Annotated in this window: 61 protein-coding genes, 2 tRNA genes and 1 riboswitch; of the genes, 5 read left to right on the plus strand and 58 right to left on the minus strand. The window is 32.9% G+C overall.

All coding sequences use genetic code 11. The features are described 5' to 3' along the window. Positions 1–101 precede the first annotated feature (101 nt). The 19 genes from LQ615_RS11495 to LQ615_RS11585 all read right to left on the minus strand — a co-directional run bounded on the left by LQ615_RS11495 (position 102) and on the right by LQ615_RS11585 (position 15,596). A tRNA-Gly gene (locus tag LQ615_RS11495) sits at positions 102–175 on the minus strand. Positions 176–197: 22 nt separating this feature from the next. Then, positions 198–283, minus strand: a tRNA-Leu gene (locus LQ615_RS11500). A 259-nt stretch (positions 284–542) separates the two neighbouring features. Then, complete coding sequence (locus LQ615_RS11505; protein WP_135031094.1) at positions 543–998, minus strand: SprT family protein; 456 nt, start codon at positions 996–998, stop codon at positions 543–545. Beyond that, entirely contained in the window at positions 988–3,153 is a 2,166-nt protein-coding gene (locus tag LQ615_RS11510; protein ID WP_239704095.1) for a Tex family protein, read from the minus strand. The genes LQ615_RS11505 and LQ615_RS11510 overlap by 11 nt, the downstream gene beginning before the upstream one ends. Before the next feature lie 133 nt (positions 3,154–3,286). Next, positions 3,287–4,057: an RNA polymerase sigma factor SigB gene (gene sigB / locus LQ615_RS11515; RefSeq protein WP_016999688.1), complete on the minus strand. Its 771-nt coding sequence runs from the start codon at positions 4,055–4,057 to the stop codon at positions 3,287–3,289. Then, complete coding sequence (gene rsbW, locus LQ615_RS11520; RefSeq protein ID WP_016999689.1) at positions 4,032–4,508, minus strand: anti-sigma B factor RsbW; 477 nt, start codon at positions 4,506–4,508, stop codon at positions 4,032–4,034. The genes sigB and rsbW overlap by 26 nt, the downstream gene beginning before the upstream one ends. A gap of 1 nt (position 4,509) precedes the next feature. Continuing rightward, entirely contained in the window at positions 4,510–4,836 is a 327-nt protein-coding gene (locus LQ615_RS11525; protein ID WP_016999690.1) for an anti-sigma factor antagonist, read from the minus strand. A 72-nt stretch (positions 4,837–4,908) separates the two neighbouring features. Continuing rightward, positions 4,909–5,913, minus strand: coding sequence for a SpoIIE family protein phosphatase (locus LQ615_RS11530; protein WP_016999691.1), 1,005 nt, complete (start codon positions 5,911–5,913; stop codon positions 4,909–4,911). Positions 5,914–6,016: 103 nt separating this feature from the next. After that, positions 6,017–6,388, minus strand: a complete 372-nt coding sequence (locus LQ615_RS11535) for a type II toxin-antitoxin system PemK/MazF family toxin (RefSeq protein WP_016999692.1) — start codon at positions 6,386–6,388, stop codon at positions 6,017–6,019. Next, positions 6,389–6,556: a type II toxin-antitoxin system antitoxin MazE gene (gene mazE / locus LQ615_RS11540; protein WP_016999693.1), complete on the minus strand. Its 168-nt coding sequence runs from the start codon at positions 6,554–6,556 to the stop codon at positions 6,389–6,391. Between the two features lie 86 nt (positions 6,557–6,642). Continuing rightward, entirely contained in the window at positions 6,643–7,791 is a 1,149-nt protein-coding gene (gene alr / locus LQ615_RS11545; protein WP_135031096.1) for an alanine racemase, read from the minus strand. 47 nt (positions 7,792–7,838) lie between these two features. After that, complete coding sequence (gene acpS / locus LQ615_RS11550) at positions 7,839–8,207, minus strand: holo-ACP synthase (protein ID WP_064204140.1); 369 nt, start codon at positions 8,205–8,207, stop codon at positions 7,839–7,841. Next, entirely contained in the window at positions 8,204–8,704 is a 501-nt protein-coding gene (locus tag LQ615_RS11555) for a PH domain-containing protein (protein ID WP_016999696.1), read from the minus strand. Before LQ615_RS11555 ends, acpS begins: the two co-directional genes overlap by 4 nt. Next, positions 8,694–10,226 carry a PH domain-containing protein gene (locus LQ615_RS11560; protein ID WP_103268922.1) on the minus strand — a complete coding sequence of 511 codons (1,533 nt, stop codon included), beginning with the start codon at positions 10,224–10,226 and terminating at the stop codon, positions 8,694–8,696. Before LQ615_RS11560 ends, LQ615_RS11555 begins: the two co-directional genes overlap by 11 nt. Next, complete coding sequence (locus tag LQ615_RS11565; RefSeq protein ID WP_239704096.1) at positions 10,216–10,695, minus strand: PH domain-containing protein; 480 nt, start codon at positions 10,693–10,695, stop codon at positions 10,216–10,218. The genes LQ615_RS11560 and LQ615_RS11565 overlap by 11 nt, the downstream gene beginning before the upstream one ends. Before the next feature lie 86 nt (positions 10,696–10,781). Beyond that, on the minus strand, positions 10,782–12,311 hold the full coding sequence (cshA, locus tag LQ615_RS11570; RefSeq protein WP_064210827.1) for a degradosome RNA helicase CshA: 1,530 nt from the start codon (positions 12,309–12,311) through the stop codon (positions 10,782–10,784). Between the two features lie 164 nt (positions 12,312–12,475). Further along, the gene (locus LQ615_RS11575) at positions 12,476–13,165 is read right to left on the minus strand and encodes an alpha/beta hydrolase (RefSeq protein ID WP_016999700.1); all 690 of its coding nucleotides are present in this window, start codon (positions 13,163–13,165) and stop codon (positions 12,476–12,478) included. Continuing rightward, positions 13,162–14,511, minus strand: coding sequence for a UDP-N-acetylmuramoyl-tripeptide--D-alanyl-D-alanine ligase (locus tag LQ615_RS11580; RefSeq protein WP_135031099.1), 1,350 nt, complete (start codon positions 14,509–14,511; stop codon positions 13,162–13,164). The genes LQ615_RS11575 and LQ615_RS11580 overlap by 4 nt, the downstream gene beginning before the upstream one ends. 11 nt (positions 14,512–14,522) lie before the next feature. Further along, positions 14,523–15,596, minus strand: a complete 1,074-nt coding sequence (locus LQ615_RS11585) for a D-alanine--D-alanine ligase (protein WP_135021142.1) — start codon at positions 15,594–15,596, stop codon at positions 14,523–14,525. Between the two features lie 180 nt (positions 15,597–15,776). Between LQ615_RS11585 and LQ615_RS11590 the strand changes: the two genes are divergently transcribed. Next, complete coding sequence (locus LQ615_RS11590; protein ID WP_135021140.1) at positions 15,777–16,970, plus strand: FtsW/RodA/SpoVE family cell cycle protein; 1,194 nt, start codon at positions 15,777–15,779, stop codon at positions 16,968–16,970. Positions 16,971–17,075: 105 nt separating this feature from the next. On the opposite strand, the gene LQ615_RS11595 is transcribed toward LQ615_RS11590, so the two are convergent. Together LQ615_RS11595 and LQ615_RS11600 are read right to left on the minus strand one after the other, a co-directional pair. Then, the gene (locus LQ615_RS11595) at positions 17,076–17,210 is read right to left on the minus strand and encodes an Lmo0850 family protein (RefSeq protein ID WP_016999704.1); all 135 of its coding nucleotides are present in this window, start codon (positions 17,208–17,210) and stop codon (positions 17,076–17,078) included. A gap of 140 nt (positions 17,211–17,350) precedes the next feature. Further along, positions 17,351–17,554 carry a copper ion binding protein gene (locus tag LQ615_RS11600; protein ID WP_016999705.1) on the minus strand — a complete coding sequence of 68 codons (204 nt, stop codon included), beginning with the start codon at positions 17,552–17,554 and terminating at the stop codon, positions 17,351–17,353. Between the two features lie 164 nt (positions 17,555–17,718). Here LQ615_RS11600 and cls point away from each other — a divergent pair, with 164 nt between their 5' ends. Together cls and LQ615_RS11610 are read left to right on the plus strand one after the other, a co-directional pair. Next, the gene (gene cls, locus LQ615_RS11605; RefSeq protein ID WP_135021137.1) at positions 17,719–19,200 is read left to right on the plus strand and encodes a cardiolipin synthase; all 1,482 of its coding nucleotides are present in this window, start codon (positions 17,719–17,721) and stop codon (positions 19,198–19,200) included. 130 nt (positions 19,201–19,330) lie between these two features. After that, positions 19,331–19,987, plus strand: a complete 657-nt coding sequence (locus LQ615_RS11610; RefSeq protein WP_239704097.1) for an HD domain-containing protein — start codon at positions 19,331–19,333, stop codon at positions 19,985–19,987. A 280-nt stretch (positions 19,988–20,267) separates the two neighbouring features. On the opposite strand, the gene yidC is transcribed toward LQ615_RS11610, so the two are convergent. From yidC to LQ615_RS11645, 7 genes are all read right to left on the minus strand, one after another. Further along, entirely contained in the window at positions 20,268–21,137 is an 870-nt protein-coding gene (gene yidC, locus LQ615_RS11615; protein WP_016999708.1) for a membrane protein insertase YidC, read from the minus strand. Between the two features lie 78 nt (positions 21,138–21,215). Then, positions 21,216–21,860, minus strand: coding sequence for a thiamine phosphate synthase (thiE, locus tag LQ615_RS11620; RefSeq protein ID WP_016999709.1), 645 nt, complete (start codon positions 21,858–21,860; stop codon positions 21,216–21,218). After that, the gene (gene thiM, locus LQ615_RS11625; RefSeq protein WP_239704098.1) at positions 21,860–22,651 is read right to left on the minus strand and encodes a hydroxyethylthiazole kinase; all 792 of its coding nucleotides are present in this window, start codon (positions 22,649–22,651) and stop codon (positions 21,860–21,862) included. Before thiM ends, thiE begins: the two co-directional genes overlap by 1 nt. Continuing rightward, complete coding sequence (gene thiD / locus LQ615_RS11630; protein ID WP_103268929.1) at positions 22,644–23,456, minus strand: bifunctional hydroxymethylpyrimidine kinase/phosphomethylpyrimidine kinase; 813 nt, start codon at positions 23,454–23,456, stop codon at positions 22,644–22,646. Before thiD ends, thiM begins: the two co-directional genes overlap by 8 nt. 2 nt (positions 23,457–23,458) lie before the next feature. Continuing rightward, a complete protein-coding gene (tenA, locus tag LQ615_RS11635) occupies positions 23,459–24,139 on the minus strand; it encodes a thiaminase II (RefSeq protein WP_216683327.1) in 681 nt (226 codons plus the stop codon). A gap of 76 nt (positions 24,140–24,215) precedes the next feature. Beyond that, positions 24,216–24,313, minus strand: a riboswitch (TPP riboswitch). Positions 24,314–24,458: 145 nt separating this feature from the next. Further along, positions 24,459–25,292 carry a LysM peptidoglycan-binding domain-containing protein gene (locus LQ615_RS13590; protein ID WP_239704099.1) on the minus strand — a complete coding sequence of 278 codons (834 nt, stop codon included), beginning with the start codon at positions 25,290–25,292 and terminating at the stop codon, positions 24,459–24,461. A gap of 470 nt (positions 25,293–25,762) precedes the next feature. Next, positions 25,763–26,344: a single-stranded DNA-binding protein gene (locus LQ615_RS11645; RefSeq protein WP_239704100.1), complete on the minus strand. Its 582-nt coding sequence runs from the start codon at positions 26,342–26,344 to the stop codon at positions 25,763–25,765. Between the two features lie 184 nt (positions 26,345–26,528). On the opposite strand from LQ615_RS11645, the gene LQ615_RS11650 reads away from it, so the two are divergent. Beyond that, positions 26,529–26,966 carry a YwpF family protein gene (locus tag LQ615_RS11650; protein WP_016999715.1) on the plus strand — a complete coding sequence of 146 codons (438 nt, stop codon included), beginning with the start codon at positions 26,529–26,531 and terminating at the stop codon, positions 26,964–26,966. Positions 26,967–27,059: 93 nt separating this feature from the next. Here the strand turns inward: LQ615_RS11650 and fabZ are convergent, their stop codons facing one another. The 30 genes from fabZ to LQ615_RS11800 all read right to left on the minus strand — a co-directional run bounded on the left by fabZ (position 27,060) and on the right by LQ615_RS11800 (position 51,809). After that, positions 27,060–27,503 carry a 3-hydroxyacyl-ACP dehydratase FabZ gene (fabZ, locus tag LQ615_RS11655; protein ID WP_016998917.1) on the minus strand — a complete coding sequence of 148 codons (444 nt, stop codon included), beginning with the start codon at positions 27,501–27,503 and terminating at the stop codon, positions 27,060–27,062. Beyond that, positions 27,503–27,787: a DNA-directed RNA polymerase subunit beta gene (locus LQ615_RS11660; RefSeq protein WP_016998916.1), complete on the minus strand. Its 285-nt coding sequence runs from the start codon at positions 27,785–27,787 to the stop codon at positions 27,503–27,505. The genes fabZ and LQ615_RS11660 overlap by 1 nt, the downstream gene beginning before the upstream one ends. 1 nt (position 27,788) lies before the next feature. Then, positions 27,789–29,084 carry a UDP-N-acetylglucosamine 1-carboxyvinyltransferase gene (gene murA, locus LQ615_RS11665; RefSeq protein ID WP_216683329.1) on the minus strand — a complete coding sequence of 432 codons (1,296 nt, stop codon included), beginning with the start codon at positions 29,082–29,084 and terminating at the stop codon, positions 27,789–27,791. Between the two features lie 152 nt (positions 29,085–29,236). Then, on the minus strand, positions 29,237–29,467 hold the full coding sequence (locus tag LQ615_RS11670; protein WP_016998911.1) for a DUF1146 family protein: 231 nt from the start codon (positions 29,465–29,467) through the stop codon (positions 29,237–29,239). Between the two features lie 193 nt (positions 29,468–29,660). Continuing rightward, positions 29,661–30,065, minus strand: a complete 405-nt coding sequence (locus LQ615_RS11675; RefSeq protein ID WP_016998910.1) for a F0F1 ATP synthase subunit epsilon — start codon at positions 30,063–30,065, stop codon at positions 29,661–29,663. Positions 30,066–30,087: 22 nt separating this feature from the next. Next, a complete protein-coding gene (gene atpD / locus LQ615_RS11680; RefSeq protein ID WP_064204155.1) occupies positions 30,088–31,503 on the minus strand; it encodes a F0F1 ATP synthase subunit beta in 1,416 nt (471 codons plus the stop codon). A gap of 17 nt (positions 31,504–31,520) precedes the next feature. Further along, positions 31,521–32,390: an ATP synthase F1 subunit gamma gene (gene atpG, locus LQ615_RS11685; RefSeq protein ID WP_016998909.1), complete on the minus strand. Its 870-nt coding sequence runs from the start codon at positions 32,388–32,390 to the stop codon at positions 31,521–31,523. Positions 32,391–32,421: 31 nt separating this feature from the next. Next, positions 32,422–33,936, minus strand: coding sequence for a F0F1 ATP synthase subunit alpha (gene atpA, locus LQ615_RS11690; RefSeq protein ID WP_016998908.1), 1,515 nt, complete (start codon positions 33,934–33,936; stop codon positions 32,422–32,424). Between the two features lie 19 nt (positions 33,937–33,955). Beyond that, complete coding sequence (locus LQ615_RS11695; RefSeq protein ID WP_239704101.1) at positions 33,956–34,495, minus strand: F0F1 ATP synthase subunit delta; 540 nt, start codon at positions 34,493–34,495, stop codon at positions 33,956–33,958. After that, positions 34,495–35,019, minus strand: coding sequence for a F0F1 ATP synthase subunit B (locus LQ615_RS11700; RefSeq protein WP_016998906.1), 525 nt, complete (start codon positions 35,017–35,019; stop codon positions 34,495–34,497). The genes LQ615_RS11695 and LQ615_RS11700 overlap by 1 nt, the downstream gene beginning before the upstream one ends. Before the next feature lie 98 nt (positions 35,020–35,117). Continuing rightward, on the minus strand, positions 35,118–35,336 hold the full coding sequence (atpE, locus tag LQ615_RS11705; RefSeq protein ID WP_016998905.1) for a F0F1 ATP synthase subunit C: 219 nt from the start codon (positions 35,334–35,336) through the stop codon (positions 35,118–35,120). Between the two features lie 51 nt (positions 35,337–35,387). Continuing rightward, a complete protein-coding gene (gene atpB, locus LQ615_RS11710) occupies positions 35,388–36,110 on the minus strand; it encodes a F0F1 ATP synthase subunit A (RefSeq protein WP_016998904.1) in 723 nt (240 codons plus the stop codon). A gap of 30 nt (positions 36,111–36,140) precedes the next feature. After that, entirely contained in the window at positions 36,141–36,491 is a 351-nt protein-coding gene (locus tag LQ615_RS11715; protein ID WP_016998903.1) for an ATP synthase subunit I, read from the minus strand. A 161-nt stretch (positions 36,492–36,652) separates the two neighbouring features. Continuing rightward, entirely contained in the window at positions 36,653–37,789 is a 1,137-nt protein-coding gene (wecB, locus tag LQ615_RS11720; RefSeq protein ID WP_064210830.1) for a non-hydrolyzing UDP-N-acetylglucosamine 2-epimerase, read from the minus strand. A gap of 21 nt (positions 37,790–37,810) precedes the next feature. Continuing rightward, the gene (gene upp, locus LQ615_RS11725) at positions 37,811–38,440 is read right to left on the minus strand and encodes a uracil phosphoribosyltransferase (RefSeq protein ID WP_016998902.1); all 630 of its coding nucleotides are present in this window, start codon (positions 38,438–38,440) and stop codon (positions 37,811–37,813) included. A 21-nt stretch (positions 38,441–38,461) separates the two neighbouring features. Next, positions 38,462–39,703: a serine hydroxymethyltransferase gene (locus tag LQ615_RS11730; protein WP_239704102.1), complete on the minus strand. Its 1,242-nt coding sequence runs from the start codon at positions 39,701–39,703 to the stop codon at positions 38,462–38,464. 24 nt (positions 39,704–39,727) lie between these two features. Further along, positions 39,728–40,252: a TIGR01440 family protein gene (locus LQ615_RS11735; RefSeq protein WP_064204157.1), complete on the minus strand. Its 525-nt coding sequence runs from the start codon at positions 40,250–40,252 to the stop codon at positions 39,728–39,730. Then, positions 40,249–40,686 (minus strand): ribose 5-phosphate isomerase B, encoded by a 438-nt coding sequence (rpiB, locus tag LQ615_RS11740; protein ID WP_016998899.1) that lies wholly within the window; start codon positions 40,684–40,686, stop codon positions 40,249–40,251. Before rpiB ends, LQ615_RS11735 begins: the two co-directional genes overlap by 4 nt. A gap of 86 nt (positions 40,687–40,772) precedes the next feature. Continuing rightward, positions 40,773–41,189, minus strand: coding sequence for a low molecular weight protein arginine phosphatase (locus tag LQ615_RS11745; RefSeq protein ID WP_239704103.1), 417 nt, complete (start codon positions 41,187–41,189; stop codon positions 40,773–40,775). Beyond that, positions 41,186–42,232 carry an L-threonylcarbamoyladenylate synthase gene (locus LQ615_RS11750; protein WP_103268936.1) on the minus strand — a complete coding sequence of 349 codons (1,047 nt, stop codon included), beginning with the start codon at positions 42,230–42,232 and terminating at the stop codon, positions 41,186–41,188. The genes LQ615_RS11745 and LQ615_RS11750 overlap by 4 nt, the downstream gene beginning before the upstream one ends. 91 nt (positions 42,233–42,323) lie before the next feature. Beyond that, positions 42,324–43,178 (minus strand): peptide chain release factor N(5)-glutamine methyltransferase, encoded by an 855-nt coding sequence (prmC, locus tag LQ615_RS11755; protein ID WP_239704104.1) that lies wholly within the window; start codon positions 43,176–43,178, stop codon positions 42,324–42,326. Continuing rightward, entirely contained in the window at positions 43,165–44,241 is a 1,077-nt protein-coding gene (prfA, locus tag LQ615_RS11760; RefSeq protein ID WP_016998895.1) for a peptide chain release factor 1, read from the minus strand. Before prfA ends, prmC begins: the two co-directional genes overlap by 14 nt. Then, positions 44,234–44,833, minus strand: coding sequence for a thymidine kinase (locus LQ615_RS11765; protein WP_016998894.1), 600 nt, complete (start codon positions 44,831–44,833; stop codon positions 44,234–44,236). Before LQ615_RS11765 ends, prfA begins: the two co-directional genes overlap by 8 nt. A 117-nt stretch (positions 44,834–44,950) precedes the next feature. Continuing rightward, entirely contained in the window at positions 44,951–45,205 is a 255-nt protein-coding gene (locus tag LQ615_RS11770; RefSeq protein WP_016998893.1) for a type B 50S ribosomal protein L31, read from the minus strand. 110 nt (positions 45,206–45,315) lie between these two features. Then, positions 45,316–46,632 carry a transcription termination factor Rho gene (rho, locus tag LQ615_RS11775; RefSeq protein ID WP_064204158.1) on the minus strand — a complete coding sequence of 439 codons (1,317 nt, stop codon included), beginning with the start codon at positions 46,630–46,632 and terminating at the stop codon, positions 45,316–45,318. 423 nt (positions 46,633–47,055) lie between these two features. Continuing rightward, on the minus strand, positions 47,056–48,483 hold the full coding sequence (locus tag LQ615_RS11780; RefSeq protein WP_016998892.1) for an aldehyde dehydrogenase family protein: 1,428 nt from the start codon (positions 48,481–48,483) through the stop codon (positions 47,056–47,058). 198 nt (positions 48,484–48,681) lie between these two features. After that, the gene (locus LQ615_RS11785; RefSeq protein ID WP_016998891.1) at positions 48,682–49,011 is read right to left on the minus strand and encodes a winged helix-turn-helix transcriptional regulator; all 330 of its coding nucleotides are present in this window, start codon (positions 49,009–49,011) and stop codon (positions 48,682–48,684) included. Between the two features lie 68 nt (positions 49,012–49,079). Beyond that, positions 49,080–50,336, minus strand: coding sequence for a UDP-N-acetylglucosamine 1-carboxyvinyltransferase (locus tag LQ615_RS11790; protein WP_239704105.1), 1,257 nt, complete (start codon positions 50,334–50,336; stop codon positions 49,080–49,082). 176 nt (positions 50,337–50,512) lie between these two features. After that, positions 50,513–51,370 (minus strand): class IIb fructose-bisphosphate aldolase FdaB, encoded by an 858-nt coding sequence (gene fdaB, locus LQ615_RS11795; RefSeq protein WP_016998889.1) that lies wholly within the window; start codon positions 51,368–51,370, stop codon positions 50,513–50,515. A gap of 85 nt (positions 51,371–51,455) precedes the next feature. After that, a complete protein-coding gene (locus LQ615_RS11800) occupies positions 51,456–51,809 on the minus strand; it encodes a response regulator (protein WP_016998888.1) in 354 nt (117 codons plus the stop codon). A 60-nt stretch (positions 51,810–51,869) separates the two neighbouring features. On the opposite strand from LQ615_RS11800, the gene LQ615_RS11805 reads away from it, so the two are divergent. Next, positions 51,870–52,397, plus strand: coding sequence for a DUF2529 family protein (locus LQ615_RS11805; RefSeq protein WP_239704106.1), 528 nt, complete (start codon positions 51,870–51,872; stop codon positions 52,395–52,397). Positions 52,398–52,702: the final 305 nt, after the last annotated feature.

Genomic DNA, 52,702 nt, shown 5'->3' on the forward strand with positions numbered 1-52,702 from the left:
GGTTAAGCCAATCACTCTTTGAAGTACTTTCAGTACTCAATTATTGGAATTAACGTTGACATATTGTCATTCAGTTTTCAATGTTCATTTTAAAAATTTTATGGAGCGGGTGATCGGAATCGAACCGACATCATCAGCTTGGAAGGCTGAGGTTTTACCACTAAACTACACCCGCTTATTCGATTTAAATTGATGAATGGTGCGGCCGAGAGGAGTTGAACCTCCACGGGATTTCTCCCACTAGGCCCTCAACCTAGCGCGTCTGCCATTCCGCCACGACCGCGCATGGTTTGCAGCTCTTTCAATCAATTTCTTATTTAAGTGACTGTCATTAATTATATTACTTAATGTTTACAAAGTCAACAATTTAGTTTAACTTTTTAATGTAATTTTACTTTCTTGAAATTGCCTTAACGTTTTGGTTCGTTTTGTTTAAGCAACGTTTATTATCATACGACGGATTTCTAATTTCGTCAACAACTTTTGTACGTTTTTTTATAAAAAAAGTACTACACTTCAAATTTCTAGTGTAGTACTTTCCTTTAGTTTATTTTTGATACTATTTTTAACTTTCCACCACATCGTCCACATCTATATTTCTGTGTATTTACCTTTTTGATTCTTTTAAATTTCAATTTACATTTAGTACATGTATATACATAATTAGCTCGTTCTTCATAACTTTTAATAGGTTTACAAAATCTCGGTGCATCTACTAATTGTATTAACTGCTTAAAATCTTTATCTCTATGTTGATATCCTTTACCTTCTATATGTAGATGATAGTGGCAAAGTTCATGTTTAATAATATCAATTAGTGCTTTTTCACCGAAATGATTAAGTTGTTCTGGATTAATTTCTATATTATGTGAATTAAGTAGATATCGCCCACCGGTTGTTCTTAAACGTTTATTAAATATTGCTTGATGTTTAAAAGGCTTTTGAAAATACTCCAACGAAATTTGTGAAACAAGTTCTTGTAGTTCATTATTTTCCATTAGGATCTATCATTGTTAGTGATACTTTTTGTTTTTCTAGATTAACATCTAACACCCATACATCTACAATATCTCCAACACTAACAATATTCATTGGATGTTTTACAAAACCTTTAGATAATTTAGATATATGAACTAAACCATCTTGTTTAACTCCTACATCTACGAACGCACCGAAATCTACTACATTTCTTACAGTACCACTTAATGCCATATTTGGTTTTAAATCTTCCATGGATAAAACATCTGATTTCAGAATTGGTGTTTCAAACTGATCACGTGGGTCCCTAAGAGGTGCAATTAGTGAAGAAATGATATCTTCTAATGTAGGCACACCTATATTTAGTTTCTCACTAGTTTCATTTAATTCTATTTTATTTAATTTTTCTTTTAAGTTATCTGTTCCTATATCTTCTTTAGATAACCCTACATATTTAATTAATTCATAAGCTGCTTCATAACTTTCTGGATGTATAGCAGTTTTGTCTAAAGGTTCTGTACCTTCTAAAATTCTTAAGAAACCGATACTTTGTTCAAATGTCTTATTACCTAATCTAGGTACTTTCGCAATTTCAGAATGATGTTTTATAGCGCCTTGCTCTTCTCTAAACTTGATAATATTATGCGCTACAGTATTGCTCAAACCTGATACATAACTTAATAATGATGGTGAAGCTGTGTTTACATCAACACCAACTTGGTTTACAGCAGTTTCTACAACGAATTTTAAAGTTTCTGATAAACTCTTTTGGTTAACATCATGCTGATATTGTCCTACACCTATTGATTTAGGATCAATCTTCACTAATTCACTCAATGGATCTTGTACACGTCTACCTATTGACACTGCACTTCTTTCCTCAACTTTAAAGTCTGGGAATTCTTCACGTGCAACTTCCGAAGCTGAATATACTGATGCTCCCGCTTCGTTAACAATTATAAACTGACAAGATAAGTTATGTTTTTTTATCATTTCTGCCACAAATTGTTCCGACTCTCTACTTGCAGTACCATTACCTATAGCAACCAGTTCAATCTGATGCTTATTAACCATATCTAAAAATACTTTTTCCGATTGTTCTATTTTAGATACTGGTGGATGAGGATAAATTACATTCTTATCTACAAATGAACCGTACTCATTTATTACTGCTAATTTACAACCAGTTCTATAGGCTGGATCTAGTCCTAATATCTTTTTACCTTTCAATGGAGGTTGTAATAATAAGTTCTTCAAATTCTCAGAAAAAATTTCAATAGCATGATTTTCAGCTTTTTGAGTTAATTCAGTTCTTATTTCTCTTTCAATTGATGGTAATATTAAACGTTTTAAACCATCTTGTATTGCTTCTTTTATAACTTCAAAATGTTTATGCTTTTCACCAATATATTGTTTTATCAAATATGACTCTAACTTTTCTTGGTCTATATCGAAACTTACTTTTAGTACACCTTCAGTTTCGCCACGATTAATTGCCAACACTCTATGAGGTACGATTTTTTTAATAGGCTCTTCATATTCGTAATACATTTCAAATATATTTTTTTCGTCTTCTGCTTTTTTCTTTTTCTCAGTTACGAGTTTACCTTGAGTTTCAATTTGATTTAATATGTATTTTCGGTATTTTGGTTCATCAGAGACAATTTCGGCGATTATATCTTGTGCACCTTTAATAGCGTCTTTTTCTGATTTAACTTCTTCAGTAATATATTGAGCCGCTTCATCTTCAAGTGTATGTGTATGTGTATGTGTATCTTCACCTTTAATAATCCATGTTGCTAAAGGCTCAAGCCCTTTTCTTTTTGCTTCTGTTGCTCTCGTTTTTTTCTTTTTCTTAAATGGACGATACAAGTCTTCTATTCTTTGAAGTTTTGTTTGTTTTAAAATATCATTTTTTAAATCTTCAGTAAGCAACCCTTGTTCATCGATAAGTCGTATAACTTCTTCTTTTCGTTTCTGTAAATTAACAGCATAATTATATTCAGTTTCTATAAGTTTGATTTCAACTTCATCTAATCCACCTGTTAGTTCTTTTCTGTATCTCGCAATAAAAGGAACTGTATTCTTATCTTCTAGCAATTCTAGAACTGTTTTAATTTGTTTTTCTGAAAACGGATGGTTATTTTTTATAATGTTAATCAATTCTTGATTCATAGTTGCCTCCTAAAAATGTTTATAATTTATTTTAACATAAATCACGAAATTGAAATTATTGCTAACTTATTATTAATATAAAAAAGTCCGAGACATAAATAAATGTCCCAGACTCACTATCGTTATAGTTTATTCACTTCATGGCTGCTTCTTGCAATTTTTTAATTGCGGTTCTTTGTAATCTAGAAACATGCATCTGGCTAAGTCCAATTTTTTCTCCAGTTTCTTTCTGACTCAAGCCTGTTATAAACGTGTATTGAATGATTTCCCGTTCACGCTCTGTTAATATTGGTAGAATTTTTTCAAGTATCATTCTTTTTTCAGTTAAATCGTAACCTTCTTCTGAATCTCCCATTATATCTAACAGCGTAACAGTCGATCCATCTTTATCTGCTTCAATAGTGTGGTCGACACTCAATGCATTATAACTTTGTCCCATTTCCATAGCTTCTAATACATCTTCTTCTGTTACTTCTAACCTATTTGCAATTTCAATAATTTTAGGCGAACGACCTAATTCATTCGTTAACTCTTCATTAGCTCTTTTAATCTTTGGGCCAATTTCTTTAATTCTTCTAGGAACGTGTACACTCCATGTTTTGTCTCTAAGATATCTTTTAATTTCACCAATTACTGTCGGCACTAAAAAAGCTTCGAATTTACGTTCGAACGATGTATCAAATCTTTTAATTGCGCCTAACAACCCGACCATACCTACTTGAACGAGATCTTCATGGTGTGCTTGACCTTTAGAATATTTATAAGCTAATGATTCGATTAACTTTTGATAATGTAATACAAGTTTTTCTTGAGCATCATTATTATTATTTTCCTGATAGTCTGCAATCCATGCATTTATTTCATTTGGTGAAACTTCTTTATAAGCTTTGGACTCTTCCGTCATGTGTTTGCACCTGCTCTTTAGATAAATACTTTATCATACTTATTGTAACACCAGCGTCTTTTTGAACACTCACTTCATCCATTAATGATTCAATAAGAAACAAACCTAATCCGCCTTGTCTCATGAAATTAACATTATCACTTTCTTGATATGGACCTAACACTTTTTTTGCTTCTTCATAGTTAAAGCTTTTACCTGAATCAGAAACGATAATTTCAATTTTATCTGTATATACAAGATAACCGATAAGTATTTCTCCATCAACTTTATCACTATAAGCATGTTTCACTGCGTTTGTGACCGCTTCTGATACTGCAATTTTTGAGTCTTCTATATCTTCATATGAAGCACCAGCACGATTGAAGACACCAGATAATGTTAATCTTACTAGTCCTACGTATTCCGCTGCTGCAGGAAATCTCATCTCTATATAATCATAGTTAGATGTCATTTTATTTTACCTCCGTTCCCTTGTTGACATGCATGAGTTCTTTAAGACCCGTAATTTCAAATAATCTTTCAATTCTTTCTGATACGCCGAGTACATATAAAGATTTCCCATGCTCGTTTAATGATTTTAATGTGCCAACAAATAAACCTAAACCGGTAGAATCTAAATAACTCACATCTTGCAAGTTTACATGTATATCATGAGTTCCTTTTTGTCTAATTGGTTGTAAAACTTCTTGTAGTTCTGGCGCAGTGTATACATCTAATTCACCGCCAACCTTTATTTCGTAATAATTTTCATGTTCTGTTGTTTCAATGTTAAGATTCATTCTTCCTTACACCCCTACTTATATTAGACTTTCATCATTAATATCTACCCTATATATTTAATATTAATCTTATTATTTTACACGTTTTACAATTAATATCGTTAAGTCATCTCGTTTGTTAGGATTTTGAAGCTTCACAAGCTCTTCATATAGTATTTGTACGATATCTTGTGGATGTAACTGTTTATGTTCTTTTATCATATTAAGTAAATCTTTAGTTTTGATGAATTCATTTTGCTGATCTCTTAATTCAGTAACGCCATCTGTAAATACTATAATCATATCTTGCAATTCAATTTTAATTTCGCTTTGTTTATACCTTGTATGTTTATTTACACCAAGTACAATTCCTCTTTCGGTCATTTCCTCAAACTCTCCAGTTTGATCTCTGTATATATAACCAGGTTCATGACCAGCAGAGCTATAATAAAGCATATTATTAATTTCCTCATAAAGTCCATAAAACATCGTGACAAACATATTTTGGTTAACGTTTTTTTCGACTACTCGGTTTAAACGTTTTAAACCATCACTTGGTAATTGAGAATGGCCGTATGAGTCCATTCCAAATTTAATCATACTCATCGCAAGTGCTGCAGGGATACCTTTCCCTATAACATCTGCCACTGCAAAGCTCATTGTGCCATCATTATGGTCAATCAAATTGAAGTAATCTCCACTTACTCTTTGTGCTGGCACAGAAATTGCCCCAATTTGAATGCTATCAAACTGAGGGATTTGGGGTTTCAGCATCGTTTGTTGTAGACTTGACGCCACATCCATTTCCTTATCATGAATTTTAATCTTGTTTAACAATTTCTTATAATCTCTATATGTGAAACCATAGCCAATGATTACTTCTATTAATACGTCAAAAGAACTTACAATCTGTTGTTTTGTTAAATCATTTTGATCGCGAATGATTTCTAAATGCAATTGCACGATTTCTTCTGGCGAAACATTATCTTCAATTGCTTCATTAGAATAAGTTTGGCAATTTGATAGAATATCATCATTTGAAGTATTTACGTATTCTAACAATAATTGTTGATAATATTGCTTCTTCTGTTCTGACACAAAGTCACCTCGTTTCTAAAAGACTAAAAAAGCTTTAGGCTAATCCTAAAGCGATTGTTGCTTTAAAAGATGTATAATTCTTCTAAAACATATATTCAATATCCTATGTATTACCTAATGTATCAAATTTATATTGCAAAGTGAGATTGAGGCTAATTGCAATTGCAGAATCAACCTCTTTCATCTTTGCATCAGATAAATATGTTAATTTTTCTTTCAACCGTTTCTTATCGATTGTTCTAATTTGTTCTAGCAAAATAACTGAATCTCTATCTAGTTTATATTTCGCTGCTTCAATTTCTACATGTGTAGGTATTTTAGCTTTATTAATCTTCCCAGTAATCGCTGCTACAATAACAGTCGGACTATATCTATTACCTGTGTCATTTTGTATAATAACGACTGGTCTTGTTCCCCCTTGTTCAGAACCAGTTACTGGAGAAAGATCTGCGAGATATACATCTCCTCTTCTCATTTATTCACCTTGTTGAGAAGTTAAGTGTGACTCATTAGAATCACAAGCTTCACATTCACTATAATATGCTTCAGACGCAAGGGAGAGATTTAAATCAGCCATATAACGGTATCCTTCTTTCAGTGTTTGTTCTAAACTTTGATTGCGATTTTGTGTTAACGATGTCATAACAAATACCTCCAGATTAATTAAGCGTTAAAATTATGAAAATTAAGTTATTAATATCATAACAAATGTATTTAGTTTTGACTATATCATTTTAGTAATTCATTTGTAATTTCACTATTTTCACCTGCGTAATATATACGTGGTAATCGTTTTTTCAGATTACAAAGCACCTCATAATTTATTGTATCTAAAGCGTTTGCAATTTTTTCAGCTGACTGTTCCGAATCTATATCGTTATCCATGAGAATAACCTTATCTCCAACTTCTACATCATCAGGTACTTTAATCATTGTTTGATCCATGCAAACTCTACCTATTACAGGGCACTGAGAACCATTGACATTAACATACGTATTTTGCATTTTTCTTAAATAACCGTCTGCATAACCAATAGGCAAAGTTGCTACTTTCGTTTTTTCTGAGGTCGTGTACGTTGCTCCATAACTAACAGTATCGCCTGCTTCGAGATATTTAGTTTGAACAACTTCTGTTACAAGTTGTGCTGCTGGCTTTAATTTCAAGTTTGAAATTTCTTGTATATATTGTGATGGATAATATCCATATAGTGAAATACCAAACCTTACAGCAGTACAAATAGATGCGTCATATCTTAAAGCACCAGCAGAATTTTGAGCATGAACATACTCTGGAGTATGTGAAGATTCTACAAATTTCTCGAATAAATTATATTGTTGTTCAGAAAAGTCATTTGGTTCATCAGCAGATGCAAAATGGGTATAAACACCTTCAAAAATTAAACGTTCATTCGTTTCAATCGTATTAATGACATGTTGGTATGATTCGATACTTCTCAGTCCGATTCTACCCATTCCTGTATCTATTTTAACATGCATCCAAAGTGGCTTATCTGTTTCATCATTTAAATATTCAATTGCACTTGATAACCATTCTTCTGATGGCACCGTTACTGCTACTCTATGTTGAACTGCTTTATTAATATCTTGAGTGTTGATTACACCTAATACTAGAATCTTAGCTTTAATACCATGCATTCTCAGTTCTATTGCTTCGTCTAAAGTAGCAACAGCAAAAAAGTCTACCCCTTCATTCATAAGATATGTTGCTATTGGCACACTTCCTAATCCATATCCATTAGCTTTAACTACCGCCATAATCTTTTTATTTGGGTGTAAACGGCCTACTGCTTGATAATTTTCTAGAATCGCCGGTAGATCAACGTTGATATAAGTTGGCCTATAATATTTTTCGGACAACAGCAAAGCACCTCCTTGTATAATATTTGTATTTTATCATATCGCTGTTATTCTTGCTTACTATTATCCACTTCTACTACAACAAATGCTTCCGCGTACGATTGAGTATGTGCAATGGAAACATGCGTTATAAATCCCTCACATTTAATATTCGGTTTCCCTTTTGAATCAGGTAAACAATTAACAGAATGAAATCCATAATCTTTTCCTATACCTGTTCCCATTGCTTTAGTAAAAGCTTCCTTTACAGCAAATCTACCTGCCAAAAATTCTACTTTCCTATCTTCTAAAGAAATGTTATTAAAAATTTCTATTTCATCATCTGTGAGTATTTTTTGTGCCATTGATGGTCGTTTATTATACCAATCACGAATGCGGTCAATCTCAATTAAATCAATCCCTACTCCGTGAATCATACGTTTTCACCTTCATTTTCATATTCATCTTTATTATCATCAATTCTATTTTGTATAGAACGTTTAATTTCGTTTGCTATATCAACTTTTAAATATTTTAATCCGCTATTTCCACCTGCAGTAGATAATGAAATACTAGCTAAGTTAAATTTTCTCATGAAAAAACCTTCATACAAGTCAACATTCTGAATTCTACCCATCGGTATTGTCGATTCTTCAATCATAAAAATACCTGATTTAATATTTACTTCATCATTTGTTATGTCATAACGGAAATTGCGGTACATATAATATGGTTGAATGATTAAGCCATATATACCAATAATCAAACCTATTCCAATAGGAATTAATATAAACCATTTCGAAATATCTGTTAACCACAATTTAAGTACGACAAACATAGCGATTGTTATGATTAAAATTATTGCTAAAGTAATCAGAGTACCTATTCGTTCAACTGTTTTTCCTTTTGGATCCATTTTATGTTTAGGAAGCATCTTCACTTACCTCCTTTTCCTTATACCAATTATAAATATCGATAGCGTCTTTTTTATTAATAAATCTCAAGCCTTTAGATAACATTCCATTGCCATATGCAAGATGAATATTAAAATGTGCTATATCTTTTCTTTTAATAATAGGATTTTCGCTTAACTCATACGTTAAAATTTTATCTCTATTTGCCCAAATTGTTTCATATTCAAATGGCGATGCATTTAAAATACTAATCGAATCATCAAATACTTTAAATCCGGATTTTGTAGTTTGAACAGTCGCATATAATAACATGATTAAAATAATTGCCGCTCCTATAATCCAAGTGTATGACCATAAGTATATTTGTATAGGTAATACAATAGCGATAATAAATAAGCTTGGAATAAAAATTCTTCTTCTAATTCCTTGTAATGGTAATCCTTGTTTTACTGGTTTAAATTGAAATTGTGGAATAATTTCTTCAAGTAACTTGTATGCTTTCTGTTTCTTTAAAAATGGTAATATCGTTACATGTGTAACATCTAACTCTTCAGCATTCTCAAAATTACCATCTGTCGTTATAATTGCAGAAATTTTAGTATAACCAATCATTCTTCTAAAAAGTGTTTCTTCTTCTTTCAATGCTTGAATTCTTGTAATTGGTACTGTTCTTTTCTTAACTGTTAACAATCCGTATTTTACAGTTAAAAGTTCTCCGTCAAACGTTAGCTGATACCTAAAGTTCTTAACAAAGACAATTAATGAACCAATAATATAACTCAATATAACAAATATTACGCCTAAACTTACCATAATAACTGTTAAATTAACAAATTGGTTAATAAGCGGATCTATTAATGCTTCGACATCCATAACTTGTGCTAAAAAGCCATACAGTGACCCTAAAGCTGCGAACACTATTAAAATACCACCACTTGTAAAACTCATCTTCAATAATTCTTTTACTGATAATCTGTAGAAAACGACATCTTCTTTCTCATTTATCGTTTCTTGTTCATTTTCATTTCGTTCTTCTTTATGTTCATCATTTAAATCAGCATCATTATCACTAACTTTACTATTTGCATTTTTAATTTTATTTTTTCTTTCTTTTATGTAATTAGATAAATCATCGCTTTGTTTTTTAGTGACCGTATCTAGTTCTATACCATCACTTGCAGTTTTTACACTTAGATTAACACCACCTAATATTTGATGGACTATATTTTGAGATGTATCCATAGATTGTATACGTGCAATGTTTAGTTCTTTTCTATTTTTAGAAAAAACGCCCCATGTCATAATAAGTTGGTCATTTTCAATCCAATATCTTGTTTTGTATATTTTAATACTTTTAGTAATTGTGCCCAATACTGAAAAAATTAAGATAGCCCCTGGAAATATTAACTCGAAAATATTATCGAATCCACTTCTAATTACTAAAAAGATACCTATAATTAAAGGGAATAAATTGGATTTTATAGATTGTAATAGTCCACTGACATATGAGATTGGATGTAATTTTTGAGGATTAAACATCATCTGTCACCTCTTTTACTTTAGTAATGATTTTCTTCCTTGTTTCTTCGGCTAATTTTCGATTAACCATTGGTAGTCTGATCTTACTGCCCGCTGTTACGACTACAACGAAATATATATTAAATCTTCTAGAAATTGGTCCATGTTCAATTTCAATAAATTGAATTCTATTAATAGGCTGTACTGAACGCTTTTGATAATATAACCCTTTTTGAATTTCAATTGAGTGTTTACTTATTTCAAATGAAGTTCGCTTCAATCGTATAATTGGATTTATAAAACCTAAAACAATTATGATTACTAATAAGGCTGTAACAGGATAAATTAGAAAATGCCACCAATCAAACCTTTGCCATAACCAAATAAAAACACTGTATAACAAAATTAAAAAAACAATTGAAATACAATGATCGATATAATCATATTTTATAGATTGCTTTGGCATTTTGTTATCTAAAACTTTTTTATACATACTATCTCCTTCTCCATTACAATTTAGGTGTATTATATCATAAAAAAAGACGCATAACCTTTGAGATTATGCGTCTTTTTTAATTATTATTTTGAATGCTCAGCGAATGTTCTACCTGAGAATTGTTTTTTTGAACGTGGTTTACTAGGTTTATTATTTTTACCTTTATTACGGTCAAAATTATTGTTTTTATCATTGCTACGACGTTTGTTTTTGCCATCAAATCTAGTTCTAGATTTACCACGACTACCGCCACCACTGCGGTTGCCTTGTTTACCTTTGTAACCTGATTTTTTAGATAATGGTTTTTCAAATGTTAATTGTACGTCAGCCTCATCATTAGATTTAATTAATTCTTGTAATAAAGCTGCTACTAATTTTTGATTACCGTATTCACTGATTAATTCTTCAGCAATTTTTTCGATACGGCCTTCAATTGGGTTTTCTACCCATTTTTTAACTTTATCTTTAACATCTGATTCTTTTGCTTTCATTACTTCACCTGGTGTTGGTGGACGTAAAGCAGTCATTTGACGTTTGTTTGCTTTTTCAATTTGACGGATATAATCCATTTCAATTGGGTTAACAAATGTTACTGCAGCGCCTTTTTTACCTGCTCTACCTGTACGACCAATACGGTGAGTATAGCTTTCAGTATCTTGAGGAATATCAAAGTTATAAACATGACTTACGCCAGAAATATCTAATCCACGTGCCGCTACATCAGTAGCAACTAGAATATCAATTTGGTCATTTTTGAATTTTTTCAATACTTCTAAACGTTTAGCTTGTGTAATATCTCCGTGTAAACCTTCAGCACGATAACCTTTAGTGATTAAAGCACTTGTTAATTCATCTACACGTCTCTTTGTACGGCCAAATACAATTGCTAATTCTGGATTTTGTACGTCTAGTAAGTTTGTGAAAGTTTCGAACTTCTCAAGTTCTTTAACAATAGTATAATATTCATCAATTTGAGGATCAGAAAGTTCGTTTGACATCGTCTTAACGATTTTAGGGCTCTTCATGAATTTTTGTACTAATTCTTGAATTGCTTTAGGCATAGTAGCAGAGAATAGTAATGTTTGACGATTTTCACTTGGAAGTTTAGACATTATAAATCTCATATCATCTATAAAGCCCATGTTCATCATTTCATCTGCTTCATCTAATATTAAAGTGGTAATAGAATCTGTTTTTAACGTTTTTCTATTTAAGTGGTCAATAACACGTCCAGGAGTACCTACTACAATTTGAGGTCCTTTTTTCAATGATTTAATTTGTCTATCGATTGGCATACCACCAAATACAGTGATAACATTTACGTTTTGACCTTTACTAAAGGTACGTAATTGTTCTGCTACTTGCATTGCTAATTCACGCGTCGGTGCAAGTATTAATGCTTGTACGCCTTGTTTGTCGGCTACTTTATCTATTAATGGAATACCAAAAGCACCTGTTTTACCTGTACCAGTTTGTGCTTGACCTAACACATCTGTACCATTTAATGTATGTGGAATACTCTCCACTTGAATAGGTGTTGGTTCAGTAAATCCCATTCCGTCCAAAGCGTTTAAGGTAGCTTCGGAAATACCTAATTCTTTAAATTTTTGCAAAATAATTCTCCTTTTATATAGTTAATTCTCTCGTCTTTTTTATTCAACTTCTATATACTACCACCCTTTTTACAATAGCGCAATCTGATAAAACTGTAGTTTACATTTAATTTTCACTAATTAAAATGCAAAAAAACTGCGCTAAAAAAGGGTTTAGCCCAGTTTTAAAATATTTTTTTATTTTTAAATATAAATTTTTCAACTTCATAAAAAACAGTTTTATTAACTTTTGATATACAAATTTCATGTGGTCCTCTATCAACTTCTACCAATTTAGCATGTTTCATTCTTTTAACTAATTGACGAGATTTTTCAATTGGTACTAGTCCATCTATTGTACCATGTATAATTAAAGTTGGTGAAACTATTTGTTCTGGTATATATAAAGCTCTTTGTTGTAATTTCTTAAACGATAGAAAGGATTCAAAATTAATTCTAATTGTTCTTAGGAGAATCATTTCTAAAATTTTAACATCAGCGTATCTCATGTTATTAATAAATCTATATGGATTTTTAGCTAAATATTTAATATTAACATTCTCATAAGCTGGCGCTATCAAAACTAATTTGTCTGGAGGATGTATTTTAGCAAGTAACCCTGCAATGATTCCTCCCATAGAAAAGCCTACTATAACAATTTTATCTACTTTTTTACTTAGCAGCTCGTATGATTGTTTCGCTTTTTCGAACCACATATCTTCGTCTGTTCCTTTTAATAATAGAAGTGAACCATGTCCTGGATATTCTGGTGCTTCTAGCATGAAATCATAGCGTTCACTTAAATACTCAATCAATGGTAATAATTCGTATCTGCCACCTGTGTACCCATGTAAAAAAAGTATGCCTAATTTCATTTTAGTTCATCAATAATCGTTTCAAGTGACATTCCTCTCGAACCTTTAAATAAAGTGACAGAATCAGAATTTAAATGTTTGCTTAAATATGTTTTTATATCTTCTTTGTTTTCAAAATGACGAGCATCAGTTACAAAGCCTTGTGCCTTATTATAAATATGCGCCGCTTCTTGTCCATAAGTTAAAAGTCTTTGAATATCTTTACCTTCAAAATATAACCCCACTTGTTCATGCATATCTTTACTGATAGAACCTAATTCTAATACATCTGCTAAAACAATTGTTTTATCTTTTTGTTCTATATTATGAAGTGTATCAATTGCTGCTTTCATGCTCGTAGGACTAGCATTATAAGCATCGTTTATAAATAAACCATATTGAGATGTATCAATTTGTTGCATTCTCATGTCTGTAATCGTTAAATCTGCAAGTGCATTTTGTATAACATCATCAGTTACACCTAACTGCTTAGCGACTTGAATAGCATATGTTGCATTTTTCACGTTATGTGCACCTAATATATTTAAATGATAGACAATATGTTCATTATTCAAATTAAAGTTAATACCACTACTTGAAGTTTGGTTCGTATATATTTTAACTTTATTTTGATCATTGAGACCAACAGAAATTGATGACTTATCTAATTCTGCAACTAATGGTTGAAGTAACGGTTCATCACCATCGTAAATCAAGATGCCATTGTCATTTAAACCTTCAGCGATTTCGAATTTAGCTTTTGCTATTCCTTCTCTAGATCCTAAATCTTGCATATGTGATTCGCCAATATTTGTGATTATTGCAATATCTGGTTGTGCAATTTTCGTTAATTCTCTTATTTCTCCAAAGCCGCTCATACCCATTTCTAATATAGAAACTTCAGTGTCTTCATCTAAATCCAATATCGTAAGCGGGCAACCAATTTCATTATTATAATTACCTTGTGTTTTTTTTACTTTGAAGTTTTGACGAAGTACACTTTCTACCATATCTTTAGTTGTTGTCTTACCATTTGAACCAGTTATAGCAACAACTTTTGGATTCACATATTTTAAATATGCTTTAGCTAAATCTTGAAGAGCTTTTAAAGTATCTTCTACTTGAATAATCGGACCTTCAGGTGGATTTGGTATGTCTTTTTGCCAAAAGGCAGCACCTGCTCCATCAGCTAAAGCTTGTTTAACAAAACGATGTCCATCAACGTTCTCTCCTTTAAATGGAATGAACAATTGTCCTTTTGTTAAGCTTCTAGAGTCAATACAAGTACCGTCAACATATGTGTCTAAAAATTCATCTTGAACTTCGCAATCTATCCAATCTTTTATTTTACTTAATTTAAATTTCATACGTATAACCCTCAGTCAATTTTGTATTTAATTTCTTTTTTACTATTATATCTCTCAATAGCAAGTTCAATTAACTTTGTAATTAATTCAGTATAGCTAAGATTCATGTTTTCCCATAATAATGGATACATACTATACTGTGTGAAGCCTGGCATTGCATTTGTTTCATTTATATATATAGTGTTATCTTCTGTTAAGAAGAAGTCTGCTCTTGCTAAACCAGAACAATCAGTTGCTTTGAAAGCTTCTATTGCCATATTACGTAGAGTAGTTGCAGTTTCATCATCTATATCAGCAGGAATTTGAAGTTTTGCCTTCCCATCCTGATATTTAGATTTATAATCGTAGAATTGAACTTCTTTTACAACTTCACCAGGTAAAGTTGTTTCAGGATAATCATTTCCCAATACTGCAACTTCTATTTCTCTCGCGTCAACACCTTGCTCAATAACAAGTTTACGATCGAATTGAAAAGCTTCTTTAATGCCTTCAAGTAATTCTTCTTTATTTGTACACTTACTTATACCAACACTTGAACCTAAGTTAGCTGGTTTAACGAACACTGGGTATTCTAATTTGTTTTGTATAAGTTCTATAATATTATGTTCATACTTTTCATATTCACTTTTTAAAAAGCTGACATATGGTAACTGAGGTAATCCTCTATGTGCAAATAAATGTTTCATCACTAATTTATCCATACTACTAGACGCAGCTAGTACCCCGTTTCCAACATAAGGTATATCTAAGACTTCGAATAAACCTTGTATTGTACCGTCTTCACCATTAGGTCCATGTAATAATGGGAATACCGCATTATACGGTTCACCGTGATTACTTTGTTCTAATAGTCTTGAGATAGGTGTTAATTCGTCAGATTGAAGACGTAGCTTTTCAATATCTTCAATTTTATAATCGATGGACTCTGCTCCTTTTATCCAATCACCATCATTTGTTATGTAAATAATATCTACGTTATATTTATTTAAATCTACTGCATTTATCACATTTTGTGCTGTGAGAATAGATACATCATGTTCTGCGCTTTTCCCACCATAAATGATACATATATTTTCTTTAGACATTAAGACGCCCCCATGTAAATTAGTAGACTACATTTTATCATGTTTTTAATGATTGTTGCACCTTTCTACATCTTTAATTTAAAAATTAACTTCTTGAAAATGGCAAAATTGTACCATCTTATGTACAATCGAGTTATAATGGAAAATATGTAATTTAGCGTTAATTAAAGGAGTATATTAATGGAAACTTCTACTCGTACATTAAATAAGTCATTTATTCAAAGAATCGATTGGCGATTAATATTTATCGTCCTTCTTCTATTTGCAACAAGCTGTTTAATTATCAATTCAGCAATGTCTAGTGGACAATATGGAACAAACTTTTTGTTAAAACAAGTTTTGTATTATGCCATGGGCTTTATTTTGGCCATAATTTTAATATTTATATCGCCAAAAACAATACGTAAATATGTATGGATTGTTTACATCTTAGGTAACCTGTCTTTAGTTGGTTTATTAGTGTCACCTGAATCAAGTTTTACACCGATTATTAATGGCGCTAAAAGTTGGTACAGACTTGGACCAATAAGTGTTCAACCATCCGAGTTTATGAAAATTATATTAATATTGGTGTTAGCAAATGTTGTTTACCAACATAATAGGTTTACATATAATAAATCAATAACAAGAGATTTTAATTTATTATTCAAAATCTTCTTAACTTCTCTCGTTCCAATGGGATTAATCTTGTTCCAAAACGATTTAGGGACGACTTTAGTTTTAATAGCGATTATTTTAGGTGTTATTATCGTATCAGGCGTTACGTGGCGAATTTTGGCTCCAGTGTTTATAGCATTATTTGCTTTTGGATCTAGTGTTATTTTGCTAATGATTTATAAGCCAAGTATCATTGAAAAAGTTTCAGGCGTTCAAACTTATCAATTTGGACGTATTAATTCTTGGTTAGATCCATACACATATAGTTCTGGAGACGGGTATCATTTAACAGAATCTTTAAAAGCAATCGGTTCCGGCCAAATATTCGGTAAAGGACTGAATAACGGCGAAGTATATATACCAGAAAACCATACCGATTTTATTTTCTCTATAATTGGTGAAGAGTTTGGTTTTATTGGAACAATAGCGGTGCTTATAATATTTTTAATGTTATTCTTCCATCTCATAAAACTGGCAACGACTACTTCGCACCCGTTCAATGCTATTTTCATCATTGGTTATTTAACATTTGTACTATTCCATGTTGTACAAAATATTGGTATGACGATACAGTTGTTACCTATTACAGGTATACCTTTACCGTTTATTAGTTACGGCGGATCTTCACTATGGTCACTTATGGCCGGCATAGGTATTATCCTATCAATTTATTATCATGAAAAAGATAAATTTGCAGTAGTCAAAGAAGATAAATAAAAAAAGGATTTATTCATTAGATAAAAACCTAATGAATAAATCCTTTCTTATTTGAGAATGAAGATATTTATTCCAAACTCAATTTATACACAATCTACTGAACAATTATTTCAATTTATTTGTAGCTACGTTTGGTAAACTGCGCATAATCTCAATGCGAGACTTTGTTTCTGTTATGTTTACGCCTAATGATGATAAAAGTTTGACCACATTCTTTACCTTTGACTTAGGTTGTTTCATGGGTACCACCTCTTATTCAAATTAAATATCTTATTATCATTTTACATTATTATATAGTATTTGACTATACTTCAAATGGACTATTTTGTTATTTTTCTATATATTTTGTTAATTTATACTAAAATTTTAACATTTATATCTTAAATAACTTCATATCCTGCATCAAAAATTGCATTTTCAATATTATCTATGCTTGCTGGATCTTCAAATACAACACGCACTTGATTATCTTCAGGGCTTGCTACAACTTCTTTAACACCAATTAATTGCCCTACTGATTCTTCTACAGCTTGTTTACAATGAGCACAACTCATTCCTTCAACATCTATGATACGCTCTTTCATTATGAACATCTCCTAATCATATTTTTATTTATTTACATTGATTTATATATATACCTATTTTGTTTAATTATATGTATATATATGAAAATGGTCAAATACAACCTTTCCATTTTTATTTTAAATGTATTATACTAGTTTAAAGATACAGAAATGGAGGCATTGATATGAATTTTGTACCAAATTTTTCATTTGATTTTTCTCTTATTATATCAGTGCTATTGGTATTGGCATTTATATTAAACGTTGTATTTGGATTTGTTATCATATTCCTAGAACGTAGAGAAGCGAGCGCAATTTGGGCATGGTTGTTAGTATTATTATTCGTACCATTACTCGGTTTCTTTTTATACTTATTATTTGGTAGACAGATTCAGAATAAAAGCATCTTTAATTTAGATGAACAAGATAAAATAGGTTTAGAACATATTGTTAATGAACAACTTAAAGCAATTGATGAAAATAATTTCGAAGTAGATAAACCAGAAATCGCGAATTATAAACATTTAATTCATATGCTTTTATACAATAATTCAGCCTTTTTAACAACTGATAATAAAGTGAAAATTTTTACTGATGGCAATGATAAATTCGATGCATTAATCGAAGATATTAGAAATGCTAAACATTACATACATATTCAGTATTATATTTTTAGAAAAGACAATCTAGGTAAAAAAATATTAAACGAACTCGAGAAGAAATTACACGAAGGCTTAGAAGTCAAAATGTTATATGATGATATGGGCTCACGTAAACTTAACCTTTCATCATTCAAAAAGTTTAGAGAAATTGGCGGAGAAGTGGCAAGTTTCTTCCCTTCTAAATTACCTCTCATTAACTTTAGAATGAACAACCGTAATCATAGAAAAATCGTAGTGATTGATGGCGAAGTTGGTTATGTTGGTGGATTTAATGTTGGCGATGAATATTTAGGACTAGATAAAAAGTTCGGTTATTGGAGAGATACGCATTTACGATTAGAAGGCGACTCTGTTAATGCCTTACAACTTAGATTTATGATGGATTGGAACTCTCAATCAACACGTGACAAAATGCGTTATGAATCAAGATACTTCCCAGATGTTGAATCTGGAGGAAAAGTTGGTGTACAAATTGCTTCCAGTGGTCCCGACGAAGACTGGGAACAAATCAAATATGGTTATCTTAAAATGATTTCAGAAGCTAAAAAAAATATCTATATTCAAACACCATATTTTATACCTGATTCATCATTCTTGGACGCTGTGAAAATAGCTGCATTATCTGGTGTAGATGTGAACGTCATGGTACCTAATAAACCAGATCATCCTTTTGTTTATTGGGCTACTTACGCTAATGTTGGTGAATTAATAAAAGCCGGCGTTAATGTTCATATATATGAGAAAGGTTTCATTCATTCAAAAATGGTCGTTATAGACGACGAAATTGTAAGTATCGGTACGGCTAATATGGATAACAGAAGCTTCGTATTAAACTTTGAAGTCAATGCATTCATTTATGATGAGGAAATAGCTGAATCATCAAGATTAGCATATCAAAACGATATGAAACATTCTTCAACATTAACTATTGAAAAATATGATAGTAGAAGTACATGGATAAAACTTAAAGAAGGTTTAGCTCGATTGCTAACACCACTTCTTTAAACAATATGAGAGTGAGACAAAATCTTATTTTGTGAAAAAGATTTTGTCTCACTCTCAATCACCTTTACCAATATAATATACAGTCCGGGACAATTATTTATGTCCCGGATTTTTTTAAGGAGAAAATGATATGGATAAACAATGGATTATAAAAGAGGCTGAACGTCATGCCCGTTCATTACACAAAGAGGATACAACGGGTCATGATTTTGAACATATTATGAGAGTGAGACATCTCGCTTTAGATATAGCTAAACATGAAAAAATAGATACTTTCATAGTAGAACTAGCAAGTTTGCTCCATGATTCTGTAGATAGCAAATTATTTAAAGACGCAAATAAAGCTTGGGATAATTTATACGTATGGATGAACAAAGTACAACTTTCAACTGAAATACAAAAAGAAATCATTCATATTTTAAAATACATCAGCTATAAAGGCGGCAAAAATAAAGGTAAGCTTAATAGTTTAGCTGGTAAAGTTGTACAAGATGCGGACAGAATAGACGCTTTAGGTGCTATAGGTATTGCTCGAACATTTCAATTTGCAGGTCATTTTAATGAACCTATGCATATTACAGATTCAAAACCTAGAGATTTAAATACGATAACAGCAGATCAATATCATAATGAGCCTAATACTGCGATTAATCATTTTTATGAAAAATTATTATTACTTAAAGACCAAATGAATACAGTTAGAGGAAAAGAAATCGCAGAAGATAGACATAAATTTATGCTAATGTTTTTAGAACAATTTTTCGAAGAATGGAATGTCGGAATATAGTGTCGTCGAATGTTGCACGTGGGCTTTGTCTTGCAACTTAGGACACTAGAATGTTGCACGTGGACCTTGTCTTGCAACTTAGGAGACTAGAATGTTGCACGTGGACCTCGTCTTGCAACTTAGAACGCCGGTATGTTGCACGTGGACCTCGTCTTGCAACTTAGAACGCCGGTATGTTGCACGTGGACCTCGTCTTGCAACTTAGACAACAAAAAAGCGGAAATTCTTATTTAAAAGAATTTCCGCTTTTTCTATTTTACAGAATTGTTGTTACCCTGACTTATTTCTTTTTCTTTTTATTTGAAACGAGCTTAGCTGGTTTCTTATCATTGTTAGCTTCTTGTTGGTTTTTTTCGTGCGCTTCAATGATTGGTTTCATTTCTTCTTCAACTTTACTGTTATAGAAGACATTACCTAACCAAGTTTGAACAACTAGGAAAGCACCACCGACAGCCCAGTATAAACCTAATGCTGAAGCTGAAATGTATGACATCCAAATAATCATGATTGGAGAAATGAACATCATCATTCTCATCATATTCTTTTGTTCATCAGGTACATTAGCGTATTTCATAGAAACAAATGCTTGTAATGCATAAATGATACCTGCAATTATAGTAATGAAGATATCTGGTTGCGTTAAGTTGAACCATAGGAATTGTGGATATTCTGTAATTCCACCTTCAGTTGGGAACTTCAATACATAGAACAAGCCCATTACGATAGGCATTTGAATAACAATTGGTAAACAACCCATGTTCATTGGGTTAATACCGTGCTTTTTGTATAGTGCCATCATATCTTGATTGGCTTCCATTTTTTCTTCTTGAGTTCTAGCACGTTTAACTCTTTCCTGAATTTTTTCCATTTCAGGTTTAGCTAATTTCATTTTTTCACGCATTAATTTTTGATTTTTATACGTTTTCATCATGAATGGGAATAAGACTAAACGCACGATTAACGTAATAATTATAATTGCTAGTCCATAGTTGTGATCTAAGTTAGCACCGAGCCAATGAATTAAATTGTCCATTGGTTTAACAAATGTATTATAAAAGAATCCATCTCTATTCTCAGGTTTAGAATAATCACACCCAGCTAGCACAACCATTACACCGAATAATAATGGCCATAAAGCTTTTTTCTTCATTTTTCCACCTCTATTGATATACTCACATAAAGGTTATTCTACCATAGTTTCTATTCAACATAAATCAATATCTTAAATTTATAGTACTTTTTTATATTGATTATGAAAGCCCTTCACAGTTTGTTCAATATTTGTACTTTTTGCTATAGCTGAAATAATGCTAACCCCATCCGCACCAGCGTTTATCAAAGGTATGACATCAGCTTCTGTTATACCTCCAATAGCAACAATTGGTATATTTTCATCATATCTTCTTAAGTTAGAAATGAGGTCATAACCACCCTCTTCACCTGCATCACTTTTAGAAAGTGTTGAATGTATAGGACCTGTACCTATATAATCAACAAGTGAAACATCTGATAAATCATATTCTTCTTTATTAGCAACGCTTAATCCAATGATTTTATTTTCAAACTTATCTTTAAATAACGATACATTTTTATCGTCTTGTCCAACATGGATACCATCAGCATTTATTTTTAAGGCTAAATCGACATCGTCATTTACTATGAACGGTACATTATATTTTTTACATAGTTCAAATAATTGTTTCGCTAATGTTTCTTTGTCTTTGCCTGTTTTACTATTAGGTCCTTTTTCTCGATATTGAAACATTGTAATACCTGATTTTAATGCTTCCTCAAGAACAGTATATAAATTTTTGTTAGGGACGTCTTGGCTGCCTGCTATAAAATAAACTTTTAGCAATTCTTGTTTAAACATTATTTCACTTCTTTCACATTCTGTTTTTGCTTAACAATTTCATCCGTTATTGCATTCAATTGATCAATAAATGCAACTTTGAATGTACCTGGTAAATGTGCGCCGGATTGTTCACTCGCAATTTCGCTAGCGATATTATACGTTGATAATGCTTCTCCTAATAAATCTACTGTAATTTGTTTTTCATTTGCAAGAAAACCACCCACTACAGCACCTAGTAAACATCCTCCACCAGTAATTTTTGTCAGCATTTCACTACCATTATTTAATTCTAAATATTGATTATTACATGCAATAACATCTGTTTTTCCTGTTAATATAATCGGTAAATTCAATTGTTTATGCGCTTTTTTAGCAATTTTTACTACGTCTAACGAATCATCACTATCTGTGCCTTTCATAGTTGTTTCTTCATCAACTAAAGCTAATATTTCTGATGCGTTACCTCGTATTACATCAACTACTTGATCGTTAAGAAGTGTTTGGCAGAATGTCTTTCTAATTGTTGATGCTCCAACTGCAACTGGGTCTAGTACAACGGGCACTCCGTTATCATGCATTATTTTCGCATATTCTTTCATATCATATGCTTTATCAGTTGTAATTGTACCTATATTTACTAAAAAGGCGCTTGCTACTTTGGAAAATTCTTCCGCTTCTTCTGGTTCTTCACTCATAGCTGGACTTGCTCCTAGCGATATTAAACCGTTCGCTGTAAAGTTTTTTACAACATCATTTGTATAACATACTACGAGTGGTCCTGTTTCTCGAATATTTTGTAGTTTACTCATAATCCAATCCCTCTACTTTTTGATATGCGAAATGATTTACTGGTCCTCTACCTTTTCCTATTTCTGGCGTGTACTTAATTGCTAAAGTAATAAATCTCTTAGCTGTATTAACCGCTTCTTCTATCGTATGTCCTTTAGCTAATTCTGCTGTAATCACTGCGCTAAATGTACAACCAGTCCCATGTGTGTGTTGCGTATCAAATCTTTCACTCTTCCAACTTCGTATACCCTCTTGTGTAAATAAATAATCAATAGCATCACCTTCTAAATGACCACCTTTAATGACAACACCTTTAGAACCAACTTCATTTAAGAAAAATTCTCCAGCTTTTTTGATTTGTTCTTCTGTTTGAATTTTATACCCTGTTATATCTTCAGCTTCTGGTATATTTGGCGTTACCACAGTAGCTAATGGTAATAATATAGATTTTAATTTATTTTTACCTTTATCATCCATCAGTGAATCTCCACTTTTAGCGACCATTACAGGATCAATGACATAAGGTTTATTAGCTTGTTCAATATAAGGTTTGATTGTTTCCATCATTTCTTCTGATGCAATCATGCCCGTTTTTATTGCATCTGGCGTTTCATCATCGAATACACTTTTCAATTGAGATTCAAGTACTTCTATAGGTAAATGGTAGACATCTTGTACACCTAAAGTATTTTGAGAAACGATACTAGTTGGAACTGCCATTCCATATACTCCTGACGCTTGAAATGATTTTAAATCTGCCATGATACCTGCTCCGCCTGTTGGGTCGGTACCAGCAATCGATAACGCAATGTTTGGTTTTTTCATATTTATCTCTCCTCAAATTCCCATTTTTCTTGAATATACGACATGTTGAAGAAATTGCGTTCATGAACAGTGCTTTCTAAAAAATTTCTTTCGACTAGTTCTATTTCTGCTTTAGATGCATTTTCACTAAAAGTATCGAGCCAGTTATCTAGTACGTCCATTAGTTCATCCATACCTTTATAGTAAAATTTAAACCATTCTTGTAACTTATGATTAGACGAAAAATTATTTCTCTCAATAGCTAGTTGAGCTATCCTTCTATATACATATGGACATGGTGCCATAGCTGCTACAGTATAAGCAACATTTTCATGTGCGTACGCATTATAATACATATGCTTAATATAGTGATCTGCAGTAGGATACCATGCCCCATCTTTTATTACTTCATGATAATCTTCACCGATATAATCCGCTAATATTTGATGAGCTCCTACTTCCCCTGAAGAAGCGAATTCTATTTGTTCTAATAAAAATTTCAACTCTTCTTTAGAGTCTATTTTAGGAATTAATAGCGCATAGATTTTAGCAAATTCATTTAAATATCTGGCATCCGCTTTTAAATAATGCTTTACAGCTTCTGCTGAAATATCATCATTTACAAACCCTTGAATGAATCCATCATTATATATTTCTTCAATAATTGGTTCTACTTTTTGTTGTAACTGCTCAGAAAAACGCATGTTATCTCTCCTAATAATTTTTTAAATAAAAAAATGACTTCTTTCGTATAAAAAGAAGTCAATTAAAAGTAGAGTATACGTTAATTGACCACTTTCCTACGTTGGCATTATCCAAATCAGGTATAAGGGACTGAACGAATTCATCTCAGCCTATAGGCGCCCCTAGTAGTCATTCCTTTATTCAATTACTTTAAGATTATCAAATACATTTATAATGGTCAAATTAAACAACATTAGTAAAATATAAAAAATCGCCTAGGATATTTCCTAGACGATTGAATTAATATTATTTATATAACTTGAAAATTAAGCTTTTAGCTTACCACCAATTGTTTTGAGCACGGAAAGCTATTGCTGCGTCAACAGAACCATAACGTTGTTTCGCATAGTTTAACATACCTTTAGTTTGTGTAGCTACAGAACCAGTTCCCCATGATTCTTTAGTTTGACCTAAACCTTGGTAACCATTAGGGCTTACCGCATTTGGATTACCACTTGATTCTGGTAATACAATTGTATTCCACATTGCTTCAGTTCCACCTGCAGCTAAGAATTGAGCTTTAGTAGATCCACCAGTGCTAGCCGATTGAGCTGGCGCTTTATATGAAGTTTGTGAAGTTTGAACTTTATTATATGTTGGTTGAGCTGGTGCTTTGTATGATTGTGTTGGTGCTTGATAGTTAGCTTGGTAAGCTGGTGCTTCAACTTGTGTTTCAGTTTGTTGAACCGGAGCTTGTTGAGCTACTGGAGCTGTTGCTGGTTCAGCTGATTGTACTGGTGCTTGTAATGATAAAGTTTGACCAACAACAATTAGATCTGAATTTAAGTTGTTCCATGCTTTCAATTGAGATACTGTTACATCATATTTAGATGCAATTTTCCCTAAAGTATCTCCTGAAACTACAGTGTATTCTGTAGTCGCTTCAGTATTTTCTGCTTTCGCTTCATTAACTTTAATTACTTGGTTAGGTAAGATTAAGTTTGAATTTAAACCATTGTCCGCTTTAAGTGCGTCAACTGTTGTTCCGTATTGTTTAGAGATCTCAAATAAAGTGTCTCCCGATTTTACTGTATGAGTTGCTGCATCAGCTGTAGCTGTTACCCCTGTCGTAACTGCAACTGCTGCTGTTGAAACTGCTAATAATTTTTTCATGATTGAATATTTCCTCCTGTAAGGTTATCTCTTTATTTATGATTTTTACTTTATAAACTATATCATTAAATTTGATGACATAGGTTACAACCATATGAAAAAACACAGCCAATTATTACAATTGTATTACATAAATCTCAAGAATATTTTACAGCTTTATACTTTCTTGAGAACTTTCATGAAAGTATTCTTTTAAGTTGTGTAAAATTAATTAAAGTGCAATTTGTAACACCACTGTAATTGGTTACACAATTATAATTAAACTCTTAAGTCATATATAAACTACTTATAAAATATAAAATACTTCCCACAAATTTTAGAATAAGTTTGTAGGAAGTAATTAAACGTCCAATAATTTGAACAATTTAATAAGCGTCTGGTTATTTATATTCTTGACACATTGGAATATAGAATCGAGAGTATTTTAGTTTTGGAAGACTATTTTTATTAATAGAGGAATTAGAATGAATCTATGATTTTACTACCATAGATTTATTCGAGGTTTGTGGTTGTTCAGATGTGTCTGTTTCATCATGTATAATTTCAATCATTTTATTATACTGTTTATAAACTTCATCTTGCGACAAGTTATCTTGTTCGTTCTCTTTGGCCTTTTGTTCAGCTGTATTTCTTTCATCGTTCATTCTAACAGATAGTTCTTCTGAATAAGTGTCAGCACTTTCACTTATTAAATCACTTATCTCTTCTTTAGATTGAGGGACACCTTTCCTATTTGTTGAAGGCATATTTAAAAACTTTATCGTTTCACAAATAATTTCAGTAATATATTGCTTTTTATCATCTTTAATATATACACGTGTTTGTATTTGGCCTGTTAAAGCTATTAATTGACCTTTCTTTGTATATTGATGAATATTATATGCTAATTTCCCAAAAGCTTTGCACACAATAAAGTCAACAACCATATTACCTTCTTTAGATTTATAACCCCTTTCAACGGCTAAACAAAATGTAGAAATGATAGTGTCACCTTTCTTAAAATAGGCAGGGTCTTTAGTTAACCTCCCAACTAAAACAGATTTATTAAGCATATCTTTCACCTCCTTATATTTTTAATATAAGGGAATCAACATTTTTACGTCAAAATCCATTTTTTTATATTTTCCATCATAATTTTCAACAATATCCTTAGAATATTGTTATTTACTTAAAAAGTGCTTTATAATAGAACACAAAGTTAAACATTCGTAGTTTTAACATTTAAGGGGGATGTTTATGAAAACATTTAAAGCAGTTCGCTTTCAAATCGTAAATGATGAACAGATTACAGAATATGAATTGTTAGATGGTATTATTATAAATAAAGAAAATAGTGGAACAGGTTGGTTATTAGAAATTTTAATCTCTGATATTCATTATGAACAAATGAAAGAATATCATGACACTCAAAAATTATTAGACACACGCGTCGTTATTACAAGACCATCTAATGACCCTGCATTATTTGATGCGACTATAAAATATATAGAGCAATTAGATGAAAAAATTTCAGTAGTATTTGAATGTCATATTTATACTTTAAGACAAGTTTATGCTGAACGATTACTAGAACAATTAATAGAAGAAGGATTAACAGGTGAAGAACTTAAAACTTCATTTAATCGACTTATGCAATCTAAACCAAAATTAAAAGATGAAAAAAGTAATATATAATAAAGAGTGATATAAAAACTCTCGACTATTTACAACAAATAAAGCCACACCATTGAACGTTCAATGGTGTGGCTTTATACATCTATATAATTTTTATTTTTGATCCACAAGTGCAAAGCTAATTTCACAACTACATGCAACTTCTCCATCTACTGTTGCTTTAGCAGTACCTTTTCCTATTGGACCTTTAATTCTATTGATTTCTACTTCTAATCTTAGCGTGTCACCAGGCACTACTTGTCTCTTAAATCGACACTTATCGATTCCTGCAAACATAGCTAACTTACCTTGGTTTTCTTCTAATCGTAACATTGCTACTGCACCTGTTTGTGCTAAAGCTTCAACGATTAGTACGCCAGGCATTACGGCATAATCAGGAAAATGACCTTGGAAGAAAGGCTCATTCCCAGATACTTGCTTAATACCAACACAACGTTTACCATCTTCTAATTCTACAATTTTATCTAATAATAAAAATGGATAACGATGAGGTATTATTTTTTTAATTTCATTATAATCGTAAATAATTTCTTCCATCATGAACTCCTTCCTGTTAATTCAAAGATGTGCTGCCAAGTTTCAGGTTTAAATACACCAAATGGATTATGCAAAATGCCATAACCAATCATAGTCCCGACAACAAATAGCAAGACCATTAAAATTAGCAATATAAGTAATTTCATCCATAACGGTATTACACGATGTTCAACTTCAATACCTTGAATCGTTTCAACTCTACTCGTTTGAATTTTTTCTTTAAACCTTTTAAATGGCGACTTTCTATTTTTTTCGTCAGTTCTTGATGATTGTGTTTCAGCCATACTAAACCCTCGCTTTATCTTTTAACTTGCCTTCATCATTAATGCGTTCTACATCTGCACCTAATGTTTTTAGTTTACCATGAAAATCAACATAACCTCTATCTAAATGTTTAAGTTCTGTAACATTTGTATAACCATCAGATACTAGTCCAGCAAGTATAAGTGCTGCACCTGCTCTTAAGTCTGTTGCTTTTACATCTGCACCTTGTAAGTCATCATGTCCCGTAATCATAGCACTTCTACCGTTAATAAATATATCAGCATTCATACGTTTAAATTCTTCAACATGCATGAATCTATTTTCAAAGACAGTTTCAGTTATTTTACTTGTTCCGTTAGCAGTTAATAACAACGCCATAATTTGAGATTGCATATCCGTAGGGAAACCAGGATGTGGCATCGTTTTAACATCGATAGCTTTAATTTCACCAGGCACTTGAATATTTAAGCCATCTTTAATTTCTGTTATTTGAACACCAGCTTCTTCTAGTTTCGAAACTAAGCTTGACATATGTTCTCTTATTGCTCCGATTACATTTATATTACCTCTTGTAATAGCGCCAGCAATCATAAATGTACCAGCTTCAATTCTATCAGGAATAATAGAATGCTCTGCTCCTACTAAATAATCGACTCCAATTATTTTAATTGTATCCGTACCTGCTCCATGTACTTGAGCACCCATTTCATTTAAATAATTAGCTAAGTCAACTATTTCCGGTTCTCTAGCAACGTTTTGTATTTCAGTTTTTCCGTCTGCTAATACAGCTGCCATCATAATATTTTGAGTAGCACCAACGCTTGGGAAATCTAAATAAATTTTACTGCCTTTTAAACCATTAGGTGTAGTTGCTTCTATAAATCCATTATGTAATTCTATTTCAGCACCCAATGCTTCGAAGCCCTTTAAATGTTGTTCAATTGGTCTTGATCCAATTGCACAACCTCCCGGTAAAGCAACTCTAGCATGACCTTCTCTTGCTAATAATGGACCCATTACTAATATGCTTGCTCTCATTTTGCTTACATATTCATAAGGTGCCTCTATTTTTAAAGGATTAGATGAATCAACCTTTACAGTATTATTATCTGCCTCATATTCTATTTCTGCATTTAAATGTGTTAATACGTTATTTATTGTATCAACATCACTTAACTTTGGTACATTCGTTAAAACGCTTTGACCTTCAGACGGTAAAAGTGTAGCTGTCAATATAGGTAGAACTGCGTTTTTAGCCCCTTCTACAACAACTGTTCCTTCTAGACGTTTCCCGCCTTTTACGACGATTTTATCCATATAATTGTCCTCCACAAATACATCACTATTATTTAATTTACAAAAGTATATATATATTAAATACACACTTTTAATTAATCATAAACATTCACCAAAACATTATACTACTTTTTTGTTCTTTTTACATACATTTATGTATTTTCTTGTAATTTTTAGAAAAGTAATTTTAATTGTAACGAATATTGGAGGATATCTAAAATAAAACGACTCAGACTTGTACCTAATAAAACAGCTAAAATGATTATAAATGTTTGAGCTTGCGCTATATGATTTTTCTTGAAAATTTGCTCTAACCTAACGCCTTGTAACGCCCAAAAAGCTAAACATACACATACAACATGAAGAATTAATCCTATAATACCTAATTGACCATAATATTCCATACTCTCAATCCTTTCACTAGAACAAAGGGAGTGGGACAGATATTTCATTTTCCTAAAAATATTTCATAGTCCCATCCCGGCAAAGATGACCAGAATTGAAATAACTTTGGTATAAGCGTATTTTCAGTCCAGTCAGCTACTGCCATTATAATAAATTAGGCTGAGACATATATTTTTGTCTCAGCCTGTATAATTATCTAAATTTAGCCACTTCAATTCGATTAATTGCACGACTTAACGCGCGTTCAGCACGTCTATAATCAACATCATCACGATTACTATGTAATCGTTCTTCTGCACGTTCTTTAGAATTAATCGCACGTTCTTTATCTATATCCTCAGCTGTTTCAGCTGACTGAACTAGAACAGTAACTTTATCAGTTCTTACTTCAACAAATCCTTCGGAAACAGCTAAATACTCTGTACCACTTGCTTTGTTTACTTTAACATATCCTGTTTTTAATGCTGCAACAGTTGGAATATGGCCAGCCATTACACCCATTTCTCCAGTTTCAGTATGTAAAACAACAAGTTCAACATCTTTTGCTGAGTAAACAGATCCATTAGGAGTGACAACATCTAAGGTAAATGTATTCATTTTCCATTCCTCCTAATTAGTATTAGACCTCTACACCCATGTTTTTAGCATTTTCAAGAACTGCTTCGATACCACCGACTAAACGGAAAGCATCTTCTGGTATATGGTCATATTGTCCCTCTAGTATTGCTTTGAAATCTTGTACAGTTTGACTAACTGGTACATATGATCCTTTTTGGCCAGTAAATTGTTCTGCTACATGGAAGTTTTGAGATAAGAAGAATTGAATACGACGAGCACGTTCAACTGTTTTCTTATCATCATCTGATAATTCATCCATACCAAGGATAGCTATGATATCTTGTAATTCTCTATACTTTTGTAAAGTCTGTTGAACACGACGTGCAACGTCATAATGCTCGTCACCAACAATTTCAGGTGTTAAGGCACGCGACGTTGAAGCCAAAGGATCAACCGCTGGGTATATACCCATTTCTGTCAATTTACGCTCAAGGTTTGTAGTTGCATCTAAGTGAGCGAAAGCAGTAGCTGGCGCTGGGTCAGTATAGTCATCGGCTGGTACGAATACCGCTTGAATAGATGTAACTGATCCTTTATTAGTAGATGTAATACGTTCTTGTAATTGTCCCATCTCAGTAGCAAGAGTTGGTTGATAACCAACTGCTGAAGGCATACGACCTAACAATGCAGAAACTTCAGAACCTGCTTGAGTAAAGCGGAAGATGTTATCAATGAATAATAATACATCTTGTCCTTGTTCATCACGGAAGTATTCAGCCATAGTTAAACCTGATAATGCAACTCTAGCACGAGCGCCTGGTGGTTCGTTCATTTGTCCAAAGACCATTGCCGTTTTCTTAATAACGCCTGAATCGCTCATTTCATAGTATAAGTCGTTACCTTCACGTGTACGTTCACCTACACCTGCGAATACAGAAATACCACCATGCTCTTGAGCAATATTATTAATTAATTCTTGAATAAGAACTGTTTTACCTACACCGGCACCACCGAATAGACCGATTTTACCACCTTTAATATATGGTGCTAATAAGTCTACTACTTTAATTCCAGTTTCAAGAATTTCTACTTTTGTAGATAAATCTTCAAACTTAGGAGCTAAACGATGAATAGGGTCACGACGAACACTTTCATCAAGCTCTTCACCTAAATCAATTTTTTCACCTAAAACATTAAACACACGACCTAATGTAGCATCTCCAACCGGTACTGAAATAGCTTTACCAGTGTCTACTACTTCTTGACCACGTTTCACACCATCAGTTGATGCCATAGCTATTGTACGTACAACATCATCACCAAGGTGTAATGCAACTTCTAATGCTAAATTAAAAGTGTTACCGTCGGGACGGTCTACTTTAATTGTCAAAGCATTATTAAGTTCCGGCAATTCACCATGTGGGAAACGTACGTCAATAACTGGCCCTGTAATTTGCGTTACTCGGCCTAATCCCATGTAAATTCCTCCTAATCTTATTCTAGTGCAGCTGCTCCGCCTACAATCTCAGTAATTTGTTGAGTAATTGCAGCTTGTCTAGCTCTGTTATATTGTATTGATAATTCGTCAATTAATTCAGAAGCATTGTCTGTAGCATTTTTCATAGCCGTCATTCTAGAAGCATGCTCACTTGCTTTACCGTCTAATACAGCACCATAGATTAAACTAATAGCATATTGTGGTAATATAACTTCTAAAATAGTTTCTTTATCTGGTTCGAATTCGTAGCCAGCCATTAAGCTTGAACCTTTTCCTGTATCTTCATCAGATAAAGGTAGTATCCTTTTAGACCTAACTTGTTGCTCAAGAACACTTACAAAGTGACTATAGTATAAAGTCAGTTCATCGTAAAATTCTTCGTTGAATAAGTCTACTGCTTTTTCAGTTAAAGCTTGAACATCTTTAAAAGTAGGTTGATCTGGTAATCCCGTATATTCTTCAACAACATTATAATCTCTGTTCTTCAAGAAATCTCGACCTACACGACCTACTACAACAATTGCATATTCATCTGGGTTGTTGTTATGTTTTTCTTTAATATCATTTACTAAATTTTTTAATATATTTGCACTATATGGTCCTGCTAATCCTTTGTCAGAAGTTATCACTAAATAACCTGAACGTTTTACTTCTCGTTTTTTAAGCATCGGATGAGATACATCCGAACTTTTAGAAGCAATAGCTGTTATTGCATCTTGCATTTTATTCATATAAGGTTCAAATGCACTTGCGTTTTCTTCAGCTCTACGTAATTTAGAATTAGAAACCATGTTCATTGCTTTTGTAATTTGACTCGTACTTTGCGTAGAAGTGATTCTTCCTTTGATTTCTCTAAGTGAAGCCACAATTTCACCACCTTTTATTTAAAGCTTAATATTACTCTACTTGAGATTTATTAAATACTTTTTTGAATCCTTCGATAGCAGAAACAAATTTATCATCAGATGGTAATTGTTTTGTTTCGCGAATTTCTTTATATAAATCGCTAGCATTAGAATCGATCCAATTTAAGAATTCATCTTCAAATCTTGTAATGTCTACAACAGGAATGTCATCTAAATGACCTTTAGTCAATGCGTATAAGATAACAACTTGTCGTTCAACAGATAATGGTTTATTTTGATCTTGTTTAAGTACTTCTACTGTACGTTTACCACGTTCTAATTTCGCTTTAGTTGCAGCATCTAAGTCTGAACCGAATTGAGCAAATGACTCTAATTCACGATAAGAAGCTAAGTCTAAACGTAAAGTACCAGCAACTTTCTTCATTGCTTTAATTTGTGCCGAACCACCAACACGTGAAACTGATAAACCTGCGTTAATCGCTGGTCTTACACCTGAGAAGAATAAGTCTGATTGTAAGAATATTTGACCGTCTGTAATTGAAATAACGTTTGTCGGTACGTAAGCAGAGATATCACCTGCTTGCGTTTCAACGAAAGGTAATGCAGTAATTGAACCGCCACCTAATTCATCATTCAATTTAGCAGCACGTTCTAATAAACGACTGTGTAAGTAGAATACGTCACCTGGATAAGCTTCACGGCCTGGCGGACGACGTAGTAATAATGATAATTCACGGTAAGCTGCTGCTTGTTTCGTTAAATCATCATAAACAACTAATACGTGTTTACCATTGAACATGAACTCTTCACCCATAGCTACACCAGAATAAGGTGCAATATACAGTAAAGGAGCAGGTTGAGCTGCAGATGCTGATACAACGATTGTGTAATCTAATGCACCATGTCTACGTAATGTTTCAACTGCTGTACGAACTGTAGATTCTTTTTGACCTATAGCTACGTATATACAAATCATATCTTGGTCTTTTTGGTTTAAAATAGTATCGATTGCTACAGTAGTTTTACCTGTTTGACGGTCACCGATGATTAACTCACGTTGTCCACGTCCAATTGGTACTAATGCGTCAATCGCTTTAATACCAGTTTGTAGAGGTTCATCTACTGATTTACGATCCATAACACCTGTTGCAGGTGATTCTACAGGGCGTGTTTTAGAAGTGTTAATTGGACCTTGTCCATCTATTGGTTGTCCTAAAGGATTCACAACACGTCCGATTAATTCTTCGCCTACTGGTACTTCCATGATACGTCCAGTACGCTTAACTTCATCGCCTTCTTTAATACCTTCTGCAGGTCCTAAAATGACGATACCTACGTTATTTTCTTCTAAGTTTTGTGCCAAACCTAAAACGCCAGTATGAAACTCTAAAAGTTCACCAGCCATAACGTCATTCAAGCCATGAGCTAATGCAATACCATCCCCGACTTGGATAACTGTACCAACGTCGGTAACTGACATTTCAGACTCATAGTTTTCAATTTGAGAGCGTAATAAAGCACTGATTTCTTCAGCTTTAATGGCCATCTATGTCACTCCTTAATAATTATTTCATTTGATGAAATGATTTTGTTAATTGATTTAAATCATTCTGAATCGAGCCGTCGTAAACTTTCGTACCTATCGTTACACGAACACCGCCAATTAAAGAATCATTTATTTCATTTTCTAAAATTAATTTCTTTAAACCTGTACGCTTAATAAAAACTTTCCCTATTTCATCTAATTCTTCGTTAGATAACGGATAGACAGATTCAACTTTCATTAAATCTTGACTATGTACTTGATTATAAATATTTCTATAATCTATAAAAACACTAGGAATTAAAGACAATTTGTTGTTATTAGCTAATAAGAATAATGTGTTCATTAAAGGTTTAGATACGCCTTTGAATACATTTTCAACTAAAGCTTGTCTGTCTTCTTGAGCTAACTTTGGATTATAATCTATAGCCTTAATTTCATCTAGATTTGGTTTCACACTATTTTCTAGCGTTTCGAGTTCGTTTAATATTGTGTCTTCTATGTTATGTTCTTTTGCTACATCATATAAAGCTTGGGCATATTTTTGACTTATATTCGCCATTATTTTTCCCCTGCCTCTTTAATGTATTTTTCAACAAGTTCTTTTTGATCTTGTTCAGAAATCTCTTTATTAATTACTTTAGAAGCTATTAATACAGAAAGTTCAGATACACGATTATTAATATCAGCAATTGCTCTTTGTTTCTCTTGCTGAATCTCTGCTTGTGCTGATTGAATTAACCCATTTGCTTTAACATTTGCATCACTTATAATTTGCTCTTGTTGTACTTTAGCTTGATGTTTTGCATCATCAAGAATTGTTTGTACTTCTTCTTGAGTCTTTTTAAGGATGTCTCTATTTTCTTCTTCTAATTTTTTTGCATTTACCTTTGCTGCTTGAGCGTCATCAATATCTTTATTGATAGTTTCTTCACGTTCATCCATTATGGATTTCAATGGTCCCCAAGCATATTTCTTTAATAAAGCTAACAGGATTAAAAACGTGATTAATGTGAATAAAGCTGTTCCCCATTCAACGCCACTGCCTGTTGCACCTAAAACCAATACGTTATGATCCACTGCCAATTACACTCCTTTCATTGCAAGTCAAGGTTCTAACACCTCATAAATGAATGGCGAAATCCTTTTTAGATAGACTCCGCCTGTTCTAAAAATATGTTAGCTTATCGGTTCATTACCATGAATGCTACTACAACTGCAATGATAGGTAGGGCTTCAACTAAACCAACACCGATAAACATAATTGTCATTAATGGACCACGTGCTTCTGGTTGACGTGCAACACCTTCAACTGTTCTTGAAACGATAAGACCGTTACCAATACCTGCTCCTAATGCTGCTAAACCGATTGCGATTGCCGCTGCTAATACACCTAAACTCATTATAATTTTCCTCCTAGAATTAAAAATATTAATTGTTTTTTAAATTTTATATTAATGATCTTCTGCCACTTTGTGGGACATATAAACCATTGATAACATTACAAATATGTACGCTTGAATTGAACCTATAAAAATTGAGAATGCTTGCCATACCATAGCAGGTAAAAATGCGCCTAAAACTCCTAAAGCGCCGCCAGCAGCTAAAGTACCTAGTAAACCTAATAATACTTCACCTGCAAATATATTACCGTACAAACGTAGACCAAGCGTCAATGTTGAAGCAAATTCTTCAACAATTTTGAATGGCACCATTAAAGCTACCGGTTGAACGAACGATTTTAAATATCCACTCGTTCCACGCATTTTCACACCGTAGAAGTGTGTGAGCAATACCATTAAAGTAGCTAATGTTAATGTCACAGTAGGATCTGCTGTTGGTGATTTCCACCATAATGTGTGTCCTACAACAATTGAGAATGGAAGTCCTAACATATTAGAAACAAAAATAAATAATATTAATGTTACTGCAAGGAAATGGAATTTCCCTCCCTCTTTCCATGCCATATTACTTTGAATGATGCCTTTAACGAAGTCAAAAATCCATTCAATAAAGTTTTGAGCACCAGAAGGTCTTACTTTTAAATTTCTAGTACAAGCTACAGCTATCGCAAAAACGATAATTGCTGAAACTACTATCATTAAGACACTTGAAAGATTGAATATTAAGTCAAACCCTCCAAAATTGATGGACCACAAAGGTGATTCGTGTTCCATATTTTCACCTCTTTTCACAATTTTAATTATTTAATCGAGATTTTTGAGTGACCTAAACATGATTAACACATATGCAATCATCAGCCCTACTAAAATTCCGATAATATCAACAATTATTGGATATTTAAGCCAGAAACAACATGCAACAATAGTTACAAGGTACCTTACCCAGTTTCCAGTTGATAATTGTAATGATTCAGCATTTTTTGCTCGATTGAGGTAAACTTCCCATGAAAACAAGTTAACAGCTGATGCTATTGTTCCAATTATTAGTCCTAAAATGAACTCATGTTTCAAGAAGAAATAAACGACAACTAGAAAAATAACGAAGAAAATAAAATACTGTAAATAAGACTTGAAAAAGCCCTTGAAATCAAACATGCAGCTGAAACTCCTTTAATTAGTTGTATATCTTTGAAAACCGTTTCATCACACAATTTTCATGATAATATAGTGGCCTTATAGTGTCAATGCTATGTCAAAAATAGAAAACAAATTTTTGTCATTTTTTTGTCACAGAATTGACACAAACCACTTCTAACTTATTTTGTTTTGAACGGTGCAGGTGCTTCAGTCAAAATATCAAAATAATACTTAATATTTTCACATATTCTCTTAGATGCTAAGCCATCACCATATGGATTTTGAGCAATGCTCATGCTTTCATATGAAGATTGATCATTTAATAGTTTTTTCGTTTCGTTGTAGACATCCTCTTCTTCTACGCCAACTAGTTTTAACGTACCAGCTTCCACCCCTTCTGGGCGCTCAGTTGTATCTCTCAATACAAGGACTGGCTTCCCAAGTGAAGGTGCTTCTTCTTGTACACCGCCAGAATCAGTAAGAATCAAATGAGAATTTGCCGCAAAGTTATGAAAATCAATAACTTCTAATGGCTCTATTAGTTCGATACGATTATGATCACTTAATAATTGTCCAGCTATATCTCTGACCTTTGGATTTTTATGCATTGGGTATACAACGACAACATCTTCATGCTCTTCAACAATACGTCTAACAGCTTTGAAGATATTTTCCATTGGTTTACCAATATTTTCGCGTCTATGCGCTGTTAACAACACGATGCGTTTATCTTTATGGCGGTTAATGATTTCACTTTCGTAATTTTCACTAACCGTTGTTGATAATGCATCAATAGCTGTATTACCTGTAACAACAATAGATTCGTCTTTTTTATTTTCTTGAAGTAAATTATGTTTAGACTGATCAGTTGGTGAGAAGTGTAAATCAGCAAGGACCCCCGTCATTTGTCGATTCATTTCTTCTGGGAATGGAGAATACTTATTCCAAGTTCTTAAGCCTGCTTCAACGTGTCCAATTGCGACTTCGTTATAAAAAGCAGCTAAGCTACCAGCAAAAGTAGTAGTTGTATCTCCATGTACCAATATCATATCTGGTTTCGCTTCTTGAATAACACTTTCAAGTCCACCTAGCACTCTAGAAGTTACTTCAGAAAGTGTTTGCCCTTGTTTCATGATATTCAAATCATAATCTGGTGTGATATCAAATGTTTCAAGAACTGAGTCCAGCATTTCTCTATGCTGTGCAGTCACAACTACAATTGGTTGTAACTCCGGATCATTTTTCAGTTCTGAAACCAAAGGTGCCATTTTAATAGCTTCAGGTCGCGTACCAAATATCGTCATAATTTTCTTCATTGTAATAAAATCCTCCTATTATTATTTAGTGCCAAACAGACGGTCGCCTGCATCACCAAGTCCTGGTGTAATGTATGCATGCTCGTCTAATTTTTCATCTAAAGCGGCAATATATATATCTACATCTTCATGTGCTTCTTGTAGTGCCTTAACCCCTTCAGGTGCAGCAACTAATCCCATAAAGCGGATTTTAGTAGCGCCACGATTTTTTAATGATTGAATAGCTTCAATCGCAGATGCACCTGTAGCAAGCATAGGATCTACTACAATAATTTCACGTTCTTCAATATCTTGAGGTAACTTAACAAAATACTCTATTGCTTCAAGTGTTTCTGGGTCACGATATAAACCAACGTGGCCAACTCTCGCAGCAGGTACAAGTTTCATAATACCGTCTGTCATACCAAGACCAGCACGTAAAATAGGAATGAGCGCTAATTTCTTACCTGATAATCTTTGCGCTGTCATTTTTGTAACAGGTGTTTCAATTTCTACGTCTTTTAAATCAAAATCTCTTGTAACTTCATAAGCCATAAGCATGCCTACTTCGTCAACAAGCTCTCTAAATTCCTTTGTTCCAGTTTTTTTATCACGAATATAGCTCAATTTATGTTGAATGAGCGGGTGATTAAAAACATGTACTTTACCCATAAGGCAATCCTCCAATAACTATTATTTGTTGTAAAGTGGGAACTTAGAAGTTAATGATAATACACGTTCATGTGCTTCTTTTAATGTTGTTTCATCTTCAGGATTTTTTAGCACTGTCGCCATTATTCTACCAACTTCTTCCATTGCACTTTCATCAAATCCACGAGATGTAACAGCTGGTGTACCTAATCGAATACCACTTGTTACGAAAGGCTTTTCTTGATCAAATGGTATTGTATTTTTATTACAAGTTATGCCTACTTCATCTAAAGCATTTTCAGCAATTTTTCCTGTAATACCAAGAGAACCTTTAACATCGACACAGATTAAATGGTTATCTGTTCCACCAGATACAATACGTAAACCTTCTTCTTCTAGTGTAGCAGCTAACTTTTGAGCATTCTTAATCACTTGTTTTTGGTAATCTTTAAATTCTGGTTCTAATGCTTCACCAAATGATACAGCTTTACCTGCAATGACATGCATTAATGGACCACCTTGGATACCAGGGAAAATGATTTTATCGATTTCTTTAGCATATTCTTCTTTACAGAAAATCATGCCACCACGAGGTCCTCTAAGTGTCTTGTGCGTCGTAGTTGTAACAAAGTCAGCATATTCTACTGGGTTTTGGTGTAATCCAGCAGCAACTAAACCAGCGATATGAGCCATATCTACCATTAATTTAGCGCCTACTTCATCTGCAATTTCTTTGAAACGTTTGAAATCAATTCCTCTTGGATAAGCAGAAGCACCAGCAACTATTAATTTTGGTTGAGTTTCTTTAGCTACTCTTAAAACTTCATCATAGTCAATTTGTTCATTTTCTTTAGACACGCCATACTCCACAAAGTTATATAGTTTACCACTAAAGTTAACTTTAGCTCCGTGAGTTAAATGTCCACCATGACTTAAATTCATTCCAAGTACAGTATCACCTGGTTCTAAAGCAACAAAATACACAGCCATATTTGCTTGTGAACCAGAATGTGGTTGTACGTTAACATGGTCTCCACCGAAGATTTCTTTTGCGCGTTCTCTCGCTATATCTTCTACGATATCAACATGCTCACAACCACCATAATAACGACGACCAGGGTAACCTTCTGCGTATTTATTAGTTAATACAGAACCTTGAGCTTCCATCACCGCTTCAGAAACAAAGTTCTCAGACGCGATTAATTCTATGTTGTTATTTTGTCTGTCGAACTCTTTTTCCATTGCTTCGAAAAGTTTTTCGTCTTGCTTTTTAATAAATGACATGTACAATCCCTCGCTTTTAAGAATTTAATACTTTGCTCTTTCACCGCCAATTAATTTTGGACGGCTTGTTGCTACTGTTACTACTGCTTCACCGATTTGTCTAGTTTCAACTGATATCGGTACTGCTACATGCTTAATATGCATACCAATTAATGTTTGACCAATATCAATACCTTTATCGCATTTGATATGTTCAACTAATACAGGATCATCCATATGTTGATATGCATAGGTTGATAAGCTGCCTCCAGCATTCCGTTGTGGAACAACAGAAACCTCAGTCATTAAGTAGGGATCAAACAGTTCGCGTTCGATTGTAATAGCTCGATTTATATGTTCACAACCTTGAAATGCAAAATGAACACCTGTCTCTTTATGTATTGAATCAAGCGTTTCATACAATTCTTTCGCAATCTCTGCTGAACCATTCGAGCCTATTTTTGCCCCTCTAATCTCTGAAGTAGAACATCCTATAATACATAGTTCATTTTCATTAAAAAATTGTTTAGACTTAAGTTCATTAAATAATTGTATTAAATTATCTTTCATGAACAATCACCTTCAATTTTATCTATGCGTTTTTGATGTCTACCGCCTTCGAACTCGCTCGTCAACCAAGTTTTGACGATGAGAAGTGCTAATCCTTCACCGATGACACGTTGGCCTAATGCTAATACATTTGAATCATTGTGTTGTCTTGTTACTTCCGCAGTAAAAACATCATGCACAAGTGCACAACGTACCCCTTTTACTTTATTAGAAGCAATCGACATACCAATGCCAGTTCCACAAATTAAAATACCTTTATCGAAATTACCATTTGCTACATTTTCTGAAACAGGTTTAGCATAATCTGGATAATCCACTGATTCACCTTTATGTGTTCCAAAATCTTTATATTCAATGTTCATTTCTTCTAATAATTTTTTAATTGCTTCTTTGTATTCAAAGCCTCCATGGTCTGCTGCAATAGCTACTTTCATCTTCCCACCTCCCAATTTGTTTATACTTTCATATTATAACGTATTTTTCATGCGTGATATAGCTATTATACAAATTATTTGTATTCTTAATTACTCTGTAATAATTCGATTATCAATTTCTTAATTTCTTCATAAGTATTTCTATACACACCTATTTGCTGTCCAATTGGATCTACTACGTCTCCAGCTTTTCCACTCGAATAATGTTTTAATGAATCAATATTTTTATGTTCATACATGGATTGCAATATCGATTTGTGATTTTCTGTCATAGTCAAAATTAAATCTGCATCTAAATCTGCATCGCTAAATTGTTGCGCTGATTCAGGAATCGGTAAATTATTTTCCAATATAATATCCATTGATTGTTGAGATATCGGTGCACCGTTAAATGCTGAAATACCTCTCGAATGTATTTCGTAATCAGGCATCAAATCTTTAGCTATAGCTTCTGCTAATGGACTTCTACAAGTATTACCTGTACATACAAATATTATTTTCACAATTCATCTTCCCCTTTAAATCTATGTCCGCTTGCTTTATCTATTCTATTCATTAATGCAACAGTTTGATCTGTTCGTTCATAACCATTTATCAATATATGTTCAATATCATTTAATTGGTCTGCGATTCTTAATGCATCGTACAAATCATGATGAGCACCTTTAATATCATTTTTATTTTTTCCTAAAGGAATAAATTTAATGGTTTCAGGAACTAAATGCTCTATGCTTCTTGGACCAATAAAAGCTAGTTTTTTACTATTTAATAAATTAAGGTCGAGCGGTTTTGTTATACCACCCTCTATTAACGTTACTGGTTGAGAAGGTGCATAGTGCTGATATTTCATTCCTGGGGCAATTGGTTTATTTATATCTATTTTTTTATCTATAATACTATTCGGCAAAACCTCATTAATCATTTCAGCAGTTATAGACCCTGGTCTTGCTATTTTAAAAGGAAAAGTCGTACAATCTATTACTGTACTTTCTATTCCTTCATCTATATCTTCAGCTTGTATAATTCCATAAATCCTCGTATTTAAGTCATGTTTTACATGTTCAAATTTTGTAGGCGAAGGTCTCCCACTTAAATTTGCACTTGGAGCTGCAATTGGTAAATTGACTAATTGCAAAATCTCTCTTCCAATAGCATGACTAGGCATTCTTACAGCAACTGAATTCAACCCTCCCGTTACTCTATCATCTAAATATCCTGACTTATATGGAACGATAAATGAAATTGGACCTGGCCAAAAAGCATCCATCAACAATTCTGTTTCTTCTGAGATATTTTCAGTAAAATCTTTTAATTGATTTTTATTATGAATATGAACGATAAGTGGGTTATCAGATGGACGACCCTTAGCTTTATAAATATTTTTAATTGCTTCTTCGTCTTTTGCATTTGCTCCTAATCCATATACTGTTTCCGTCGGCAAAGCTATAAGTTGATTTTGACGGTAACCATCTATAATCTGATTGATGTGTGGATAACTAGCTAAGTTATGAACAAACTTACGCACATCCCAAACATATGTTTCCAAGGCTATACTTCCCTTCCTCATCGTATTTACTGTATACAAATAAAAGTTATACACATTTTGTGGATAACTCAACCCTTTTGTGCATAACTTATTAACAACCCATCCAATTAAATTGTATCATACGATTCTTTTGATTTATATCTTTGATAATTGCCAAATTTTTAACTTTATAGTGTTCATGAATATATGATTTTAAAATTTCACCTTGTAAATGACCGATTTCAAATATGACTAGTCCATCTTTTTTCATCACTTTATCTAAATCATTTAGTATGCGTTTGTAAATAGCTAAACCATTGTTTTGTGTGAATAAAGCAAGGTGTGGTTCATATTCCAGTACGGTTTCTGACATTTCTACTTTTTCTTCGTAGCTTATATAAGGTGGGTTTGATAAAAGTACATCGATTTTAATGCCATTATTAATCAGAGGTTTCAAAGCATCGCCTTGAAGAAACTCAATTTCTGCTTGATTTAATCGAGCATTTTCTTTCGCGACTTTTAATGCATCATCGCTAATATCAGTTGCAATAACATTTAAATTAGTACGCTCCTTCTTTAAGCTAATTGCAATAGCCCCTGTGCCTGTTCCAATATCGCAAACTGTTTGTTCGTGTTGATTTATAGTATTTAATGTTCGCAAAACTAATTCCTCAGTTTCAGGTCTAGGGATTAGTACATCATTATTTACTATAAATTTTCGTCCATAGAACTCAGCAAATCCAACGATGTACTGTACGGGTTCCCCTAAATACATTCGTTCTCTATAAGTCAAAAATTTTTTAAGTATATTATCTGGTACTGGCTCTTGTTGTTTTAAAAGGATTTGTGTTCTGGACAAACCAGATATGTCTTCTAATAGCCAATCAGCACGAGAAGTTTCTAACCCTCGTGCTGATAAAGCTTTATATGTTTCAGTTAATAATGTATGAAAATTATAATTCTCCATTGTTTAAATCTTCCAATTTCTCTGTTTGTTCATGCATCGTTAACGCATCTATAATTTCACCAATTTTACCGTCCATTATTTGATCTAATTTTTGAATTGTTAAACCTATACGATGGTCAGTAACTCTGTTTTGTGGGTAATTATATGTTCTAATACGTTCAGAACGGTCACCTGTCCCAACAGCTGATTTCCTTTTTTCAGCATATTTGGCATGTTCTTCACGAACCATCATATCAAAAACTCTTGCTTTTAATACTTTTAGTGCTTTTTCACGGTTTTTAATTTGTGATTTTTCAGAAGATGTTGCAATAATACCTGTAGGTACGTGTGTAATTCGCACGGCTGAGTCAGTCGTGTTAACGTGCTGACCACCTGCACCACTAGAACGATAAGTTTCAATTTTCAAATCTTCACTACGAATATCAACTTCCACGTCTTCAGCCTCTGGTAATATAGCAACAGTCGCAGTTGAAGTATGAACTCTACCACCTGATTCAGTTTCTGGAACACGTTGCACACGGTGTGCACCATTTTCATATTTTAATTTACTAAACGCACCAGTCCCTTGAACAGAAAAACTGATTTCCTTATAACCACCATGATCGCTTGGGTTTTCTTCTACTACGTCTATTTTGTATCCTTCCATTTCAGCAAAACGAGAATACATTCTAAATAAATCTCCAGCAAATATTGCTGCTTCATCTCCACCTGCTGCACCACGTATCTCAACGATTACGTTTTTCTCATCATTTGGATCTTTCGGAATAAGTAAGAACTTCAACTCTGACTCTAATTCTGGGATGCGATCAGTTAAACTGTTAATTTCATCTTTTAACATTTCTTGATCGTCTTTGTCATCTGTTTCTTCTAGCATTACTTTCGCGTCTTCGATATCAGTTTTCACTGATTTATATGTTCGATAAACGTCTACTGTTTTTTGTAAATCAGATTGTTCTTTAGAATATTCTCTAAGCTTATCCGTATCAGATACAACATCAGGATCACTCAATAGCTCGTTAAGTTGTTCATATCTATTTTCTACGATTTCTAATTGATCAAACATTTATATCACTCCTTGTTTCTGTTCTTATAATATGATGATCCCTACATCTCGGTTCATAACTTTCATCTGCCCCTACTAAAATAATAGGATCATTAATATGAGCGGGTTCCCCGTTAATAAGCCTTTGTGTGCGACTGGAAGGTGATCCACAAACAGCACAAACAGCCTGTAATTTAGTTACGATTTCAGCGACTGCCATCATTTCAGGCATAGGTTCAAAGGGCACACCTTTGAAATCCATATCCAGTCCTGCTACAACTACACGATAGCCTTCTTCGGCTAATTTTTGTGCAACTGCAACGATTTCATTGTCAAAAAATTGAACTTCGTCAATACCAATTATATCAATACCTTGTAAATCGTGCTTTAAAATTTCACTTGAATGTTCAATGCTTATAGCATCTAATTGATTACCGTTATGAGACACGACTGCTTGTTCACTATAACGATTGTCGATAGCCGGTTTAAATACTTTAACATCTTGTTTAGCATACAAACCTCTTCTGAGCCGTCTAATTAGTTCTTCAGATTTACCACTAAACATACTTCCGCAAATACATTCTATCCAACCGGAATGGTAATTTTCGTACATATTACTTGTCCACCTTTTTCAACATAATCGCTTAATTATATCATATTATAAATTTCTGTTCTTAATTTTTACAAAAAAAAGCACCCTTTAAAAAAGGATGCTTGATGCGCTTCATGATTAGTTGTTTGATTTGAAACCAAATTTTTTGTTGAAGCGTTCCACACGACCATCCGCAGATGCGAATTTTTGACGTCCAGTATAGAATGGATGTGAATCAGAAGAGATATCTAAACGGATAACTGGGTATTCGTTGCCATCTTCCCATTCCATTGTTTCACTAGAAGTACGAGTAGAACCACTTAAAAATTTGAAGTCTGTAGTCGTATCTAAAAAGATTACTTTATGATACTCTGGATGAATTCCTTGTTTCATTTCTTTCAGCTCCTTTGCCCTGAACCATCTGGAACAGAGTTTATTTGTGACTTATTCACTCAATACTTACATATTATATATGTTGAGTAATTAAATTGCAACCTTAAATTTTATATGATGGACTTGCCAGTTTTAGCACTTTCTAACATAGATTTTCTTAAAACTTCAAAGAACTCTTCATTAGTTTTTGTGCGTTTTAATTTTCTTATAAAACGTTCTGCAAAATCATTTTGGTCCGTAAATAGGTTTCTTAACTGCCATACCATTTCTAATTCTTTTGGATCAAGTAACAATTCTTCTTTACGTGTTGAACTTCTTCTTATGTCAATTGCAGGGAATACTCGTTTCTCTGATAATTTACGATCTAAATGAAGTTCCATGTTACCTGTACCTTTAAATTCTTCATAAATCATATCATCCATGCGTGAACCAGTTTCAACAAGTGCAGTTGCTAAAATTGTTAAACTACCACCCGCTTCAATATTTCTTGCAGCGCCGAAGAAATGTTTAGGTCTGTGTAAAGATGCTGGATCTAAACCACCGGATAAAGTTCTACCACTTGGTGGAATAACTAAGTTATATGCACGTGCTAATCTCGTTAATGAATCCATTAAAATGATTACGTCTTCACCAATTTCAACAAGTCGCTTAGCGCGTTCTAATAACAACTCAGCTACTTTTACATGGTGTTCTGGCGGCTCATCAAAAGTAGAATTCACTACTTCTGCTTGTTCTACAGATCTCTCAATATCTGTAACCTCTTCAGGTCGTTCTCCAATTAATAATACAAATAATTTCGCATTAGGTTGATTTATTGCAATAGCATTAGCGATTTCTTTTAATAATGATGTTTTACCTGCTTTAGGAGGGGCAACTATCATTCCACGTTGTCCAAGACCAATTGGTGTAATTAAATCCATAATTCTTGTTGAATAATTTTTTTCTGTTGTTTCTAATTGGATACGTTCTTGTGGGTATAAAGGGGTTAACGCTTGAAAGTGTGGTCTTTTTTTAACTTCTTCTGCATTTTGATCATTCACAAAATCTACTTGTAATAGACCGTAATACTTTTCATTTTCCTTAGGTTTTCTAACTTTACCAGTTACTTTATCACCTTTTTTTATTTCAAAACGTCTTATTTGGCTAGCTGAGATGTAAATATCTTTCTCACCTTTAGAGTAGTTAACTGTTCTTAGGAAACCATATCCATCAGGTTGTATATCATCTAAAATGCCTTCCATATAATAGTTTCCGTCTTTCTCCATTTGTGCTTCCATAATGGCTAAGACAAGTTCTTTTTTATTTAATTTACTATAGCTACTGATTTTGAGTTCTTTAGCCTTAGATGTTAATTCTTTAGTTGTATAATTCTTGTATAATTCGTGAAACGATTCATACTGAGGACTTGTTCTGACTCTTTCTGCCATGATATTGACACCCATTTCTTAAAATCTATTTATTACTTTTACCCAGATTTACAATCTGCCATTAAACTATAGCATTTTTTTACGTTTAAGACAAAATATGTTGTGAACTTTAATTAAAAAATACTTTTATATGGTAAAATATACCTAAACATCTATATTTATCTCTTTTTATAGTAAAATTATACTAAAATTTGTTACTTCAATCGTGAAAATAGCTTAAAACATCAAGAAATAATACATTATTTTTGTAATTATAACTTAATTATACAATGTGAATTTACTCAATTTTGAACGTTAGTAGCTGTTAATTTCCAAATCCTAATTACTATTTATTAAAAAACCAGCAACTTTCTATTTTGATTAAGAAAGTTGCTGGTTTTAATATTCACAGGAATAATTTATCCTGTATCATTTTTATAATACTTATTTAAAGTAGCCTGGTATTGCTTTGACTTCTAGGAATTCTTCTATACCATAGTCTCCCCATTCTCTACCAATACCTGATTGTTTATAACCACCGAATGGTAAGTCAGGTTTTCTACCTGCGTCATTTAACTCGACAGTTCCTGCTTCGATTGATCTAGCTACTTTTCTAACTTGGTCTGTATCATTACCATAAACATAAGCTGCTAATCCGTATACTGTATCATTAGCAATTTCAATTGCTTCATCTAAATCTTTATAGGTAATGATTGTACCTACCGGACCGAATATTTCTTCTTGAGCAATTGTCATATCGTTTTTAACATCTGTAAACAATGTCGGTTTTATGAAATAACCTTTTTCTAGTCCTTCAGGTTTACCTACTCCACCTGCTGCTAGTGTTGCGCCTTCATCGATACCTTTTTGAATATAACTTTGTACTGTATCAAATTGTTTTTTAGAAATAACTGGACCAATATCTTGTCCTTTTTCTCTAGGATTACCAACTTTTACATTGTTTATAGCTTTTGTTGCAGCTTCTATAAATTCATCTTTAATACTTTCAGGTATAATTGTACGAGTTGCTGCTGTACAAACTTGACCAGTATTTAAAACAAATTTAGCTACTGCTCCTTTAGCTGCTTTTTCGACATCAACATCATCTAAAATAACTAATGGTGATTTACCACCTAATTCTAATGAAACTTTCTTGAAGTCTTGTGCAGCTTTTTCCATAATTTTTCTACCAGTTGGGCCTGAACCTGTAAATGACATCATGCGAACATCTGGATGCTCACTTAATGGATTACCTACACCTTCACCATCGCCATTTACTAAGTTGAATACACCTTTTGGTACTCCAGCTTTTTCAAATATTTCAGCTAAAATGATAGCTGCAAACGGCGTTTCTTCTGATGGTTTTAACACTACAGGTGAACCTGCTGCAAAAGCACCAGCTAATTTTAATGATGTTTGGTTAGTTGGGAAGTTCCATGGTGTAACTAAACCTGCAACACCAATACCTTCTTTAACAACTAAGTCATCACCACGACGTTCTTCAAATTCTATTCTATCTATCGCTTTACTTGCTTCTCTAAAATGATTTAATCCCATTTGATAATGAACTGATTCTGATTTTTCTATCGGTGAACCAAGTTCATCTGTCATTGCATCTATTAAATCTTCTTTTCTATTTTCATACTCATCAGCAATTCTTTCTAATAATGCTTTTCTTTCTTCTACTGATGTGTTTCTAAATTTTACATATACACTTTTTGCTGCTGCTACAGCATCGTCAACATCTTCTTTGTTACCTGCAGCAATCTTACCTGCAACTTCTTCAGTTGCTGGATTGATTACGTCAAGAGTTTGACCACTATGACTATCTACCCATTCGCCATTAATATATTGCTTTACATCTTGTCTCATATATTATCTTCTCCTTTATAGTCATTACATTATTTATTATAGTATGTTATACCCACTTTTTTAAAATAATGTGTTTATAGAAATAAAAAAAGAAGTAGGACAGGAATCTAATTTTCTAATCAGATTCCTATCCTACTCCTATTTTCGTATCTTAAACTTAAATAATTTTTAGATAAGTTTATAAAACAAAACACTGTTTTATGAATGGTTTTCCTCTAGTTCTACATTGCGTTGCGCCCACTCTTCTAATGGGACAAGTGCTTGCGCTAATTCGTAACCTTTGTTAGTAAGATGATATTCAACTGATAGAGGTGTTGTTGTCACAACTTTCTTTTCTACTAATCCCCATTCACTTAATTCAGTTAGTTTGAGGGATAAAGCTCTTGGTGTAATACGTTTCAAATCTCTCTTCATATCAGAAAAATGAGCTGCTTTGTCATTACAACGAGATAAATAATTGAGTATTAAACCATTCCAACTACGCCCGATAACTTTAAAAGTTTCTTCTAAGTATGGACACATTTCCATGTTACTCACCTCTTTTACTTCATACTCCTATATTACTACATTTTATATATAAAGTATATATTTTATACTCAAACTTCTTCAGTCCAAATATCTGCCCCTAAATGTTTTAATTTGTCTACTATACCACTATAACCTCTATAAATATGGTTAACATTATATACAGTTGTAACGTCTTCAGCAATTAATGCTGCAATTAATAATGATGCACCCGCTCTCAAATCACTAGCAGCCACACTGGCACCTGTAAGCTTTGATGGATAATATATAGCTGTTCCGTTTTCTAAATTAACTTTTGCACCCATTCGCAATAATTCATCAACATGTTTAAACCTTGCTGGGTAAATTGTTTCTACTACTTTACTTTGTCCTTTTGCTTTTAATAAAAGTGGTGTGAATGGTTGTTGTAAATCAGTAGCAAAACCTGGGTAAACTGATGTTTGAATGTCTACAGGTTTATATTCATCCCTACCTCTAATAATGATAGAGTCTTCTCCTAATTCAATCTCAGTACCCATTTCTTTTAATTTCGCAATCAGAGGTTCTAAATGTAGAGGGATGATGTTTTCAATCAATACTTCCTCTCCCATAGCAGCTGCTGCACACATATATGTTCCAGCTTCTATTCTATCAGGAATAATTGAGTGATTAGTTCCATGTAAATTCTCGACACCTTCAATTTTTAAAGTATCAGTACCTGCGCCTCTAATTTTTGCACCCATATTGTTTAACAACGTAGCAACATCTACTATTTCAGGTTCTTTAGCAGCATTTTCTATAACTGTTTTACCTTTAGCTAAGCATGCAGCTAACATGATATTAATAGTTGCTCCAACACTTACAACGTCCATGAAAATTTTTGCTCCAGTTAATTCTTCAGCAATTAAATACATAGCACCTTGTTCATTAGTTACCTTAGCACCTAAAGCTTCAAACCCTTTAATATGTTGATCGATTGGTCTCGGACCAAGCGGACAACCTCCTGGCAAACCAATTACACACTTTTTAAAACGTCCAAGCATTGCACCCATCATATAATAAGAAGCTCTTAATGATTGAACTTTATTATTAGGTAATGGTAGATTAACCGCATCACTTGAATCAACAACGATTTGATCACCATTTAATTCAGTTTTTATATTTAAATCTCCAAGCAGGCTCATTAATGTCTTAACATCTGAGATATCTGGCAAGCCGTCTAGAGTTACAACATCATTGGCCATTAAACTAGCAGGTATTAATGCAACCGCACTATTTTTGGCACCACTAATTTGGACTTTGCCATTTAGTTTTTTTCCGCCTTTGATTTTTATTACTTCTTGAGACATATGTTTACTCCTTTACTTCATCGTCTTAGAGAATGCATACTCTCTCAACATGAATAATATGATAATTAATTCCATTATATACTATTCAATAACATAAACGCAAAAACGTAAAAAGTAAATAGTAAGAAATAAATTCATAAAAAAAAGACCTTGAAAAAGGTCTTTTTTTAAATAAATTAAGCTTGGTTTGAAGTACCAAATTCTTGGATTTTACCTTGTACTGTTGCTTTAATCGCTTCACGAGCAGGTCCTAAATATTTACGTGGATCGTAAACTTCACTGTCGTTGTTTAACACTTCGCGAACTGCTTTAGCAGAAGCTATTTGGTTCTCAGTGTTAACGTTGATTTTAGCTGTACCGTATGAGATAGCTTTTTTGATATCGTGTGTTGGGATACCAGTACCACCGTGTAATACTAATGGTAAACCAGTTGAAGCACCGATTTCTTCCATTTCTTTAAATCCTAAGTTTGGTTCACCTTTGTAAGGTCCATGAACTGAACCTAGTGCTGGAGCTAATGTGTCGATACCAGTTCTTTCAACTAGTTCTTGACATTCTTTAGGGTCAGCATAGATAACACCTTCAGCGATTACGTCGTCTTCTTGTCCACCAACTGTTCCTAATTCCGCTTCAACAGAAACACCGTTAGCGTGAGCATATTCAACAACTTTTGACGTGATTTCAATATTTTCTTCAAATGAATGATGAGAAGCATCAATCATAACTGAAGTGAATCCAGCATCGATTGCTTCTTTACATTTGTCGAAACTTGAACCATGGTCTAAATGAATAGCTACAGGTACTGTAATGCTATAATCTTCAATTAATCCTTCAACCATTTTTACGACAGTTTTGAAACCGCCCATATAACGTGCAGCTCCTTCAGAAACACCTAAAATAACTGGTGCATTTTCTTCTTGAGTAGCTTGAAGAATCGCTTGTGTGAATTCTAAGTTATTTAAGTTGTATTGACCAACTGCATAACTATTTTCTTTCGCTTTAATTAACATTTCTTTCATTGAAACTAAAGGCATTGAGTTTCCTCCTATATGTGCAAGGCACGAATATTTACAAACTAATTATACCAAATTATTTTCATATTTGCATCTTTTGAAAGCCCTATCCTAAATGTTTTCTTACAATTTTCATAACTTCTTCAATTGTAAACGGCTTCATTAATACACCAGTTATATTGTCTTTAGTGAGCGTCTCTATATCTGTAGACGTTTGGAAAGCCGAAATGATATAAACTGGAACATCTGGATTTGTTTCTCTTATTTTAAATAAAACTTTTTCTCCTGATATACCCGGCATTCTTTTATCTATAAATATAAGTTTATATTCATTTTCGAGAAATTTATTTATACCTTCTTGGCCATTTTCAGCTGTATCAACATGATATTGATTTAACTCAAAAATTTCCTTTAATAATTGTCTTATATTTTTTTCATCATCTATAATAAGTACATCCATTGAAGATACCTCGCTTTTTATATAAAATAAATTTATTATCATTTAAAGGAGAATGCAATAGTGCTTAAAATTTTTAATACACAGCTGAACGGCATTTTTAGTAAAATAGATGCACAAGAAGAAGAAATCGCAATTGCTTCACAATTACTTATGCAAGCTGCTGGTGGTGAAGGTAAAATCCATATAAAAACTTTTGATGAGGCTAATCACCTTTCATCATTTATAACAGATAGCAAAGAAAGTTTGCCTCAATCTCAAACAATGTCTTCATTAACAGATATAGATTCCATCGATACAACGGATCGCGCTTTATTAATTGCACCATTCTTTACTGATGAATTAAATACTTGGATAGAGAAATTAACTGATAAAGATGTTGATTTTGTTGTTATAGCGAATAAAGACAAAGAAAATAAGACCCATGAAACTTTAATGCATTATATTGATTTATGTACACCACGACCAATCGTACCTACAGCTGATTACAGTAAAATTATAACACCACATATGATGGCAATAAATTACATACATTATATCATGTATGCTGAAATGTATGAGATTACTCAAGACTTAAATGAAGAAATATAATAAGCAAATGTTGCAAGACAAACGCCACGTGCAACTTAGAGCGTCGGAATGTTGTTAGACGAGGTCCACGTGCAACATAGAGCGTCAGAATGTTGCTAGACGAGCGTCACGTGCAACTTAGAGCGTCAGAATGTTGCTAGACAAGTGCCACGTGCAACATAGAGCGTCGGAATGTTGCTAGACAAGCGTCACGTGCAACTTAGAGCGTCGGAATGAGTCAAGTCCATATTTATGTGTAATATCTTTAGAAGTAATCAACCATTGGTTTTTTAGAATGTATTAACAAAATAAATCTGTTTGATTTT

This window comes from Mammaliicoccus sp. C-M13 (assembly GCF_022386845.1).
Lineage (GTDB): Bacteria > Bacillota > Bacilli > Staphylococcales > Staphylococcaceae > Mammaliicoccus > Mammaliicoccus lentus.

Bases quoted from the DNA above. Each gene is read 5' to 3' on its own strand.
- cls (WP_135021137.1), top strand. From the start codon at position 17,719: ATGAATTTTGTACCAAATTTTTCATTTGATTTTTCTCTTATTATATCA.
- LQ615_RS11535 (WP_016999692.1), bottom strand. From the start codon at position 6,388: ATGAGAAGAGGAGATGTATATCTCGCAGATCTTTCTCCAGTAACTGGT.
- yidC (WP_016999708.1), bottom strand. From the start codon at position 21,137: ATGAAGAAAAAAGCTTTATGGCCATTATTATTCGGTGTAATGGTTGTG.
- thiD (WP_103268929.1), bottom strand. From the start codon at position 23,456: ATGAAAAAACCAAACATTGCGTTATCGATTGCTGGTACCGACCCAACA.
- prfA (WP_016998895.1), bottom strand. From the start codon at position 44,241: ATGTTTGATCAATTAGAAATCGTAGAAAATAGATATGAACAACTTAAC.
- LQ615_RS11800 (WP_016998888.1), bottom strand. From the start codon at position 51,809: ATGGATGTACTTATTATAGATGATGAAAAAAATATAAGACAATTATTA.
- LQ615_RS11645 (WP_239704100.1), bottom strand. From the start codon at position 26,344: ATGCTTAATAAATCTGTTTTAGTTGGGAGGTTAACTAAAGACCCTGCC.
- LQ615_RS11590 (WP_135021140.1), top strand. From the start codon at position 15,777: ATGGAAACTTCTACTCGTACATTAAATAAGTCATTTATTCAAAGAATC.
- LQ615_RS11730 (WP_239704102.1), bottom strand. From the start codon at position 39,703: ATGTCATTTATTAAAAAGCAAGACGAAAAACTTTTCGAAGCAATGGAA.
- mazE (WP_016999693.1), bottom strand. From the start codon at position 6,556: ATGACATCGTTAACACAAAATCGCAATCAAAGTTTAGAACAAACACTG.
- LQ615_RS11525 (WP_016999690.1), bottom strand. From the start codon at position 4,836: ATGAATCTTAACATTGAAACAACAGAACATGAAAATTATTACGAAATA.
- atpD (WP_064204155.1), bottom strand. From the start codon at position 31,503: ATGGGATTAGGCCGAGTAACGCAAATTACAGGGCCAGTTATTGACGTA.
- LQ615_RS11650 (WP_016999715.1), top strand. From the start codon at position 26,529: ATGAAAACATTTAAAGCAGTTCGCTTTCAAATCGTAAATGATGAACAG.
- LQ615_RS11510 (WP_239704095.1), bottom strand. From the start codon at position 3,153: ATGAATCAAGAATTGATTAACATTATAAAAAATAACCATCCGTTTTCA.
- LQ615_RS11505 (WP_135031094.1), bottom strand. From the start codon at position 998: ATGGAAAATAATGAACTACAAGAACTTGTTTCACAAATTTCGTTGGAG.
- thiM (WP_239704098.1), bottom strand. From the start codon at position 22,651: ATGAGTAAACTACAAAATATTCGAGAAACAGGACCACTCGTAGTATGT.
- LQ615_RS11670 (WP_016998911.1), bottom strand. From the start codon at position 29,467: ATGGAATATTATGGTCAATTAGGTATTATAGGATTAATTCTTCATGTT.
- murA (WP_216683329.1), bottom strand. From the start codon at position 29,084: ATGGATAAAATCGTCGTAAAAGGCGGGAAACGTCTAGAAGGAACAGTT.
- prmC (WP_239704104.1), bottom strand. From the start codon at position 43,178: ATGGAGAATTATAATTTTCATACATTATTAACTGAAACATATAAAGCT.
- LQ615_RS11735 (WP_064204157.1), bottom strand. From the start codon at position 40,252: ATGAAAGATAATTTAATACAATTATTTAATGAACTTAAGTCTAAACAA.
- LQ615_RS11580 (WP_135031099.1), bottom strand. From the start codon at position 14,511: ATGAAATTTAAATTAAGTAAAATAAAAGATTGGATAGATTGCGAAGTT.
- LQ615_RS11675 (WP_016998910.1), bottom strand. From the start codon at position 30,065: ATGAATACATTTACCTTAGATGTTGTCACTCCTAATGGATCTGTTTAC.
- rsbW (WP_016999689.1), bottom strand. From the start codon at position 4,508: ATGACATCTAACTATGATTATATAGAGATGAGATTTCCTGCAGCAGCG.
- LQ615_RS11585 (WP_135021142.1), bottom strand. From the start codon at position 15,596: ATGTCTAAAGAAAATATATGTATCATTTATGGTGGGAAAAGCGCAGAA.
- LQ615_RS11765 (WP_016998894.1), bottom strand. From the start codon at position 44,833: ATGTACGAAAATTACCATTCCGGTTGGATAGAATGTATTTGCGGAAGT.
- LQ615_RS11595 (WP_016999704.1), bottom strand. From the start codon at position 17,210: ATGAAACAACCTAAGTCAAAGGTAAAGAATGTGGTCAAACTTTTATCA.
- rho (WP_064204158.1), bottom strand. From the start codon at position 46,632: ATGGCAGAAAGAGTCAGAACAAGTCCTCAGTATGAATCGTTTCACGAA.
- LQ615_RS11660 (WP_016998916.1), bottom strand. From the start codon at position 27,787: ATGGCTGAAACACAATCATCAAGAACTGACGAAAAAAATAGAAAGTCG.
- sigB (WP_016999688.1), bottom strand. From the start codon at position 4,057: ATGACGGAAGAGTCCAAAGCTTATAAAGAAGTTTCACCAAATGAAATA.
- atpA (WP_016998908.1), bottom strand. From the start codon at position 33,936: ATGGCCATTAAAGCTGAAGAAATCAGTGCTTTATTACGCTCTCAAATT.
- fabZ (WP_016998917.1), bottom strand. From the start codon at position 27,503: ATGGAAGAAATTATTTACGATTATAATGAAATTAAAAAAATAATACCT.
- LQ615_RS11770 (WP_016998893.1), bottom strand. From the start codon at position 45,205: ATGAAACAAGGAATTCATCCAGAGTATCATAAAGTAATCTTTTTAGAT.
- wecB (WP_064210830.1), bottom strand. From the start codon at position 37,789: ATGAAGAAAATTATGACGATATTTGGTACGCGACCTGAAGCTATTAAA.
- fdaB (WP_016998889.1), bottom strand. From the start codon at position 51,370: ATGCCTTTAGTTTCAATGAAAGAAATGTTAATTAAAGCGAAAGAAAAT.
- LQ615_RS11600 (WP_016999705.1), bottom strand. From the start codon at position 17,554: ATGAAAGAGCGTATCATAGATGTTGAAGGAATGAGTTGTGCTCATTGT.
- LQ615_RS11565 (WP_239704096.1), bottom strand. From the start codon at position 10,695: ATGTATAAAAAAGTTTTAGATAACAAAATGCCAAAGCAATCTATAAAA.
- LQ615_RS11560 (WP_103268922.1), bottom strand. From the start codon at position 10,226: ATGATGTTTAATCCTCAAAAATTACATCCAATCTCATATGTCAGTGGA.
- LQ615_RS11610 (WP_239704097.1), top strand. From the start codon at position 19,331: ATGGATAAACAATGGATTATAAAAGAGGCTGAACGTCATGCCCGTTCA.
- LQ615_RS11555 (WP_016999696.1), bottom strand. From the start codon at position 8,704: ATGCTTCCTAAACATAAAATGGATCCAAAAGGAAAAACAGTTGAACGA.
- upp (WP_016998902.1), bottom strand. From the start codon at position 38,440: ATGGGTAAAGTACATGTTTTTAATCACCCGCTCATTCAACATAAATTG.
- rpiB (WP_016998899.1), bottom strand. From the start codon at position 40,686: ATGAAAGTAGCTATTGCAGCAGACCATGGAGGCTTTGAATACAAAGAA.
- LQ615_RS11785 (WP_016998891.1), bottom strand. From the start codon at position 49,011: ATGGAAATGTGTCCATACTTAGAAGAAACTTTTAAAGTTATCGGGCGT.
- LQ615_RS13590 (WP_239704099.1), bottom strand. From the start codon at position 25,292: ATGAAAAAATTATTAGCAGTTTCAACAGCAGCAGTTGCAGTTACGACA.
- thiE (WP_016999709.1), bottom strand. From the start codon at position 21,860: ATGTTTAAACAAGAATTGCTAAAAGTTTATTTTATAGCAGGCAGCCAA.
- LQ615_RS11575 (WP_016999700.1), bottom strand. From the start codon at position 13,165: ATGAAATTAGGCATACTTTTTTTACATGGGTACACAGGTGGCAGATAC.
- atpB (WP_016998904.1), bottom strand. From the start codon at position 36,110: ATGGAACACGAATCACCTTTGTGGTCCATCAATTTTGGAGGGTTTGAC.
- LQ615_RS11715 (WP_016998903.1), bottom strand. From the start codon at position 36,491: ATGTTTGATTTCAAGGGCTTTTTCAAGTCTTATTTACAGTATTTTATT.
- LQ615_RS11790 (WP_239704105.1), bottom strand. From the start codon at position 50,336: ATGTCTCAAGAAGTAATAAAAATCAAAGGCGGAAAAAAACTAAATGGC.
- atpE (WP_016998905.1), bottom strand. From the start codon at position 35,336: ATGAGTTTAGGTGTATTAGCAGCGGCAATCGCAATCGGTTTAGCAGCA.
- LQ615_RS11695 (WP_239704101.1), bottom strand. From the start codon at position 34,495: ATGGCGAATATAAGTCAAAAATATGCCCAAGCTTTATATGATGTAGCA.
- LQ615_RS11780 (WP_016998892.1), bottom strand. From the start codon at position 48,483: ATGAGACAAGATGTAAAGCAATATATTAATGGCGAATGGGTAGATAGT.
- acpS (WP_064204140.1), bottom strand. From the start codon at position 8,207: ATGATTCACGGAGTAGGGATTGATTTAATTGAGATTGACCGCATTCGT.
- tenA (WP_216683327.1), bottom strand. From the start codon at position 24,139: ATGCGTTTTTCTGAGCAGTTACAACAAAAAGTAGAACCAATTATTGAA.